Source organism: Klebsiella sp. BIGb0132, from assembly GCF_024810075.1.
In the GTDB taxonomy this organism is placed as follows: domain Bacteria; phylum Pseudomonadota; class Gammaproteobacteria; order Enterobacterales; family Enterobacteriaceae; genus Klebsiella; species Klebsiella terrigena.
In genome coordinates this window covers 228934-286115 of the sequence record NZ_JANUDW010000003.1, presented here as the reverse complement: position 1 = coordinate 286115, position 57182 = coordinate 228934, and the positions used below count along the sequence as shown (strand labels likewise).

The window sequence follows — 57182 nt, the reverse complement described above, 5'->3', positions numbered from 1 at the left end:
CAAGTTCACACGAAATGTCGTATGCAAGCTCGACCAGAGATTGCCTTTCGTGTTCTTGCACCGAGTTCTGTGAAATCACCATTAGCAGCGTTGAAAGCTGTAAAGTTCGCGATTTCGCCTTCTTCAGGGTCAATATTTCGAGCTTAGACATTGCCAGCCCCCTTCATTTGCTGAAAGGAAGCGTCAGCATTGCAGCCCATTACAGACCACAAAACAGAACTATCCCGATCCACCCAATGACAGGTGAGAGGACAATCGGAACGGATTTTTGCCGCAAATGTCAGAGAAAAATCACCAGTAAGCTGCGAACGTGCTTCATCTTCGGTATTAGCCTGAGTGCGCAGAACGACAGGAAGCGCCAGCGGGTCGTCGTAAGTGGCCAGAAACAACCAGGTAAAGCTTTTAGGTTGAGGGCTACGCATTTTCCTCCTCCTCGCGAAACGCTTCTTCACCAAGAAAACCGCCTACACTGCCAACCAGATCTTTGAGTAGATTTATCATCGCGGCCACTTCGCCAGATTCCATTTTCTCAACCTGCCTTTTCTGCATCAGGGCGAGAATGATTTCTGCCTGATATGCTTTGTCAGCAAACTGTCGGACGGGGAGATCACTCATGACGCACCTCTACAATCTGGAGCCCTGTCAGGCGGCAACATTCAATAAAGCTATCGACGGAACCAACAAACTCATCTGGTCTTAACGGAAACCCGCCAACAGCTACGCCTTTTTCGACATTCACAAGCACTTTGCCTGTGAAGTTTTCAGGGACGGGTAGCGATAAATGAACAACAGGCATTTTTATTGATTTACGCATGATTGACCTCCATCACCTGAAAAGCATGAAATGGAAGGCGGGCAGCGAAAATGAGGTTTACCCCCGGCATAGTGTTACAGGCTTCCTGTTCGCTGGATGCGTTGACGTAGATTACCAACGGCTTTGCGTTAGGGTATCGCTCAGAGGTGGAGAGAAATCTCCATGTAAATTCAGGGCGAGTTTGGGTAGACTGATTGTCAGCCATAACTGTTACCTCACTTAACGGTTTGTGGTTAGACGCCTCGGTACTGCTCCAACAGTCCGAGGCGTTGCCATTTCTGCACCTTGCTTTAATCAAGGTGCTATTCACCATATTACTAGGTGAATAGCACGTCAAGCATTGAATATGCTTTTTTTTTGCGTATAGTGAATAGCACCTAACGCATGGAGATCCAGTAATGGCAACGGGTTCAATAAACAACAAATCAAAACAAGTAAATGTTCGAGTTCCGCATGAAGTGTTAGAGGATATCGAGTCAGTGAAAAATAACGGTGAGAGTACCGCCGGTTTTCTTATCGCCGCCGCAATGGGCGAGATCAAACGCCGCCAACGCAAGAAAGCCAAAGAAGAACCAAATGGCTGACTGCCGCTATTTTTGTAGCTCCGGCTATCGACAAACCAAAGTGACGAAGTAGATAAAATCAATGTCTTATACGCAAAGCTCACTTTTGGGCTTTGCCATAAAAGCTGAGTAAAATCAGTGAGCGCAGAATTGCGCTGGCTAAAAAAACCAATAAAATCAGCGGACTCAATATTGAGCCGGCTCATTCTTTGACCACCAGCATTAACCCTGGTATGCTGGCTCTGCTTGAATATTCCGTAGTGACATTGGCAGCTCTGCAAAGCTGCCTTTGTTTTATGCATCATCTTCAACGCCCTCCAGCAATCCGGGTTGATACTTTCTCCATAATCCAATTTCTTCCGTCTCAAGACGGGCTTTCTCTCCTTTGCACACCTGTAGGTCTCTACCGCACTTACTGGCTTTCTTTGTGTACTGATCCTTGCGGCGACTGAAGTCATTCAGGAATGAGAACGGGACGCCGTATGAACCGGTTTTACGTATGGACGGGATAACTTCGCGGAACACCCAGTTTGTGAATCGGTGGGCAAACGTGCCTGTAGTAGAAGCCTTACGACTACGGGCAATCAGTTTATAGAAACCTGATTCTGCAGCCATATTCCATCTACGCGCTCCGCCACGCTTACCCGAATGACCCTCAGTTAAAGTTAGGGTCATTACCTCGTCACCATCCAGAGAGGCTACAGCACTGGTTGGGTTGCTGATTTCCAACGCCTGGCACACATCAGACACAACGAACCACGGCTCACCGCAAACATTCACGATCCTGACCGTGCGTCCTTCAAATTTAATTACTGAAATATCATTTTCATTTGCCGTGAAATTAACCTTTTTGCTGGCTTCAGGGTGAGTCTTGCCGCTGCCAGTTAAGGCAGTTAATTTTTTCTGAGTCATTTCTATCGCTCCAAAAAGTTCTTATTCAGAGCCGCCGCGACAGCGTTAGGTATGCTGCAATATTTTTAACTCAACAACACGCAACAAAACTTCATTTCGCTGATCAGACGAAGTTGCGTGTGGTTGCATTAGTCTTCTGTTAGGCCGATTTACGGCTATATGGGTTATTGACGTTAGGTACAGAAGGAGGATTACGCACCCACCAAAGCACATCTGACAGAAGCCAGGCGCAGCTGTTGCGGCCAAAATGGCAGCGCGGAGGGAAGCGGCCCTCTTGCTCCATCTTCCAACGGCTAGAACGGGAAAGGCTGGTAATTTCGCTGCACTCTTCTTCACGGATTCGGCGATCGAACTTGAATCCGTACTCTTCCAGGAGAGTGCGGCGTTGCTCTGGATTTGGCGGGGTAAAGTTAATATTTGGCATGTTTCCTCCAGTGAACGCAATCAGAAGAAACCGTTCCTATCTGTTCTTGCGTTGTTAGGAGGATTTTGGCTATTACTAGAGATGTTTAAAACCCAAGTTAGCCTAACTCGGAGTGGAGTTAAGTTAACTCGGGATCAAATGAACTATTTCTCAGAGGGGAGTTTGTGCGCTTTACTAAGTAGGTCAGTCATAGACTTTACAGACAAAGGAGTTTCGCCATCACTCCAGAATTTATGCGCATGATTATTGATGGCTTCGGCCCAGTTAGTAAAATTTGTACATTCCTCTGGATTGTATTTTTTCAAATACAATGCTGCCTTAAGAACTTCCTCACGGTTTTCCGCATGATAATTTTTCACGCCTGGTCTTGTTGCAGAAGTTCCATTATCTAAATGTGGTTTCCTCACGCCACCATTAATATAACTTGGGAGTTCATTACCATCTTTACTCTCTTTAATTAGTACAAAATCAGATTTAACCATAAAAAGGCTGTTAACATCAAAATCCAGTGGGGAATCCATATCAAAGGAAATGAACATTTTACTATTCACTGAAGTCCATAAATCATACATCCTCGGCTGGAGTGCATATAAAACCCCAATGCCGTAGGCTGAGTAAGGTAATGCCCACAGCCCACTAAAACCACACGAATAATGATTACCAGGTATACTCTCTAAGCACTGATTGTCACCAGTTCCAAACACATAAGAGAATCCATCTGAAATAACTGGTGTTTTTAAAAATTCACTTTTAAGTGATAAAGATGATTCAAAATGCGCCTCTGTAAAATATTTTAAATCCCTATCTTTTTTATCTATACCATCACCAAAAAAACGAACAACTCCACTGCCAGATTCAAAGGTAGTGTATAATTTAATAGCTCCGACAGATGCCCAATGTAGCAAATCTTCGACTTCACATTTCAGTAACTCTGCGGCCCGATGAATTCGGTAATACTCACGCAATGGCATACCCATATCGTCACCCTCAACGCCCCTAATAACTTGCGAGCCAGGCGGGTAGGGTTTCCCGCTTTTCGGTTGGCCGACCTAGACCCGCAATATCAATTTAATCTCTATTCGCTACAGGTAACAGAAGCACATTTTTATGATTACCCGCAAGAAGTTCTAAGCGTTCATGCCATTTGTTCAGAGCGTCCAGCTTCTCCGGCAAGTACAGGCTACGGTTATAAATAGCCATGACGCCCGGTAGGGCATGACCCAGCAGCAGCTCTACAATATGCGGTGCTATGCCCATATTGTTTAGCCCCGTGGAGAACGTGCGCCGCAGATCGTGAAGAGTCCACGGCTCGTTATGATGGAAATCTTTAAAAAGCCTGCGCCCCTTCAATGATACAGCCTGACGGGTACGATCTTCTCCAAGCAGTAGTCCCGTTTTGCCTGTCTCGCCTTTTAACTCTTCAAGCCACGGACGTATTGCTTCAGGTATCGATCTCACGATTTTCTCACGGGTTTTACTGTGCTCTTTCGGTACTGTCCAAATCCATGAGGTAAAATCCCACTCTGACCATCGAGAGAGACGAACTTCCATCGTTCGAGCACCAAACAGCACCAGCATTTTGAGAAGACGGGAATAATACGGCTGCTGATCATCGCCGTCAGTGCAGCGCCACACATCAGCCAACTCACTATCTGACAATACGCGGTCACGTTGGCCGGATGGCTGGCCTACATCCTGAATGGTGAGAAAAGCCAGAGCATCACTGGCGGCATAGCGGCGCACCTTGCAAAAACGTAACGCCTGTTTAGAAATCTGGAACATGCGTCCGGCGGTCATGGGTTTGGTCTGATTTATTTCATCAAAACAGGCCACCCAATGACGGGTTTCACATCTGGTGAGGGGATAACGACCCAGGCGCGGGTAAATATGCTTGCGTAGCTGTGCCCTTACCAGCTCCTCATCACTGCGCTTTCTCCTGGCGTAATTCACCAGCCAGTATTCGAGAGCATCCTGTACTGTCACAGGTTTAAGCGTTTCTTCGGTGCTCAGTTCAAGCTCTGTTTTTGGATCAAGACCACCAGCCAACCACTGACGACACTTTTCCCGCTTTTCTCTCGCAGCTTTTAGCGACAAATCAGGGTAACGGCCAAGCGTTAAACGTTCGAGTTTGCTACCCCTTCCACCCAACCGGTACGAGAATACCCAACTCAGTTGACCCTGTTTTGATGCCCTGACGCTTAAACCTTCACCATCAGCATACATTTCTGGCGCATCACGGCTGGCTCCCTGGAGTGCCTTGAGCTTTTTATCACTTAGCTTGTTAGTGCCCGCCATAGCCCGCCCCGCCTGGATTCGTGATTGCGATTGATACACCGATTGATACACCGTTCGTTGCTACAGTCAAAAAAAACGCATAAACATACGAACAAAAACAATCGTATCTTACTGATAATAAAAATCAAAATAGCGAATTCACGAAATAATATAAAAGCATGAAAACATGAAGTTTTTTGCTTCTACAGTATGTTTCATTAAACTAACCATTTGATTCTTAAGATAAATCATCAAAGCCGCTGCTCTCACATCGACGTTGACCGGCAAGCTGACCAGTATACCAGTAAAAATAAATCTGCGGTGCAGGGAATAATAAAAGCTATTTTGTGATTCCGATCACACTTGTTAAATCCTATAATTAATTGCATCTAAAAAATTAACAAACAAAACGAGTATCTTTCTATGGCAGAAACAAAATCTCAACAATCACGGCGACTCGTGACGCTGACTGCACTCTTTGCAGCGTTTTGCGGTCTCTATCTTCTCGTTGGCGGGGTATGGCTGGCGGCTATCGGCGGCTCCTGGTACTACCCGATTGCCGGCCTGGTGATGCTCGCCGTCACCGTAATGCTGCTGCGCGGTAAGCGTTCTGCGCTCTGGCTGTACGCCGCGCTGCTTCTCGCCACCATGATTTGGGGAGTCTGGGAGGTCGGCTTTGACTTCTGGGCGCTCACCCCGCGTAGCGATATCCTGGTGTTCTTCGGCATCTGGCTGATTTTGCCCTTCGTCTGGCGTCGCCTGCCCGTCCCTTCCGCCGGCGCGGTTGCCGGGCTGGTTATCGCCCTGCTGATCAGCGGCGGGATCCTGACCTGGGCCGGATTTAACGATCCGCAGGAAGTGAACGGCACCCTGAGCGCCAACGCCACGCCTGCGGCCCCGATCTCCGCCGTTGCCGACGGCGACTGGCCGGCATACGGCCGTAACCAGGAGGGCCAGCGCTATTCGCCGCTGAAGCAAATCAACGCCGATAACGTGAAGAACCTCAAGGAAGCCTGGGTGTTCCGCACCGGCGACCTGAAGCAGCCGAACGATCCGGGTGAAATCACTAACGAAGTGACGCCGATTAAGGTCGGCAACATGCTCTACCTGTGTACTGCCCACCAGCGTTTGTTCGCCCTGGACGCGGCAACCGGGAAAGAGAAATGGCACTTCGATCCGCAGCTGAACGCGGACCCGTCCTTCCAGCACGTGACCTGCCGCGGCGTCTCTTACCACGAAGCGAAGGCCGACAGCGCGCCGGCTGACGTCGTCGCCAACTGCCCGCGCCGCATCATCCTGCCGGTCAACGACGGTCGCCTGTTCGCCATTAACGCCGACAACGGCCAGCTGTGTGAATCCTTTGCCAACAAAGGCATTCTCAACCTGCAGACCAACATGCCGGTGACCACCCCGGGGATGTACGAACCGACATCACCGCCGATCGTTACCGATACCACCATTATCATCGCCGGCGCGGTGACCGATAACTTCTCTACCCGCGAGCCGTCGGGCGTGATTCGCGGTTTCGACGTCAATACCGGCAAGCTGCAGTGGGTGTTCGATCCGGGTGCCAAAGACCCGAACGCGATCCCCGACGACCAGCACCACTTTACGCTTAACTCCCCTAACTCGTGGGCGCCAGCGGCCTATGACGCGAAGCTGGATTTAGTCTATCTGCCGATGGGCGTCACCACGCCGGATATCTGGGGCGGCAACCGTACGCCGGAGCAGGAGCGTTACGCCAGCTCTATCGTCGCGCTGAACGCGACCACCGGTAAACTGGTATGGAACTATCAGACCGTTCATCACGATCTGTGGGATATGGATATGCCGTCGCAGCCAACCCTCGCAGATATTGACGTCAACGGTAAAACCGTACCGGTTATCTACGCGCCGGCCAAAACCGGTAACATCTTCGTTCTGGACCGTCGTAACGGCGAGCTGGTCGTCCCGGCGCCGGAAAGACCGGTTCCGCAGGGCGCGGCGAAAGGCGATTACGTTGCCAAAACGCAGCCGTTCTCCGACCTGAGCTTCCGTCCGAAGAAAGATTTGACCGGTGCGGATATGTGGGGCGCCACCATGTTCGACCAGCTGGTGTGCCGCGTTATCTTCCACCAGCTGCGCTATGAAGGCATCTTCACCCCGCCTTCTGAGCAAGGCACGCTGGTATTCCCGGGTAACCTCGGCATGTTCGAATGGGGCGGTATCTCCGTCGATCCGAACCGTCAGGTGGCGATCGCCAACCCGATGGCGCTGCCGTTCGTCTCTAAGCTGATCCCACGCGGCCCGGGCAACCCGATGGAGCCGCCAAAAGATGCGAAAGGCTCCGGCACCGAGTCCGGCGTGCAGCCGCAGTACGGCGTGCCGTATGGCGTAACTCTCAACGCCTTCCTGTCGCCGTTTGGCCTGCCGTGCAAACAGCCGGCCTGGGGCTACATCTCCGCGCTGGATCTGAAGACCAACGAAGTGGTGTGGAAAAAACGTATCGGGACGCCGCAGGACAGCCTGCCGTTCCCGATGCCGGTCCAGGTGCCGTTTACGCTCGGCATGCCGATGCTGGGCGGCCCAATCTCCACGGCGGGTAACGTGCTGTTTATTGGCGCTACCGCAGATAACTACCTGCGCGCGTACAATATGAGCAACGGTGAGAAGCTGTGGCAGGCCCGCCTGCCGGCGGGTGGCCAGGCAACGCCGATGACCTACGAGGTCGATGGCAAGCAGTATGTTGTCATCTCCGCCGGCGGCCACGGTTCGTTCGGGACGAAGATGGGTGACTACATCGTCGCTTACGCCCTGCCGGACGAAGCGAAATAACCGCTGCAGTTGAAGAGCAAAAGGCCCGGTGAGAACCGGGCCTTTTCTTTTGCACAACAGGGGCCGGGCTAGACCGTAAAGCCGAGCATCATGCCGGTATCCTCATGCTCCAGCAGATGGCAGTGCGCCATATAGGCAAACTCCTTCGGCGCCTCGTGGTCAAACTTGACCAGCACTTCGCTGACGCCGCCGTCGACCCGCACGGTATCTTTCCACCCCGTCCGATGCGCGGCGGGCGGGCGGCCGTTTTCCGACAGAATGCGGAACTGGGTACCGTGGATGTGGAACGGGTGCAGCATCATGTCGCCTTTGCCGGAGATGACCCAGCGCTCATACTCTCCCTTCGCCGCAGCGAACATCGGTACGTCCATATCAAAAGCTTTGCCGTTGATACGGTTGGCGTTGTGGAAATCGAACGCGCCGTCGCCGTGGTTCATCTGCCCCATACCCGCGTGGTTCATATTTCCCATGCTGCCGCTATCCATCATGCCGCCGTGGTGCATGCCTGACATCGCGCCGTCGCCGTACTTTTTCATCAGCGCCTGCATGCCCATCATATCCAGCATCGGATCCATCGACAGCTGCAGCGTGCGCTGGGTCAGGCCAGCCAGCGGCGGCAGTCCGGGCATCGCCGCCAGGGTATCCGGCAGCTGGCCGGATGCCTGAATCGTCAACGGCTGGACGCGCAGCACCGGCTGCGGCTTGTCGAACGGGGCAATCGCCATGCCCATCTGGCTGACCGGCAGCGTGATCAGATCGAAGGCTTTGCCGTCGCGGGTATCCACCAGCACTTCAAAGCGTTCCCCCATCAATGCCGGCAGCTCGCTCACCTTGACCGGCTCGGCAAGCAGCCCGCCGTCGCTGGCTACCACGTACATCGGTCGGCCGTCGCTGGTTGAGAAATTGAGCGAGCGGGCGTTGCAGCCGTTAAGCAGGCGCAGGCGCAGCCAGCCGCGCGGGGCGGCGTGCTCGGGATAGAGCGCCCCGTTGGTCAGCAGCGTGTCGCCAAACCAGCCGACGGCCGCGCTCATGATATCGAGCTGATAGTCAATTTCGCCGGCGGCGGTGAAGCGCTTATCCTGCACGATCACCGGCACGTCATCGATCCCCCACTGCTTGGGCAGCAGCAGGCGCTCGCTCTCCTCATCGGAAATCAGCACCAGCCCCGCCAGCCCCATCGCCACCTGGCGCCCGGTTTTACCGTGCTGATGCGGGTGGAACCAGCAGGTGGCGGCCCGCTGCGCCGGCGTGAAGCTCACGCTGCGGGAAGCTCCTGGCGCAATGATCCCGTGTGGCCCGCCGTCAACTTCGCCTGGAACCTCCAGGCCGTGCCAGTGCACGGTGGTCTCTTCGGCCAGGCGGTTATGAATATCCACGGTGACCGCCTCCCCTTTTTTGAGGCGCAGCGCGGGGCCCAGCAGATTACCGTTATAGCCCCAGGTGGTGGCGCTATGGGGACCAAACTGGGTTTTCCCTGCCTGAATGGTTAACGTGATGCGATTTCGCGCGTCGGCGGCAAGCAGTTCAGGTATCGGCAATGCCGGGCGAGCAGCGGCAAATGCCGAGCGGCTCCAGAGCGGAAGCGCGCTGAACGCGCTAAGCGCGGCGGTTAATTTGATAAATTCACGACGTTGCATTTCACATCCTTTTATTCTGCTGGTGAACTTTTGAGCTTAAACCCTCCAGCAACGGGAAGGTCAAGCAGAAGAGTAAGAATAAAGCTCGGCGTCATGTAAAGAAGTATGCTAACTTTGTTCGTCCGTGATTCAATGGTAAACAAAATGAAGACGCTTTGCAGAACACTAGTGCTCGGCAGCCTGCTTGCACTATCCGCCAATAGCTACGCGTTAAGCGAGTCTGAAGCGGAAGATATGGCTGATTTAACAGCGGTATTTGTTTTTCTGAAAAACGACTGCGGTTACCAGAACCTGCCTAATACCCAGATCCGTCGCGCGCTGGTCTTTTTTGCTCAACAGAATCAATGGGATCTGAGCAACTACGACAGCTTTAATATGAAAGCGCTCGGCGAAGACAGCTACCGCGATCTCAGCGGCATCAAGATTTCGACCCCCAAAAAATGTAAAGCGCTGGCGCGCGATTCGCTAAGCCTGCTGGCTTACGTTAAATAACGTCGCCGCCATAAAATAACCGTCAGCTTATCGCCTCCATTTTCAGGCGTATTCGCCCGCGCGCGCATTGCTGAAATATCCGCCGTGCATCCTCATCTATAGTTGGCTATGATGTTGCGCTCGTTTTTTACGGGTGTAACAGATGTTAACAAAGGAGGAATCAATCCGTGGCCGATAGCAAACTGTGGCATGAAACACTGCACGACCATTTTGGTCAGTATTTTACCGTTGATAACGTGCTGTATCACGAGAAGACCGATCATCAGGATTTGATCATTTTTGACAACGCCGCCTTTGGCCGCGTGATGGCGCTGGACGGCGTGGTGCAAACCACCGAGCGCGATGAGTTTATCTATCATGAAATGATGACCCACGTTCCGCTGCTGGCCCACGGCCAGGCGAAGCACGTGCTGATCATCGGCGGCGGCGACGGCGCCATGCTGCGCGAAGTCTCCCGTCATCCGCATATCGAAACGATCACGATGGTTGAGATTGACGCGGGCGTGGTCTCTTTCTGCCGTCAGTACCTGCCAAACCACAGCGCCGGCGCCTACGACGATCCGCGCTTTACGCTGGTTATCGACGACGGCGTCAATTTTGTTAACCAGACGACGCAAACGTTTGACGTCATCATCTCCGACTGCACCGACCCCATCGGTCCCGGCGAGAGCCTGTTCACCTCGGCGTTCTATGCCGGCTGTAAGCGCTGCCTGAACCCCGGCGGGATCTTTGTCGCCCAGAACGGCGTGAGCTTTCTGCAGCAGGATGAAGCCGTCGACAGCCACCGCAAGCTGGGCCACTACTTCAGCGACGTCAGCTTCTATCAGGCAGCGGTGCCCACCTATTACGGCGGCATCATGACCTTCGCCTGGGCGACGGACAATGACGCGCTGCGCCATCTTTCCAGCGAAATTATCCAGGCGCGCTTCCACAAAGCAAACCTCAAGTGCCGCTATTACAACCCGGCAATTCATACGGCGGCATTCGCCCTACCGCAATATCTGCTGGATGCGCTGTCCGTCAGCGATCTTAAATAAGGGGGTGAACTAAATTGAAAAAATTGAAGCTGCACGGCTTTAACAACCTGACCAAGAGCCTGAGTTTTTGCATTTACGATATCTGCTACGCCAAAACGGCGGCAGAGCGCGACGGCTATATCGCCTATATCGATGAACTCTATAACGCCAACCGCCTGACCGAGATTTTGTCCGAGACCTGCTCGATAATCGGCGCCAATATCCTGAATATCGCGCGCCAGGATTATGAGCCGCAGGGCGCCAGCGTCACCATTCTGGTCAGTGAAGAACCGATTGACCCGCAGCTTATCGATCAAAGCGAGCATCCTGGCCCGCTGCCGGAAACCGTGGTCGCCCATCTCGATAAAAGCCATATCTGCGTCCATACCTACCCGGAAAGCCATCCCGAGGGCGGGCTCTGTACCTTCCGCGCTGATATTGAAGTATCAACCTGCGGCGTCATTTCGCCGCTGAAGGCGCTGAACTACCTCATCCACCAGCTGGAATCCGATATCGTCACCATTGACTACCGCGTTCGCGGTTTTACGCGTGATATCAACGGGATGAAGCACTTTATCGATCATGAAATTAACTCAATACAGAACTTTATGTCCGACGACATCAAGTCGCTGTATGACATGGTGGACGTCAACGTGTACCAGGAGAATATCTTCCACAGCAAGATGCTGCTGAAAGAGTTCGACCTGAAGCACTACATGTTCCATACCAGGCCAGAAGATTTAAGCGAAGAGGAGCGCAGGGTCATTACCGACCTGCTGTGGAAGGAGATGCGCGAGATTTACTACGCGCGCAATATTCCGGCAGTGTAGAGCGTTGGCGGAGCACGGAGGCTCCGCCGGGTTCAGCGCTGTTGCACAAACTCGCGGTAGGCGGCAACGACCTGCAGAAAGTCTTCGACGCCGCAGAGGGAGAAGCTCTCTTCGTCGTAGTAGCTCATCCCTTCTTCAATTTCATCGCCGGAAATCTCCAGCTGGTTAGCGCGAATCATGACCTCCTCGCCGTCTAACCATAACGTGTACTCATGCCCGGCACGCTGCCATGAGCGCTCGCTGCCTTTTACGGTACGCGCGGCCTGTTCCACTTCGTCCAGCAGGGCGAGATTATCCTTCACCTCTTCATTAAACCAGTGCCCCACCACTTCGTGGCCCATCGCCATCCGCACCTTTACCGCTCCGGTAATATCGCGCAGAAATTCGTAATCCATAGTCTCTTCCTCTGCAAGGGCAATGCGTCACGCTGCACTGTACCCATAGCGTAATTATCGCAGCACCGGGGAAGAAAAAAAGCGTGGGGGATGAAGGATTGGAAATAAAAATGCCCGGTGACGCAATGTTCACCGGGCACTGGAGACTTTACAGCCAGTTCGTCAGGCGAGCTGACGCGTGACCTTATACCGCAGTCTGGAAAATAACCCCATCCGCTTTCTCAGTGTACTGATCCAGCTGGTTGAAGTTCAGGTAGCGGTAGGTATCCGCTGCCGTCTGATCGACCTGAGCGACGAAGGTCTGGTACTCCTCCGGCGTCGGCAGCTTGCCGAGCAGGGAAGCCACGGCCGCCAGCTCAGCGGAAGCCAGGTAGACGTTCGCGCCGGTCCCCAGACGGTTCGGGAAGTTACGGGTTGAGGTGGAAACCACCGTCGCACCGTCGGCTACGCGCGCCTGGTTGCCCATGCACAGGGAGCAGCCCGGGATTTCGATACGCGCGCCGCTCTTACCAAAGACGCTGTAGTAGCCTTCTTCGGTCAGCTGAGCCGCATCCATACGGGTTGGCGGAGCCACCCACAGGCGGGTCGGCAGCTGGCCTTTATGGTTATCCAGCAGCTTACCTGCCGCACGGAAGTGGCCGATGTTGGTCATACAGGAGCCGATAAAGACTTCGTCGATCTTCTCACCCTGAACGTCGGACAGCAGACGAGCGTCGTCCGGATCGTTCGGTGCGCAGAGGATCGGCTCTTTGATATCCGCCAGATCGATGTCGATAACCGCGGCATATTCCGCATCCGCATCGGCTTCGAGCAGCTGCGGATCCGCCAGCCATTTTTCCATCCCCTGAACGCGACGCTCCAGGGTGCGGCGATCGCCGTAACCTTCGGCAATCATCCACTTCAGCAGAACGATGTTGGAGTTCAGATACTCAACGATCGGCGCCTGGTTCAGCTTGATGGTACAGCCGGCTGCAGAACGCTCGGCGGAGGCGTCGGTGAGCTCAAACGCCTGCTCAACTTTCAGATCCGGCAGGCCTTCGATTTCCAGAATGCGTCCGGAGAAGATGTTTTTCTTCCCTTTCTTCTCAACGGTCAGCAGGCCCTGCTTGATGGCGTACAGCGGGATGGCGTGAACCAGATCGCGCAGGGTGATCCCCGGCTGCATCTTCCCTTTGAAGCGCACCAGCACGGATTCCGGCATATCCAGCGGCATGACGCCGGTGGCAGCCGCAAACGCGACCAGACCAGAGCCCGCCGGGAAGGAGATACCGATCGGGAAACGGGTATGGGAGTCACCGCCGGTACCGACGGTGTCCGGCAGCAGCATACGGTTCAGCCACGAGTGGATAACGCCATCGCCCGGACGCAGAGAGACGCCGCCGCGGTTCATAATGAAGTCAGGCAGAGTATGGTGCGTGGTCACGTCGACCGGCTTCGGATAGGCCGCGGTATGGCAGAAGGACTGCATCACCAGGTCCGTAGAGAAGCCCAGGCACGCCAGGTCTTTCAGCTCGTCACGGGTCATCGGACCGGTGGTATCCTGGGAGCCAACGGAGGTCATCTTCGGCTCACAGTAGGCGCCAGGACGAATACCGGTTACGCCACAGGCGCGGCCAACCATTTTTTGCGCCAGCGAGTAGCCGCTGGTGCTTTCGGCAACGTCTTTCGCCTGACGGAAGGCCGTGCTGTGCGGCAGACCCAGGGCGTCGCGCGCGCGAGTCGTCAGGCCACGACCGATAATCAGCGGAATACGGCCACCGGCGCGGACTTCATCGATCAGTACGTCGGTTTTCAGCTCGAAGGTCGCCAGCAGCGCATCGGTTTCGTGGTTACGCACTTCGCCTTTGAACGGGTAAACGTCGATAACGTCGCCCATATTCAGGTCGTTGACGTCAACTTCGATCGGCAGTGCGCCCGCATCTTCCATCGTGTTAAAAAAGATTGGTGCAATTTTGCCGCCAAGGCACAGGCCGCCGCCGCGCTTGTTCGGCACGTTCGGGATATCGTCGCCCATAAACCACAGCACCGAGTTGGTGGCGGATTTACGCGAAGAGCCGGTACCGACAACGTCGCCAACGTAGGCCAGCGGGAAGCCTTTTTTCTGCAGCGCTTCAATTTGCTTGATCGGGCCAACCGAACCCGGCTGATCCGGATCGATACCTTCACGGGCGTTTTTCAGCATCGCCAGCGCGTGCAGGGGGATATCCGGGCGGGACCACGCGTCCGGCGCCGGGGAAAGGTCATCGGTGTTCGTTTCACCGGTAACTTTGAAAACGGTCACGGTGATTTTTTCCGCCAGCTGCGGGCGGCTCAGGAACCACTCGGCGTCAGCCCAGGACTGCATCACCTGCTTAGCGTATTCGTTACCTGCTTTCGCTTTCTCTTCTACATCGTAGAAGTTATCAAACATCAGCAGCGTATGGGACAGCGCTTTCGCGGCAATCGGAGCCAGTTTAGCATCGTCCAGCGCGTCAATCAGCGGATGAATGTTGTAACCACCCTGCATGGTGCCCAGCAGTTCAACGGCTTTTTCAGGGGTAACCAGTGGGGAGGTCGCTTCACCTTTGGTGATGGCGGCAAGGAATCCGGCTTTAACGTAGGCGGCTTCGTCGACGCCCGGCGGTACGCGGTTAATTAACAGGTCTAACAGGAATTCTTCTTCACCCGCTGGCGGGTTTTTCAGCAGTTCTACCAGCGCGGCCATTTGGGTTGCATCTAAGGGTTTGGCAACAATCCCAACGGCTGCACGCTCAGCTACGTGCTTACGGTATTCTTCTAGCACGACGGTTCTCCTCGCTCTCATTGTAAAATGCGGTAGGCGATTCTCTTCACGCTCCTGTGAGACAGCAGTTTGTAGGGTAAATGCCCGATACCGCGTCGGCAGCATAGCAGGATTTAAGGGAGGTGTTAATCTGTTTACAAAAAAGCAACATTAAAAATTAGCTGAATCGTTAAGGGCAGGATTTTACAGCCTTTACGAACATTTCCCGGTATATATCCCCTGAATAATTCGCCTAACCGGGCGTCAGTGCCAGCCTGAACAGGCCCGCCGGAGCGATTCTTCGGCCCGCTTCGCCGGCGGCGGATAACGGCGATAAATTTAATTCTGTTACAGATAACCTACCGCAATCCCAACAATAATCAAAAACAGAAAATTGCTCTGCATATACTCCTTCGGAAACGCTATTTTCGGCGATACTCAGTGGATACGGGCCAAATTATTGTGCCGGGAGCTAACATGACACGACTTTTTAAACCCCACGTCATTGCGCTAATTTGCAGCGCGGGGATTTTAGCCGCCGCGGGTACCCTGTACCTGAAAAGCCGCGTACCACAGCCGATAGCCGAGGCGTCAGCGGAGGTTCAGCCGGCCGCACCGGCGGCTCCTGCTGCAACCCCAACGCCTGCGGCACCCGCCGCGCAGCCGGTGACCACCACCTACACCCGGGCGCAGATCGATCAATGGGTTGCCCCCGTCGCGCTCTATCCCGACAACCTGCTGTCGCAGGTGCTGATGGCATCAACCTATCCCGGCAACGTGATACAGGCCGTGCAGTGGTCGCAGGATAATCCCTCCATGCAGGGCGACGCGGCGGTTCAGGCGGTGGCGGGCCAGCCCTGGGACCCGAGCGTCAAATCGCTCGTCGCCTTCCCTGCCCTGCTCGCGCTAATGGGCGAGAATCCGCCGTGGGTTGAGAACCTCGGCGATGCTTTTTTAGCGCAGCCGCATGACGTGATGGATTCGGTGCAGCGGCTGCGGGCGCTTGCCCAGCAGACCGGCAGCCTGAAATCGACGCCGCAGCAGAAAGTGACCACCGCCAACGTCTCCGCGCCAGCCTCCTCTGCGGCAACCTCATCCTCCTCCGCGGGGAGTCAGGCCGCCCCTGCCCCGACGCAGATTATCAAAATTGAATCGACCGACCCAAACGTGGTGTACGTTCCAACCTATAACCCGTCGACCGTATACGGCAGCTGGCCCAATACGGCCTATCCGCCGGTCTATTTGCCGCCGCCTCCCGGGGAGCAGTTTACCGACAGCTTCGTGAAGGGCTTCGGCTATAGCCTCGGCGTAGCGACGACCTGGGCGCTATTTAGCAGCATCGACTGGGATCATGATGATGATTACCATCATGACAATGACTATAACCGCGGTTATTCCCACAATGGCGATAACATCAATATCAACGTCAATAACTTCAACCATATCACCGGCCAGAATCTGCCGGGCAACCGCACCGGCTGGCAGCATAATCCGGTCTATCGCGGCAATATCCCCTACCCGGATAACACCGTCTCCCAGCGTTTCCATCAGACCAACGTCGCCGGTGGTTTAAGCTCAACCCAGCAGCAGCCGGCCGATCGTAACGAGCAGCGCCAGGCGGCCCTCACCCAGCTGCAGGAGCGGAGCGGCCCGGCAGCCAGCGACAGAATCGCGAATACCTCTTCCCGCGATGCCCAGCGCCAGGCGGCCTCGCAGCAGCTGCACCAGGCCACCCAGCGCAGCAACTATCGCGGCTACGACCAGGCGCCTGCCGCAGCGGTCAAAAGCGCGCGACAGAACCCAACGCCACAGCAGCAGCAGCGTCGCGAGACCGCAAAAACCCGCGCGCAGCACCCCACGGAACAGCAGCAGCAGCGCCGCACGCAGATCAAGTCGGCGACGCCAGAGCAGCGCCAGCACAGGGCGAGCAGCCTGCGGGCCAACGCCCTCAGCGGCAATGAAAGCCGCTCCCCCTCCTGGCAATCCCAGCAGGCGCGTGGGCAGCAAAGTCGTACCGCCTCTAACCTGAACAGCGGGCAGCGCGCTGCGGTCAGAGAGCACCGCGCCGAACACCCTGAAATTCGCCGTCGCTGAGGATAAGCAGATGAAAAAACAATTACGGATGGCTCTGCTGGCGCTGGCAGTCTCCCCGCTGATGGCGCTGGCGCAGCAGCAGTTCTCCACTCCGGAGCTGGCGGCCAACGCGCTGGCCGAGGCCCTTGGGCAAAATAACGATGCGGCGCTCACCGCCCTGCTCGGCGATAGCTGGCAGCAGTTTTTGCCGCCGGAAGGCATCGATCCGGACGCCGTAGCCCGCTTCCAGCGCGACTGGAAGATTAGCCACCGCATCGTCCTGCAGGCGGATACGGCCTGGCTCGACGTCGGGAGCGAAGCCTGGCGACTGCCCGTTCCGATGGTCAAGAGCAGCGAGGGCTGGCACTTTGACATGGCGGCCGGCGAAGATGAAATCCTGACCCGCGCGATCGGCCGTAATGAGCTCGCCGCGATCCAGGCGATGCATGCCTACGTCGACGCGCAGCAGGATTTTTACCAGCTGAACCATACCTGGGCTAAGAAAATCATCAGCAGTCCCGGCAAGAAAGATGGTCTCTACTGGCCCACCGCTCCCGGTGAAGCCCCCAGCCCGCTGGGGCCAGCCTTTAGCCCCGTGGAGCCGGGCGCGGGCTATCACGGCTATCATTTCCGCATGATTCACGACGAAGCCAGTCAGGGAGAAACGCTGCTGGCGTGGCCGGTCGCGTGGGGGGAAACCGGGGTGATGAGCTTTATGATCGATCGTCGCGATCGGGTGTATCAGGCAAATTTAGGTGAGAACACTGCGGACCTGGCCAGGGGGATTGTGAAGTTTGCGCCAGATAGCCGCTGGCAGGCGCTGGAGCACCAGCAAGAGCGCCCGGCGCCGTAAGATAGCGCCGGGCGGGTTATTTAGCCCTGATGAGGCATCAGCTGCGGGTAGCCGCTAAATGCCGGCTTCGTGCTGCTCAGTGCGGCTTCATCGCCCTGGATGCTGCCCGAGTTCGCCGCCCAAACGCCTTCGCTCGTTTTACTCACCATTTGATGCTGGGCGTTCAGATTTTGGCCCATCGCCGCAATGTGCGTCCCCTCAGTGCCGCCGCTGTTATCAGCCCAGGGCACCGCAGGATCGGCCGCACAGGCGATACCGGAAGCCAGCGTTGCCGCCAGCAGAGTCGTTGTTAAAAAGAGTTTCATAACCCACCTCGCTTATAATTAACTGCCTATAAGTTTAGTGAGTAACTAATTTCAAAGTGTTGATAAGATATGGCGGGTTATTAACGCAGACACAGATCTAAACATCAGGCATAAAAAAAGCGGCTCACAGAGCCGCTTCTGATTTTTGCCGGAAAGAAAAAGTTACTTTTTCTTCGCTTTCGCGTTCGGCAGGTCGGTGATGCTACCTTCGAAGACTTCTGCCGCCAGGCCAACGGACTCGTGCAGAGTCGGGTGCGCGTGGATGGTCAGAGCGATGTCTTCTGCGTCACAGCCCATTTCGATAGCCAGACCGATCTCACCCAGCAGCTCGCCGCCGTTAGTACCGACAATCGCGCCGCCGATAACACGGTGGGTCTCTTTGTCGAAGATCAGTTTGGTCATACCGTCTGCACAATCGGAAGCGATCGCACGGCCGGATGCTGCCCACGGGAAGGTGGCAGTTTCGTAGCTGATGCCTTTCTCTTTCGCTTCTTTCTCGGTCAGACCAACCCAGGCAACTTCCGGTTCGGTATAGGCGATTGACGGGATCACTTTCGGGTCGAAGTAGTGCTTCAGGCCAGAAATAACTTCTGCGGCAACGTGACCTTCGTGAACGCCTTTGTGCGCCAGCATCGGCTGACCCACGATATCGCCGATAGCGAAGATGTGCGGTACGTTGGTACGCAGCTGCTTATCAACGCGGATGAAGCCGCGTTCGTCAACTTCAACACCGGCTTTGCCCGCATCGAGGTTTTTACCGTTCGGCACGCGGCCGATAGCCACCAGCACGGCGTCGTAACGCTGCGCTTCAGCCGGGGCTTTTTTGCCTTCCATGGAAACGTAGATGCCGTCTTCTTTTGCTTCAACGGCGGTCACTTTGGTTTCCAGCATCAGGTTGAACTTCTTGCTGATGCGTTTAGTGAAGACTTTCACCACGTCTTTATCGGCGGCCGGGATAACCTGGTCGAACATTTCAACCACGTCAATCTCTGAACCCAGCGCATGGTAAACGGTACCCATTTCCAGACCGATGATACCGCCACCCATAACCAGCAGGCGCTTAGGTACGGATTTCAGTTCGAGGGCGTCGGTGGAGTCCCACACGCGCGGATCTTCATGCGGAATGAACGGCAGTTCGATCGGACGGGAACCCGCCGCGATGATTGCGTTGTCGAAGTTGATCACGGTTTTGCCGTTTTCGCCTTCAACTTCCAGGGTGTTAGCCCCGGTAAATTTACCCAGACCGTTTACCACTTTCACTTTACGGCCTTTGGCCATACCGGCCAGACCGCCGGTCAGTTGGGTGATAACTTTCTCTTTCCAGGTACGAATTTTGTCGATATCGGTTTTCGGCTCACCGAAAACAATACCGTGATCGGCCAGCGCTTTCGCTTCTTCGATAACTTTAGCAACGTGCAGCAGCGCTTTAGAAGGGATACAGCCGACGTTCAGACAAACACCGCCCAGGGTGCTGTAACGTTCGACGATGACGGTTTCCAGACCTAAGTCAGCGCAACGGAAGGCAGCAGAATAACCTGCGGGACCAGCCCCAAGTACCACGACCTGAGTTTTGATTTCAGTACTCATCATGACCTCTGTAGTTAGTATCCGGCGGTCATACCCGTCGTCTTTCAGGCCGCAACTGCGTTCGCTTCACGCCTTCACCCCAGCCACTTACTTGAGTAAGCTCCTGGGGATTCTGGCGCTTGCTGCCTTGCTGCATCCAGAAATCCATAGGGTATGTATATTAATACCCTTATATCCACCGGGACGTTCTATCCGCCTGCATTTTACAAAATTGTTAACAATTTTGAAACAACAAACGGCAAACGATTTTGTCCTTTATTGCTGATAACCCCAAAACGCACGAGAGATTACCAGAAAAAAGCCGGCCGTCAGGCCGGCTTTTCGCTTACATCACCAGGCGGCGAATATCGCTCAGGGTGTTGTTGATGATGGTAATAAAGCGAGCACCATCAGCACCGTCGATCACGCGGTGGTCGAAGGAGAGAGAGATCGGCATCATCAGACGCGGAACGAACTCTTTACCATTCCATACCGGTTCCATCGCGGATTTGGACACACCGAGGATAGCCACTTCCGGCGCGTTAACAATCGGCGCGAAGTGGGTGGTACCCAGGCCGCCGATGCTGGAGATGGTAAAGCAACCGCCCTGCATTTCGCCAGCAGTCAGCTTACCATCACGCGCTTTCTTAGAGATCACCGTCAGTTCACGGGACAGCTCGGTAATGCTCTTCTTGTTCACGTCCTTGAAGACCGGAACAACCAGACCATTAGGCGTATCAACCGCTACACCGATGTTGATGTACTTTTTCAGCGTCAGACGCTGCGCATCTTCGGACAGGGAGCTGTTGAAGCGAGGCATCTGCTCAAGCGCAGCGGCAACCGCTTTCATGATGAAGACCACCGGGGTGAATTTCACGTCCAGCTTACGCTTCTCAGCTTCCGCGTTCTGCTGCTTACGGAACGCTTCCAGGTCAGTGATGTCGGTTTTGTCGAAGTGCGTAACGTGCGGGATCATCACCCAGTTACGGCTCAGGTTAGCACCAGAGATTTTCTGGATACGGCCCAGCTCAACTTCTTCAACTTCACCAAACTTGCTGAAGTCCACTTTCGGCCACGGCAGCATGCCCGGGATACCGCCGCCAGTAGCGGCAGCAGGTGCAGACTCAGCGCGCTTAACGGCATCTTTCACGTAGGCCTGAACGTCTTCGCGCAGGATGCGGCCTTTACGACCGGAGCCTTTCACTTTCGCCAGGTTCACGCCAAATTCGCGCGCCAGGCGGCGGATCAGCGGAGTCGCGTGGACGTAGGCGTCGTTCTCAGCGAACTCGGATTTACCTTCAGCTTTTGCCGCAGGGGCCGCCGCTTTCGCAGCCGGAGCCGGTGCAGCCGCTGCAGGTGCCGGAGCAGCTGCCGCCGGAGCCGCAGCAGGCGCCGCGCCTTCAACTTCGAAGACCATAATCAGCGAGCCGGTAGAGACTTTGTCGCCGGTGCTGATTTTGATCTCTTTCACGGTACCCGCGAACGGAGCCGGAACTTCCATAGAGGCTTTGTCGCCCTCTACGGTGATCAGTGACTGTTCAGCGGCAACTTTGTCGCCCACTTTCACCATCACTTCGGTCACTTCAACTTCGTCACCGCCGATATCCGGTACGTTAACGTCTTTCGCGCCAGCCGGTGCCGCTGCCGCCGGAGCGGCCGCCTGTGCCGGTGCTGCTGCCGCTGCGGCAGGTGCTGCACCCGCCACTTCGAAGACCATGATCAGCGAGCCGGTGGAGACTTTGTCGCCAGCGCTGATTTTGATCTCTTTCACGGTACCCGCGAACGGTGCCGGGACTTCCATTGACGCTTTGTCGCCTTCAACGGTAATCAGAGACTGTTCAGCCGTAACGGTGTCGCCCACTTTAACCATGATCTCGGTGACTTCTACTTCGTCGCCGCCGATGTCAGGCACGTGTACGTCTTTCGCCGCGGCCGCAGCCGGTGCAGCGGCCGGAGCTGGCGCTGCTGCTTTCTCTTCCTGCGCAGGTGCAGCGGCTGCTGCACCATCGGCGGAATCGAAAATCATGATAAGTTTACCGGTCTCGGTTTTGTCGCCAACGGAGACTTTAATCTCTTTAACGACGCCTGCCTGCGGAGACGGGACTTCCATAGAGGCTTTGTCACCCTCTACGGTGATCAGCGACTGTTCAGCTTCAACTTTGTCGCCAACTTTGACCAGGATTTCGGTGATTTCAACTTCATCTGCCCCGATATCCGGTACGTTGATTTCGATAGCCATTATTCTCTTACCTCTTACGCCAGACGCGGGTTAACTTTATCTGCATCGATGTTAAATTTGGCGATTGCTTCTGCCACAACTTTCTTATCGATTTCACCACGTTTAGCCAGTTCGCCCAGCGCCGCAACAACCACGTAGGAAGCATCGACTTCGAAGTGGTGACGCAGGTTTTCACGGCTGTCAGAGCGACCGAAGCCGTCGGTACCCAGTACGCGGTAATCATCAGCCGGTACATAGGTACGAACCTGCTCGGCGAACAGTTTCATATAGTCAGTAGACGCTACGGCCGGTGCGTCGTTCATCACCTGAGCGATGTACGGTACACGCGGGGTTTCCAGCGGGTGCAGCATGTTCCAACGCTCACAGTCCTGGCCATCGCGCGCCAGCTCGGTGAAGGAAGTTACGCTGTAGACGTCAGAACCGACGCCGTAGTCTTTCGCCAGAATCTCTGCTGCTTCACGCACGTGACGCAGGATAGAACCGGAGCCCAGCAGCTGAACTTTACCTTTGCTACCTTCGAGGGTGTCGAGTTTGTAGATACCTTTACGGATACCTTCCTCAGCACCTTCCGGCATTGCCGGCATGTGGTAGTTTTCGTTCAGCGTGGTGATGTAGTAGTAAACGTTCTCTTGTTTCTCACCGTACATACGCTCCAGGCCATCGTGCATGATGACGGCAACTTCGTACGCGTAAGACGGATCGTAAGAGATACAGTTCGGGATAGTCAGAGACTGAATATGGCTGTGACCATCTTCGTGCTGCAGACCTTCGCCGTTCAGCGTCGTACGACCGGAAGTACCGCCGACCAGGAAGCCGCGAGCCTGCTGATCGCCTGCCTGCCAGCACAGGTCACCGATACGCTGGAACCCGAACATGGAGTAGTAGATGTAGAACGGGATCATCGGCAGGTTGTTGGTGCTGTAAGAGGTCGCAGCAGCCAGCCAGGATGCGCCGGCACCCAGTTCGTTGATACCTTCCTGCAGGATCTGACCTTTCTCGTCTTCTTTATAGTAAGCAACCTGCTCACGGTCCTGCGGGGTGTACTGCTGACCGTTCGGGCTGTAGATACCAATCTGACGGAACAGGCCTTCCATACCAAAGGTACGCGCTTCATCGGCGATGATCGGCACCAGACGGTCTTTAATGGACTTGTTCTTCAGCATCACGTTCAGGGCACGAACGAAGGCGATGGTGGTAGAAATCTCTTTGTTCTGCTCTTCCAGCAGCGGACCGAAATCTCCCAGGGTCGGCAGCTCCAGCTTCTCATCGAAGTTAGGCTGACGGGTCGGCAGGTAGCCGTGGAGTTTCTCACGCTGGGCGTGCAGATAGGTATGCTCTTCGGAACCTTCCGGGAAGGTCACGTACGGCAGTTTTTCGATATCAGCATCGGCAACCGGCACGTTGAAACGATCGCGGACGTAGCGTACGCCGTCCATGTTCATTTTCTTAACCTGGTGAGCGATGTTTTTACCTTCAGCGGTATCACCCATGCCGTAACCTTTGATGGTATGGGCCAGGATGACGGTAGCTTTGCCGGTGGTTTCCTGCGCTTTTTTCAGTGCAGCGAAGACTTTCTTCGGATCGTGACCACCGCGGTTCAGGGCCCAGATCTGCTCGTCAGTCCAGTCGGCAACCAGCGCTGCGGTTTCCGGATATTTACCGAAGAAGTGCTCGCGTACGTAGGCACCGTCTTTGGATTTGAAGGTCTGGTAGTCGCCATCAACGGTTTCGTTCATCAGCTGAATCAGCTTACCGCTGGTGTCTTTACGCAGCAGCTCATCCCAGCGTCCGCCCCAGATAACCTTGATAACGTTCCAGCCAGCACCGGCAAAGATGCCTTCCAGTTCGTTAATGATTTTGCCGTTACCGGTGACCGGGCCGTCCAGACGCTGCAGGTTGCAGTTGATGACGAAGACCAGGTTATCCAGTTTTTCACGGGTCGCGATGGTGATAGCGCCTTTAGATTCCGGCTCATCCATCTCGCCGTCGCCCAGGAAGGCGTAAACGGTTTGTTTGGAAGTATCTTTCAGGCCACGGTGTTCCAGATATTTCAGGAATTTAGCCTGGTAGATTGCACCGATTGGGCCCAGACCCATGGAGACGGTCGGGAACTGCCAGAAGGTCGGCATCAGTTTCGGGTGCGGGTAGGAAGAGAGGCCTTTGCCATGTACTTCCTGACGGAAGTTGTTCATCTGCTCTTCAGTCAGACGACCTTCGAGGAACGCACGTGCGTAGACGCCTGGAGAGATGTGGCCCTGGAAGTAAACCAGGTCGCCGCCATCCTGCTCGTTGCGCGCACGGAAGAAGTGGTTAAAGCACACTTCATAGAAGGTTGCGGAGGACTGGAAGGAAGCCATGTGGCCGCCCAGCTCAAGATCCTTTTTCGATGCGCGCAGAACGGTCATGATGGCGTTCCAGCGAATCGCAGAACGAATTCGACGTTCCAGATCGAGATTCCCCGGGTATTCCGGTTCATCTTCAACGGCAATAGTGTTGACGTAACTGCCAGTAGATGTGCCAGCAGCAACCTTCACCCCGCCTTTGCGGGCTTCAGAAAGGAGTTGGTCAATCAGATACTGAGCGCGCTCAACACCTTCTTCACGGATGACCGATTCGATCGCCTGTAGCCAGTCGCGAGTTTCGATCGGATCCACGTCATTTGGTAAACGTTCTGACATGGGGGGTATTCCTTATCTATCTAATCGTTGATTAATCTGGAACCTGTCCCATTGCACTCTTTGTTCTTCATATTTCAGGTTATCTCTTTGTTGGCTGCGCTTCCTCACCCCGGTCACATAGTTAGCTATGCTCCCGGGGATTCGCGCGCTTGCCGCCGCGATATAACCCGAACTATTTGAACAACCAAAAGCACAATAAGACAGGTTCTGCGTTTAGTTGCCGCGCTCTAAAAAATGGCGCTTAAGAACCGGAGTTCTCATCTTTCCGTTGCTGTAAACGACGCAGTGAGCGTTCTCGACGACTCTCCTCACGGCTACGATCCAGCAAAATTTCTTCAATGAACGCCAGGTGTCGGTGCGACGCTTCACGCGCCTGCTCCGGCTCCCCGGCGATTATCGCCTCGAAAATACGCGTGCGATGATTGCTGACCTGCGGGAGCATTTCCCGACGGGCGTACAACAATTCAAAGTTCTGACGAACGTTTTGCGCCATCATCGGCTCCATGCAGCGTAGCAGATGCAGCAGCACAACATTATGCGCTGCTTCGGTGACCGCAATTTGATACTGGACGACGGCGTCGGATTCGGCATCCAGATCGCCGGACTGCTGAGCCCGTTCAATAGCCTGATGCAGCTCGCGAATACGTTCGCGGTCAGCATCATTGCTGCGCAGCGCCGCGTAATAAGCCGCGATGCCTTCAAGCGCGTGACGGGTTTCCAGCAGATCGAATTGGGATTCAGGGTGATCGGACAGGAGCTTTACCAGCGGGTCGCTGAAGCTCTGCCACAGGCTGCTCTGTACAAAAGTTCCACCGCCCTGGCGACGAAGCAACAGGCCCTTGGCTTCGAGGCGTTGAATCGCCTCACGCAGCGAGGGACGGGAAACGTCGAACTGTTTAGCCAGTTCGCGTTCAGGCGGGAGTTTTTCACCGGGGCGCAACGTCCCCTCAAGGATTAAAAACTCTAGCTGCTGCTCAATCACATCAGATAGTTTTGGTTGGCGGATTTTGCTGTAGGCCATATTCCCTGTCTCTGCCATTAGCCCGGAGTCAATTGGTCTTACCAATTCGCAGTTCGTAGCGGTAAAGTAACAAAGTATTCACCTTCTGTCCATACAGGTTTTGATTGAAATCAGTAAACCCGGCATATTTTAACAACCTTACAGAAATAACATTTCAGAATTGTAACTTCTCACAAATGATGTCTTTACCCCGTTGGAGGTAGCGTTAACTTTTATGAAACGTAAAACAGGCTATCTGAACCGATTCAACAGGCCAAAATGCGTCTTTATATTCAGTTTTATTGCGTGGTTAGTCATTAAGGGTTAAAAGCGCCCATCGCCGCCCTATTTACAAATGGTTTCTTTTTGCTCGCTTCGTCATCACCCCTTCATAAAGCAGGTGCATTCGCCCGCACTTATCACTATTCTCCATGATACAAAAGGCCTTTTAGTGATTTTATATTCCGCCTTGCGTAAAGAAATTAATACAGAAACGGAATTTCATAATTACACAACACAATAATGTCGACGCTAAATCACGCATAACAGGGCTGGTCATCAACTCTCAGCAATAGGGATAGCTATGCTATCTGGCAGGGACCAACACTAAAGCAACAGCCTGAAGGATGAAGCGTAAACGCAAAATAACCACACACGAGGTTTCATGATGGAAGGTCAACAGCAAGGCGATCGGCTAAAGCGCGGCCTGAAAAACCGCCATATACAGCTTATTGCTCTGGGCGGCGCTATCGGTACCGGCCTGTTTCTGGGCAGCGCGTCCGTTATCCAGTCAGCAGGTCCCGGTATTATCCTTGGCTATGCCATCGCCGGTTTTATTGCTTTTCTGATTATGCGCCAGCTCGGTGAGATGGTTGTGGAAGAGCCGGTGGCAGGCTCATTCAGTCATTTCGCCTACAAGTACTGGGGTGGTTTTGCCGGCTTTGCCTCCGGCTGGAACTACTGGGTGCTGTACGTTCTGGTCGCCATGGCGGAACTGACCGCGGTCGGAAAATACGTCCAGTTCTGGTGGCCCGAGATCCCCACCTGGGTTTCGGCAGCTATCTTCTTCGTTGCCATTAACGCCATCAACCTTACCAACGTGAAGGTCTTCGGCGAGATGGAGTTCTGGTTCGCCATTATTAAAGTCGTTGCCGTTGTGGCGATGATTCTGTTCGGCGGCTGGCTGCTGTTCAGCGGCAACGGCGGCCCGCAGGCAACCGTTCGTAACCTGTGGGATCAGGGCGGCTTCCTGCCGCACGGCTTCACCGGGCTGGTTATGATGATGGCCATCATCATGTTCTCGTTTGGCGGCCTGGAGCTGGTCGGGATCACCGCGGCGGAAGCGGATAACCCGGAGCAGAGCATACCCAAAGCCACCAATCAGGTTATCTACCGTATTCTGATCTTCTACGTGGGCTCGCTGGCGGTACTGCTCTCTCTGCTGCCGTGGACCCGCGTGACCGCAGACACCAGCCCGTTTGTACTGATCTTCCACGAGTTGGGGGATACCTTCGTTGCCAACGCGCTGAACGTGGTGGTACTGACCGCCGCGCTGTCGGTCTATAACAGCTGCGTCTACTGCAACAGCCGGATGCTGTTTGGCCTTGCCCAGCAGGGCAACGCGCCGAAAGCGCTGATGAACGTCGACAAGCGCGGCGTACCGGTGAATACCATCCTGGTTTCCGCCGTGGTGACCGCGCTATGCGTGCTGATTAACTACCTCGCCCCTGAATCAGCGTTTGGTCTGCTGATGGCGCTGGTTGTCTCTGCCCTGGTGATTAACTGGGCGATGATCAGCCTGGCGCACATTAAGTTCCGTCGGGCAAAGCAGCAGCAGGGTGCGGTTTCCCGCTTCCCGGCCCTGTTCTACCCGGTCGGTAACTGGATCTGCCTGCTGTTCATGGCCGCAGTGCTGGTCATCATGCTGATCACCCCGGGCATGGCGATTTCCGTCTACCTGATCCCGGTGTGGATTGCCGTTCTCGGCGTCGGCTACCTGCTCAAACAAAGAAACGCCAGCGCCGTAAAAGCACATTAATACATCTCCAAACTCTGTGCCCGCCGCATCGCTGCGGGCACAGAGCACTGTTACCCACCTCACACTTCCCCTGCATCAGTCCTTTTGTCCATATCGTTAACCTGATACTGCAACGCATTTAACAACATATCAGCAAATAATCCTTCCATACCGCAACGGGGAGGATCTCCAGATGGCAGACAATAAGCTTTCAGTTAAAGAAAAGATTGGCTATGGGATGGGCGATGCCGGATGTAACATCATTTTCGGCGCCATCATGCTGTTTGTTAACTATTTTTATACCGATATATTCGGCCTTGCTCCGGCGCTGGTCGGCGTATTGCTGCTCTCGGTGCGCGTTATTGACGCCGTGACCGACCCCATCATGGGCGCGATGGCCGACCGCACCCGCAGCAAATATGGCCGCTTTCGCCCGTGGCTGCTGTGGATAGCCTTCCCCTACGCCCTGTTTAGCGTCCTGATGTTCACCACGCCCGAGTGGACGTATAACAGCAAGGTTATCTATGCCTTCGTCACCTACTTCCTGCTCTCGCTGACCTATACCGCCATCAATATTCCCTACTGCTCGCTGGGCAGCGTCATTACTAATGACCCCAGGGAGCGCGTTGCCTGCCAGTCCTACCGCTTTGTGATGGTCGGGATTGCCACGCTGCTGCTGTCGTTAACGCTCCTGCCGATGGCGGACTGGTTCGGCGGCGCCGATAAAGCCAAAGGCTACCAGATGGCGATGACCGTACTGGCGCTTATCGGCATGTGCATGTTTTTATTCTGTTTCGCCACGGTACGTGAGCGCGTACGCCCGGCGGTGCAAACCAATGACGAACTGAAGAAGGATTTCAAAGACGTCTGGAAAAATGACCAGTGGGTGCGCATTCTGCTGCTGACGCTGTGCAACGTCTGTCCGGGCTTTATCCGTATGGCCGCCACCATGTATTACGTAACCTGGGTGATGCAGCAAAGCACCCACTTCGCGACCCTGTTTATTAGCCTCGGCGTCGTCGGGATGATGATCGGCAGTATGCTGGCCAAGGTGCTGACCGACCGCTGGTGCAAGCTGCAGGTATTTTTCTGGACCAACATCGTGCTGGCTATCTTCTCCTGCGCCTTCTACTTCTTCGACCCGCACGCCACCACGATGATTATGGTGCTCTACTTCCTGCTTAACATCCTCCATCAGATCCCATCGCCGCTGCACTGGTCGCTGATGGCCGACGTTGATGACTACGGCGAGTGGAAAACCGGCAAACGCATCACCGGCATTAGCTTCTCCGGCAACCTCTTCTTCCTGAAGGTTGGGCTGGCGGTAGCCGGGGCGATGGTCGGCTTCCTGCTCTCCTGGTACGGCTATGATTCCGGGGCCAAAGAGCAAAGCGCCTCCGCCGTAAACGGCATTATCCTGCTGTTCACCATTATTCCGGGCATCGGCTACCTGCTGACCGCAGGGGTGGTGAGGATGCTAAAAGTGAATCGCGAGTTTATGAGCCAAATCCAGGCCGACCTCGAGAAGCGCCGAGCCAACTACGGCGAGCTGAACGAACTTCAGGACCTCAAAACCAGCGAACAGATAAGGAAAGCCTGATGAACAACTGGCCGAATCCGTTTATTGAACAGCGCGCGGACCCGTTTATTCTGCGCCATCGCCAGCACTACTATTTTATTGCTTCGGTTCCGGAGTATGACCGGCTGGAGATCCGCCGCGCCGCCACGCTGGAGGGCCTGCGCGAGGCGCCGCCGGTGGTCGTCTGGCGCAAGCCGGAAAGCGGCCCGATGAGCCAGCTGATTTGGGCGCCGGAACTGCATGAAATTGACGGGAAATGGTACATCTACTTCGCGGCGACCCACACCCACGATCTCGACGCGCTGGGCATGTTCCAGCACCGCATGTTCGTGCTTGAATGCGATGACGTCGATCCGCTAACCGGCAGATGGAGAGAAAAAGGCCGGGTGAAAACGCCCTTTGACACCTTTGCGCTGGATGCCACCACCTTCCGTCATCAGGGAAAGCAGTGGTATCTCTGGGCGCAAAAGGCCCCGCATATCGACGGCAACTCGAATCTGTATCTGGCTGAGCTGGAGAACCCATGGACGCTGAAAGGCGATCCCGTGATGCTGAGTAAGCCGGAGTTTGACTGGGAGTGCCGCGGCTTTCTGGTGAACGAGGGCCCGGCGGCGCTGTTTCATGAGGACAAGCTGTTCGTGAGCTATTCCGCCAGCGCCACGGATGAGAACTACTGCATGGGGCTGCTGTGGATCGACCGTCTGGCCGACCCGCTGCGGCCGGAGAACTGGCATAAATCACCGCAGCCGGTGTTTTGCACCAGCGATGCGAACCGCCAGTATGGTCCCGGGCACAACGCCTTTACGCAAACGGAGGAAGGGGAAGACGTGCTGGTATATCACGCGAGAAACTACACCGAAATTGAAGGCGACCCGCTGTACGACCCTAATCGCCATACGCGGCTGAAGCGGATCGTCTGGCAAGAAAACGGGATGCCTGATTTTGGCATCCCGCCTGCGGATACAGACTAAGCGTGCGCCCGCCGCCGGGCGGGCGCTTAAATCAGCGTGCCGTAAATCGTCAGCAGGGCCATAATCACCACCACCACCAGCGACGTTTTCTTGGCCATTGAGACGGCGGCCTTTGGCGTCTCGACCTTGTCGACATGCGGCTCGCGGGCAAGCGAGAACTGCGCCAGGCGCGTTAGCACCTGATACTGCGACGAATGGCGATCGCCCAGCGAGGCGAACCACGCGGGTAGCGCCCTTTCCCCGTGACCAACCAGCGCGTAAACCACGCCAACCAGCCGCACCGGCACCCAGTCCACGACGTGCAAAATGCCGTCAATTCCTGACTGTAGACGGTGGTGCGGCGTTTGATAGCGGGCCAGCCACGACTGCCATGCGCGCAGAACGCTGTAGCCAATCAGCGTGATCGGGCCCCACGGCCCGCCGACCACAAACCAGAACAGCGGCGCAAGGTAGTAGCGGTAGTTGATCCACAGCAGGGCATTCTGCAGTTCGCTGAGGTATTCGCGATTGTCACAGCCCGGCGGGACGCCGTGGATAAGCGTCAGCTCGCTGGCCATCGCGTCGCTGGCATGCTTATCGTTGCGGGAAGCGGCCTTCAGGTAGGCGTGATAGTGCAGGCGGACTTTGCCGGCGCCAATGCACAGCAGGCCAAGCAGGATCCAGAACACCAGCAGCGGGACGTTAAACAGCACGCCGTGCAGCAGGCGCTGAATAATGTATACCGCGACCATCGCCACCGCCGCCATCAGCAGCGTGCCGAAAAGCGAGAAATGCTTCACGCGACGGAACAGGACCTCGAGGCGATGATCGAGCTGCCAGTGCTCACCCAGCTTAAACAGGCGTTCGGCGATGAGAACCAGCAGCGTAGAAAACAACGTCATGGCATCTCCTTATCTGACGAAGCGGTCAGCAGACCGCGAAATTTTGCCCAGTCAAACGCCGGGCCGGGATCCGTTTTACGCACCGGCGCGATATCGCTATGGCCGGTCATGTTTTCAGCGATGGCCGGATACAGCGCGGTCAGCAGCCGCGTAACCGCGACCAGCTGCCGATACTGCGCGTCGGTATAAGCCAGCGTATCCGTACCTTCCAGCTCAATACCAATAGAGAAGTCGTTACAGCGCTCGCGCCCCTGATAGCAGGATACGCCGGCATGCCACGCGCGCTTATTGAAAGGCACATACTGCACGATTTCACCATCGCGGCGAATCAGACAATGCGCCGAAACCCGCAGCTGAGCGATCCCGGCAAAATAGGGATGCGCGTTGGGATCGAGCGTACCGCTGAACAGAGCATCAATCCACGGGCCGCCAAATTCACCCGGCGGCAGGCTAATATTATGCACCACCAGCAGAGAGGGGGTTTCATCATCCGGGCGGCAATCATGGTGCGGCGAAGGAACCCGACGCGCGCCCACCAGCCATCCTCCGTTCAACTGCATTGCGGAGTCTCCTTTCACTAACGCATGCTCCCGGGCCGCCCATGGCCCAGGGATGCCGATTATCATACACAAATTCGTTCGGAACCGATCGCCGCAGCCGGCGGTGGAAAATGCGCCATCCGCCAATTCGACCTGCCCGCCCTTTAGCAAAGGAGCAGGCGCCGCGCCTCAACCTCTCCAGCGCAGGCACATCAACGCTGCAATAGCCTGAAGGATGAAGAGTATATGGTGTAGAAACGCCGTTCAGGTTAGCATGTTTCCCACTGCTGAATCTTATCTATCTGGAGCTTTATCATGTCGCCTCGTCGCTACAACCCCGACCGCCGCCGTGACGCGCTGCTGGAACGTATTAACCTCGATATTACCGATGCCGTAGCCCAGTCCCTGCGCGAAGATTTAGGCGGCGAAGTTGACGCTAACAACGATATTAGCGCGCAATTATTGCCGGAAAGCGCGCGCTCGCACGCGGTGGTCATTACCCGCGAAGACGGCGTATTTTGCGGCAAGCGCTGGGTGGAAGAGGTCTTTATTCAGCTGGCTGGCGATGACGTCAGCGTCACCTGGCTGGTTGACGATGGCGATGCGGTCAAGGCGGATCAGCCGCTGTTTGAGCTGCAGGGCCCGTCCCGCCTGCTGCTGACCGGCGAGCGCACCGCGCTGAACTTCGTGCAGACCCTATCCGGAGTCGCCAGCGAGGTGCGCCGCTATGTGGATCTGCTGGCGGGTACCAAAACCCAGCTGCTCGATACCCGTAAAACGCTGCCCGGCCTGCGCACCGCGCTGAAATACGCCGTCCTGTGCGGAGGCGGCGCAAACCACCGCCTGGGGCTATTCGATGCCTTCCTGATCAAAGAGAACCACATTATTGCCTCCGGCTCCGTGCGCCAGGCCGTCGAGAAGGCCTTCTGGCTGCATCCGGACGTGCCGGTAGAAGTTGAGGTTGAATCCCTTGATGAGCTGGATGAAGCCCTGAAGGCCGGAGCCGATATCATCATGCTCGATAACTTCACCCCTGACCTGATGCGCGAAGCGGTGAAGCGCACCAGCGGCCAGGCCGCGCTGGAAGTCTCCGGCAACGTCACCTTCGAGACGATCCGTGAATATGCCGAAACCGGCGTCGATTACATCTCCGTTGGCGCCCTGACTAAGCACGTCCGCGCGCTCGACCTGTCGATGCGTTTTCGTTAACGCTCCGCCCCGGCACGCATCGCCTGCCGGGGCGCACGCTTTGCGAGCGCGATCTCAGCGCTTTGCCCTCACCCTGTAATAAGTAGAGAAAGCCCGGGAAGCCGCTTCCTGAGCGCTCATTTACCGCTCGTCATCCTCCCCGCAGACCGCCACAGTGCTCCCGACGCTAATAAGGAGCAAACGATGGACAAACAACGCGGCTTTACCCTTATCGAACTCATGGTGGTGATTGGCATTATCGCCATTCTCAGCGCCATCGGTATTCCCGCCTACCAGAACTATCTGCGTAAGGCGGCGCTCACCGATGTGCTGCAAACCTTTATTCCCTACCGCACGGCGGTGGAGCTCTGCGCCCTTGAGCACGGCGGCCTCGCAAACTGCGATGGCGGCAGCAACGGCATTCCCGCGCCCGCCACCACGCGCTACGTTTCCGCCCTGACCGTGGCTCAAGGCGTCGTCACGCTTAGCGGGCAGGAGAGCCTCAACGGGCTACGCGTCACTATGACGCCGGGCTGGGATAGCGCAAATGGCATTACCGGCTGGCAAAGAGAGTGCGACATCGCCAGCGGCGGCGCGCTCAAGCAGGCGTGTGAAGACGTCTTCCGCTTTAACTGAGGCCACCGCGATGAAAGCCGAAAAATTGATCGCCCTCTGCCAGCGCTACCATGCCCTGCTGCTTAACAGCGATGAGCAAACCCTCTCCATCGCGGTCGTAGACTCTCCTCCGCCTGAGCTGATGGAAGCGCTGCGCTTTGCCACGCAAAAGCGGATCGATATCGAGTGCTGGAGCCAGGATAAAATGAATCAGCGCCTGCAGTCTTCCGCACAGCCCGGGCCATCTGCCGCCAGCGGCGAAGCACCGACCGGCATCATCGACCAGGTTAATCAGATTCTCGAGCAGGCGCTGCGCCAGCGCGCATCTGATATCCACGTCGAGCCTGGCGAAAATAGCCTGCGCATACGCCTGCGGGTCGATGGCGTGCTCCATCCGCTTGCGCCGCTCGCCGCCGAACTGGCGCTGCCGATAACGGCGCGGCTTAAGGTGCTCGGGAATCTTGATATTGCCGAACACCGACTGCCGCAGGACGGTCAGTTTACTCAGACGCTCTCGGGACAATCGGTCTCATTTCGCATCGCCACCCTACCCTGTCGCTACGGTGAGAAAATCGTTCTGCGCCTGCTGCATCAGGTGGAACAGGCGCTGGACCTGGAGGCGCTCGGCCTCTCCCCAGAGCAACTTGCCGCCTTTGTCTCGGCGCTCAATCAACCCCAGGGGCTGCTGCTGGTCACCGGCCCAACCGGCAGCGGTAAGACCATCACGCTCTACAGCGCCCTGCAGAAGCGAAACCGCGATGAGGTTAATATCTGCAGCGTGGAGGATCCGCTGGAAATCCCCATCGTCGGCATGAATCAAACGCAGATCAACCCGCGATCCGGATTAACCTTTAACAGCGTTCTGCGCGCGCTGCTGCGTCAGGATCCGGACGTTGTTATGGTCGGCGAAATCCGCGATGCGGAAACCGCAGAAATTGCTATCAAAGCGGCGCAAACCGGACATCTCGTGCTCTCAACGCTGCACACCAACTCAACCAGCGAAACGCTCATTCGCCTACAGCAGATGGGGATCGCCTGCTGGATGCTCTCATCCGCGCTATCGCTGGTCATTGCTCAGCGCCTGGTGCGCAGGCTCTGCCCGCACTGCCGCCGGGAGGCTGATGGCGGCATTGACGTGCCGCACAGCCTGTGGCCGCGTCGGCTGCCCCGCTGGCAGGCGACGGGCTGTCGGCACTGCTATCACGGCTACTATGGGCGCCTGGCGCTATTTGAGGTGCTCCCGATAGGCACCGCGCTGCAGCAGGCTATTTCCCGGGGGCTGGGCGCGGTGGAGATTGAGGCCCTGGCGCGTGAGGCCGGAATGACGACGCTGTTTGAAAGCGGCTGCCTGGCCATTGAGCAGGGTCTGACCTGCTTTGAAGAGGTGGTCCGCGTGCTGGGGCTCCCCCATGGCGACTGAACGCCTTTGGCGCTGGCGCGGGCTTGATCCTAAAGGATCGCTCTGCCACGGCTCGCTATGGAAAAGCTCCCGCCAGGAGGTGATGCAGGCGCTGCAGCATGAACGAATTATCCCCCTCGCGCTCCGCCGCAGCACGGTACGCAGCGCGCTTTGGCACCCGCGCTACAGCGGCCAGATCATCCACCAGCTGGCGACTCTCCTGCAGGCGGGACTACCGCTCGCCGAGGGACTGGAGCTGCTGGCGCAGCAGCAGACGGGCGCGCAGTGGCAGGCGCTGCTGCGCACCCTGGCTCAGGATCTCGCGCAGGGCATCTCGCTTTCCAGCGCGCTGGAAAGATGGCCGCAGGCGTTTCCTCCGCTCTATCTGGCGATGATCCGCACCGGGGAGCTTACCGGTAAACTGGATCTTTGCTGCTTTCATCTGGCTCGCCAGCAGCAGGAACAGCTGCAGCTGAGCGAAAAGGTCAAAAAGGCGCTGCGCTATCCGCTGATCGTTCTGCTGCTGGCGCTGCTGGTGGTAATGGGTATGCTCACCTTTGTCCTGCCGGAGTTTGCCGCTATTTACCAGACGTTCAACACGCCGCTCCCTCTGCTGACCAAAGTGGTGATAAGCGCCGGAGAAGGCCTCAGCAGCAGCTGGCCGCTGCTGCTGCTGATGGCGATACTGCCGTTTCTCCTCAACCGGCTGGCCCATCGTCGCCGCTCGTGGCTACTCCGGCGACAAAAGCTGCTTCACGCTTTGCCGGTAGTTGGAAAGCTAATAGGCGGACAGCGGCTCAGCCAGATATTTGCCGTTTTAACCCTCACGCAGAGTGCCGGCATCAGCTTTATGCAGGGTCTGGAGAGCGTAGAAGAGACGCTAAGCTGCCCGCTTTGGCGCCAAAGAATCCATCAGGTTAATACGCAGATTGCCCGTGGGACCGCCATCTGGCAGGCGCTGGCGAACAGTGAAGGATTTACCCCGCTCTGCCTGCAGCTCATCCGCACCGGTGAGGCTTCAGGGTCGCTGGATATCATGCTGGAGAACCTGGCCCGCCATCATAGCGAGCGCACGCAGCGCCAGGCAGAGGGCCTGGCCACGCTGCTGGAACCGATGCTGCTGCTGATAACCGGCGCCGTCGTTGGCATCCTGGTGGTGGCGATGTATTTACCCATTTTTCATCTGGGCGACGCCATTAGCGGAATGGGGGGATAGCGGCTGGCGCAGGAGGTGCGCCAGCAAGCGGCACTACAGGCTGTTGAACACGCGGTTCTCTTGTTCCTGTACGCGAATAAAGGTCGTGCGTTTGGTCAGCTCTTTCAGGCGGGAAGCACCAACATAGGTGCAGGCAGAGCGCAGGCCGCCGAGAATATCGCGGGCGGTGTTCTCAACCGGGCCGCGCAGGGGCAGCTTAACGGTTTTACCTTCCGCCGCGCGGTACTGCGCAACGCCGCCAACGTGACGGGTCATCGCGGATTCGGAGCTCATGCCGTAGAACAGCATAAACTTCTCGCCGTTCTCTTCAACAACGGTGCCGCCGCTCTCTTCGTGACCTGCCAGCATACCGCCCAGCATGACGAAATCAGCGCCGCCGCCGAAGGCTTTCGCTACGTCGCCCGGCGTGGTGCACCCGCCGTCGCTGACAATCTGGCCGCCCAGGCCGTGGGCCGCATCGGCGCATTCGATAACCGCAGAGAGCTGCGGATAGCCAACGCCGGTTTTCACCCGGGTAGTACACACGGAACCCGGACCGATGCCGACCTTCACGATATCCGCGCCGGACAGAATCAGCTCTTCGCACATTTCGCCGGTCACGACGTTACCCGCACAGATCGTTTTCAGCGGCCAGGCTTCGCGCGCCTTCGCCACGAACTGCACAAAATGCTCGGAATAACCGTTTGCCACATCAATACAAACGAAGCCGAGCTGCGGGTTCTGCGTCAGGATCTGTTTGGTTTTTTCGAAATCAACATCCGACGTACCGGTAGAAACCATGACGTACTTCAGCACATCGGCAGAGGTGGTCTGCACAAAGCTGCGCCACTCTTCTACGGTGTAGTGCTTATGAACGGCAGTCAGGATCCCGAATGAGGCCAGCGCTTTTGCCATGCCAAAGGTACCGACGGTATCCATATTCGCGGCGATGATCGGCACGCCGGACCAGGAGAGGCCAGAATGTTTAAAAGTGAATTCACGTTCCAGTTCAACATCAGAACGACTTTTGAGGGTAGAGCGCTTGGGGCGGATAAGAACGTCTTTAAAACCAAGCTTCAGATCTTCTTCAATACGCATGTGCGAATTCCTGGGGTTAATTGCATTATTGTGAGAGCACAACTCCAGTGACGTTATCATACGCACGAATCATGACTGCGCAAGACTGCGATTTTCACTTTTTTTACGCTACAATCGTACAAATTTACCTGGTGGATTGAGAAAAGCGCGATCGCGACAATCAACGGCCAGAGCGTTATTTTTAACCATTTGATTTATATGTACAAAGCAATCCAGTATTCGTCGTAAAAGTCTCTTCCGGCTCGAAGCAGCCTGACGGGACACCCACCGCAGAGTCACGGCTCGTGAAGTGCGGGCGCTGCTGAAAAGTCAATGTGTATATGGTCAGTTTCAGGAACGGGGTATATGAGGTATACGGTAGCGTTAACGGGCGGCATCGGTAGCGGTAAAAGCACCGTAGCCGATGCATTCTCTCACCTCGGCGTTAACGTGATTGACGCCGACGTTATCGCCCGTCAGGTGGTCGAGCCTGGAACCCCTGCGCTACTGGCAATTGCCGCTCGTTTCGGTCAACAGATGATTAACGATGACGGCACGCTGAACCGCCGCAGCCTGCGGGAACGTATCTTCGCTCATGCCGAGGATAAAACCTGGCTTAACGCGCTGCTGCACCCGCTCATTCAGCAGGAAACCCGCCGTCAAATGCAGGCGGCGTCCTCTCCTTATGTTCTCTGGGTCGTTCCCCTGTTGGTCGAAAATAATCTCGTCGCCAACGCCGACCGCGTGCTGGTCGTCGATGTTGCAAAAGAGACGCAAATAGCGCGAACCATACTGCGCGATCGGGTCAGCCGTGAGCACGCAGAACGCATTCTCGCCGCCCAGGCCACGCGTGAACAACGCCTCGCCGCTGCGGATGATGTCATTGAAAATATGGGCCCTCCGGATGCCATCGCATCGGATGTCGCCCGCCTGCACGAAAAGTATCTAATGCTGGCATCGCAGGCCGCCTCACAGGAAAAATCGTAATGCATACCCCTGTTCTATTTGAACATCCCCTCAATGAGAAAATGCGCACCTGGCTGCGTATTGAATTTTTGATTCAACAGCTCTCCGTGCACCCGACGATCGCCACCTACTCGGATGCGCTCCACTTCTTCCGCAATACGGGCGATCTGCTGGACGTTCTCGAACGCGGCGAGGTGCGGACGGATCTGCTCAAAGAGCTCGAGCGGCAGCAGCGTAAACTGCAGTCCTGGGCAGAAGTGCCGGGCGTCGACCGTGGGCGTATTGACGAATTGCGCCAACAGCTGAAGCACGCCGGCAGCGCGCTGATGTCCGCCCCGCGCATCGGTCAGTTCCTGCGAGAGGATCGCTTAATTGCGCTGGTTCGCCAGCGACTGAGCATTCCGGGAGGCTGCTGCAGTTTCGATCTCCCCACGCTGCATATCTGGCTGCATATGCCTCAGGAGTATCGCGACGAGCAGGTTGGCAAATGGTTAGCGAGCCTGCAGCCGCTCACCCAGGCGCTGGTGCTGATCCTCGATTTGATCCGCAACTCTGCGCCTTTTCGCAAGCAGACCAGCCTCAACGGTTTTTATCAGGATAACGGCGATGATGCCGATCTGCTGCGCTTACGCCTCGATCTTGCCAGCCAGCTGTATCCGCAAATTTCTGGCCATAAAAGCCGCTTTGCCATTCGCTTTCTCCCGCTGGACAGCGAACTCGGTATCGTCCCCGAGCGCTTTGATTTTGAACTGGCCTGTTGTTAAGGAGGAAAGATGTCAAAAGAGACAACCGTTAACTGCCCGACCTGCGGTAAAAATGTGGTCTGGAATGAGCACAGCCCGTTTCGGCCATTTTGCTCAAAACGCTGCCAGCTGATTGATTTAGGTGAGTGGGCTGCGGAAGAAAAACGCATTCCCAGCGCAGGCGACCTGTCCGATACCGATGACTGGAGCGAACAGCAGCAGTAGCGCCGCGTCGGCAGAAAATCCCGGAGATGACCTTGCGTCCTGTCCGGGCCATTTTCTCAGCGGGCGGCGTGCACTAATTTGCTGATAATCGGTTCGTTGGCTGGCGGAAACTCCTCGGCCAGCAGCGCCCGCTGGGCAATCCAGCGTCCCGGCTGCCCCTCTTTACCCCAGGGTTCGCCCTCCCAGTCGTCAACCAGCCAGAACCACAGCGTGATATGCCGGTCAGGGAACTGATACTCCAGCTTATCAAACAGGCTGGACGCACGTACCGTAATACCAACCTCTTCCTGTAGCTCGCGCACCAGCGCCTGCTCGGCCGACTCTCCCGCTTCAATTTTGCCACCAGGAAACTCGAGCTTATTTGCCATATGCGCATCGGCGGCGCGCTGGGTAATAAAGATTTCCCCCTGCGGGTTACGGATGATGCCAACGGAGATTTGCAGTATTTTCATTGCGTTAATTCCATAAAAAAGGCGCAGATATCTGCGCCTTTATTTTTATTCTCTGAGCTTAGCTCAGACGACCATGGCACTGCTTATATTTTTTACCGGAACCACACGGACAAGGATCGTTGCGGCCAACCTTACGCTCGCCGGTTTCCTCAGCCAATGCGGCTGCGGCCAGGGCATCGTCATCCTGATGGCTGAGCTGCTGCATCTGCGCCAGGCGCTCCGCCTCTTCGCGACGCTGCTGCTCCATTGCTTCAACTTCTTCCGGCATCCGCACCTGCACCTTGCTCAGGGTGCTGATCACTTCATACTTCAGGGATTCAAGCATCGCTGCAAACATCGAGAACGATTCACGCTTGTATTCCTGCTTCGGATCTTTCTGCGCGTAGCCGCGCAGATGGATACCCTGACGCAGGTAGTCCATCGCCGCCAGGTGCTCTTTCCACAGGGAGTCCAGGGTCTGCAGCATCACGCCTTTTTCGAAATGACGCATCATTTCGGTACCGACGACTTCTTCTTTACGCTGATAGGTTTCTACCGCGCTCTGCAGAATACGCTCGCGCAGAGTTTCTTCATGCAGTTCAGGCTCTTTGTCCAACCACTCTTTGAGCGGCAGCTCGAGATCGAAGTCGTTTTTCAGGCGTTCCTGCAGGCCTTCGATATCCCACATTTCTTCCAGAGACTGCGGCGGAATGTGCGCATCGATAGTCGTTTTGAAAACGTCTTCGCGAATGCTGTTGATGGTTTCGCTAACATCAGATACGTCCAGCAGCTCGTTACGCTGGCTGTAGATGGCGCGACGCTGATCGTTAGCCACGTCATCATATTCCAGCAGCTGCTTACGAATATCAAAGTTGCGGCTTTCAACCTTACGCTGCGCGTTGGCGATCGCTTTGGTGACCCACGGGTGTTCAATCGCTTCGCCCGGCTTCATCCCCAGTTTACGCATCATGCCCGACACGCGGTCAGAGGCAAAGATGCGCATCAGGGCATCTTCCATCGACAGATAGAAACGAGAAGAACCGGCATCGCCCTGACGACCTGAACGGCCGCGCAGCTGGTTATCGATACGGCGAGACTCATGACGCTCGGTACCGATAATGTGTAAACCACCGGAGGCCAGCACCGCTTCGTGACGCACCTGCCACTCGGCTTTGATCTGGGCGATCTGCTCTGGAGTCGGATCTTCCAGCGCGGCGACTTCCGCCTGCCAGCTGCCGCCCAGCACGATATCCGTACCACGACCGGCCATGTTGGTGGCGATGGTGACCGCAGCCGGGTAGCCGGCCTGAGCCACGATATCCGCTTCGCTGGCGTGGAACTTGGCGTTCAGGACATTGTGCTTGATGCCCGCTTTGGTCAACTCCTGCGAAACCACTTCTGATTTTTCGATAGAAATCGTACCCACCAGAACCGGCTGGCCGGCGGCAGTACGCTCTCTGATATCTTCGATGATCGCCTGAATTTTTTCTGCTTCGGTCATATAGACCAGATCCGCCATATCCTTACGGATCATCGGACGGTTGGTCGGTACCACGACGGTATCCAGCTTATAGATAGAGCTGAATTCGAACGCTTCGGTATCCGCAGTACCGGTCATCCCCGCCAGCTTCTCGTACAGACGGAAGTAGTTCTGGAAGGTGATGGACGCCAGCGTCTGGTTCTCGTTCTGGATATCAACGCCTTCTTTGGCTTCGACGGCCTGGTGCAGACCGTCTGACCAGCGACGACCCTGCATGGTACGACCGGTGTGCTCATCGACGATAATAACTTCGCCATCTTTTACGATGTAGTCAACGTCGCGGGTAAAGAGCACGTGGGCGCGCAGCGCCGCGGTCACGTGGTGCATCAGCATAATGTTAGTCGGTGAATACAGAGATTCGCCTTCATCCATAATGCCTTCGTTGACCAGCAGTTCTTCAATCAGCACCAGACCGCGTTCGGTCAGGTTCACCTGACGCGCCTTCTCGTCTACCGAGAAGTGGCCTTCACCGGTAAAGGTGTCGGAGTCCTCTTTATCCTGGCGCACCAGGTGAGGAATGATCTTGTTCACTTTCTTGTACATTTCCGAGCTGTCTTCAGCCGGGCCGGAAATGATCAGCGGTGTACGCGCTTCATCGATAAGAATGGAGTCAACCTCATCCACCAGCGCATAGTGCAGCTTACGCTGTACGCGCTCTTCCGGGCTGAACGCCATGTTATCGCGCAGATAGTCGAAGCCGTATTCGTTGTTAGTGCCGTAGGTGATATCGGCGGCGTAAGCTTCACGCTTGGCCGGAGCAGGCAGGCCCGACATGTTGATACCGACGGTCATACCGAGGAACTCAAACAGCGGACGGTTGTTTTCAGCATCACGCTGCGCCAGGTAGTCGTTGACGGTCACGACGTGCACGCCTTTACCGGACAGCGCGTTCAGGTAGGCCGGGAGGGTAGCGGTCAGCGTTTTACCTTCACCGGTACGCATTTCTGCGATGCAGCGCTCGTTGAGCACCATGCCGCCAAGCAGCTGTACGTCAAAGTGACGCATACCGAATACGCGCTTACTGGCTTCACGTACCACGGCAAAGGCTTCCGGAATCAGGCTTTCTACGCTTTCGCCTTTTGCCAGACGCGCGCGGAACTCTTCTGTTTTAGCCTTCAGCTCATCATCAGAGAGCTTCTCCATGGCAGGTTCCATGGAGTTAATCAGCGTCACAGCTTTGCGCATACGGCGCAGTGTACGATCGTTACGGCTACCGAAAACTTTAGTTAATAATTTGATTAGCATAATAAAATCTCAAACGCCCCGCGATGCGGAGTCACAAAAAATAGAATGATCCGTTTTTAGTTCAGCTGAGGCGTTGGGGTCCGGCGCGTATCCCCGTAACCTGGCTAATCCAGGCGGAGACGCAAAAAGCGCGATGGGAGGGGTTATATGCCGCCTGATGCACAATGACCGGCGGTTTGCTTTCCTGCGTCAGCAGCGCGCTGAGCGTATCAAGCAGGGCCAGATGCTGCGCCTGTAACGGCGAAGACTCTTCCGCAACCGGCAGCGCCTGGGGCGCCATGGCAAATGAGAGATGGCGGATAACCGTGCGGATGGCGTGCTGATGCCAGTAGTCGACGGTAAAGTTTGGCCGGCGGTTAGCTTCCAGCAGAGCAAGCTGGGAGAAATTAACTTTATTCGGCGTGTGGCTGCTGGCCGTTGCTTTCGCCGGTGATGCCGTTTCGTGACTATTGCTTAACGCAGGCAGGCCAAAGCTAGCCGCGACCATCCCCAACAGGAGATGCGGCCAGAAATACCGTCTGCCAAACTGTCGCCAGCGCGTCAGCAATCCACTCACGTCCATTACCTTTAGTTGAAGCAACCCCAGGAAATAATTTTGCGCCCAAATATTACCATTAATACCGCGCCACGGCAGCAGGAATGAAAGCTTTGCGCAGGTAAAAGCGGTCAATTAAGCAGCGAACGCGCGGCGTCAGCGATGGTAGAATCGGGGTGAAATGAGAACCGGGAGGTAAAAAAGAAAAACGACTGGCTCCCTGGCCGGAGAGAGTACCAGGTTACCAGTCGATTTTACTGAATGGTCAGGCTTACGCCATAACCATTGATGGTGCACGGAATGCCAGCGGCATTTCTGCTTCGTCTTCGAAGGTCACATACTCCCAGGCTTCCTGTTTTGCCAGAACGGCCTGCAGCAGTTTGTTATTCAACGCGTGACCTGATTTGAACGCCGTGAATGCGCCGATGATATTGTGACCACACATAAACAGGTCACCAATCGCATCCAGCATTTTGTGGCGGACAAACTCATCTTCAAAGCGTAAGCCGTCTTCGTTCAGTACGCGATAATCGTCAACAACGATGGCACAATCGAAGCTGCCGCCCAGGCACAGGCCGCGGGACTGCAGATATTCGATATCACGCATAAAACCGAAGGTACGCGCACGGCTAATCTGGCGCATAAATGCATCAGCAGAGAAGTTCATCGCATAGCGCTGGTTGCTTGAGTCAATCGCCGGATGGTTAAAGTCGATGGTAAAGTCCAACGAAAAACCATTGTACGGCTTAAACTCAGCCCACTTGTCGCCATCTTCGACGCGAACGGTCTCTTTAATGCGCACAAATTTCTTGGCGCAGTTCAGTTCATCGATGCCGGCATCCAGCAGCAGATAAACGAACGGAGCAGCACTGCCGTCCATAATCGGGATTTCCGGCGCATCGACTTCAATAACAATGTTGTCAATGCCCAGGCCAGCCAGTGCGGCATTCAGGTGCTCGACCGTTGAAATCCGCACGTCATGCTCGTTCACCAGGCAAGTACAGAGCATGGTATCACGCACAGATTTGGCATCAGCCGGAAAATCAACCGGTGGATTCAAGTCGGTGCGACGATAGATGACCCCGGTATTTGCCGGCGCAGGTCGTAACGTCAGTGTGACTTTCTTGCCGGTATGCAAACCGACGCCAGTCGCCTGAACGATACGTTTAAGAGTCCTTTGTTTGATCATCGTATAATCTCGCCAAGTTACCTATCCAACCGAAGTGTATAACACTTTCGGACGGGCAGTTTAGCACAAAGAGCGCTGATGCCCAACTTCCAGCCAATTCTTAATCGGCCTGCTTACGCAGGAAGGCCGGGATATCCAGATAATCCGGCTCTTTCGCGGTTTGCGGCGTATTGTCGTTCACCACTTTCGCTGCCGGTTTCTGCTCTTGATTCAGCGGCGCCATACCGTGCTGCTGGTAGCGATCCATTACCGGCTGCTGAACCTGCTTGTTGGTTACCAGGGTAATTTCCGGACGTTTGTCCATGCCAATACCGGTCGCCACAACGGTCACGCGCAGCTCGTCGTTCATATCCGGATCCAGAGAAGTACCGATAACCACGGTGGCGTTATCCGATGCGAATGCGCGGATAGTGTTACCTACGGTTTCGAACTCATCCAGACGCAGGTCGAAGCCGGCGGTGATGTTGACCAGAACGCCGCGCGCGCCGGACAGATCGATATCTTCCAACAGCGGAGAAGAAATCGCCATTTCAGCCGCTTCTTCCGCACGGTCTTCACCGCTCGCCACGCCGGAGCCCATCATCGCGTAGCCCATTTCGGACATCACGGTGCGCACATCCGCAAAGTCGACGTTCATCAGACCCGGACGGGTAATCAGCTCGGCGATCCCCTGCACAGCGCCTTTCAGCACGTCGTTTGCTGCGCCGAAGGCGTCCAGCAGCGAAATGCCGCGGCCAAGAACTTTCAGCAGCTTGTCGTTCGGGATAGTGATCAGTGAATCGACGTGCTTGGAGAGCTCGGTGATCCCCTGCTCGGCAAAAGCCATACGCTTTTTGCCTTCAAAATTGAAGGGCTTAGTCACAACCGCAACGGTCAGGATACCAAGATCCTTCGCCACTTCTGCGACCACAGGTGCCGCACCGGTACCGGTACCGCCGCCCATACCTGCCGCGATAAACACCATGTCTGCACCGTCGAGAGCCGCACGCAGCGCTTCACGGTCTTCATCCGCCGCATTGCGGCCGACTTCCGGGTTGGCGCCCGCACCCAGACCTTTGGTAATACCGCTACCAATCTGAATAGTCTGGCCAACGGCCGTTTTACGCAGCGCCTGCGCGTCGGTGTTCACCGCGAAGAATTCCACACCCTCGATGCGCTCGCGCACCATGTGCTCTACGGCATTACCGCCGCCGCCACCGACGCCGATGACTTTAATCACCGCGTCGTTGGTTAATTCCATTGGTTCAAACATAGTTTCTCTCCGTCTTGTGCCTGTCGCCTGAGAACGCTAATTTCTGCGTTCTCTTAAAAAATTAAAACTCTTTTCGCAGCCAGCTATTTAGTCGCTTAATCCACGAGCCAACTGATGCAGTTACGCGTTTTTCCACTTCTGCTTCACCACTAAGATGAGACTCTTTCCCGTAGTGCAGCAACCCAACCGCCGTTGAATAGTACGGCTCCTGGGCATAATCCGTTAAACCGGTAATGTTCAGCGGCGCACCGATACGCACCTGCGTATGGAACACCCGCTGCGCACAGGCGGCAAGGCCTTCAATTTGCGCCGCGCCGCCGGTTAACACAATCCCCGCCGCCAGATGGTGCTTCACGCCCTGCTGGCGGAGCTGCTCCTGCAGCTGCAGGATCTCTTCATTGACCAGGTTGAGCAGTTCGGTATAACGCGGCTCAATAACCTCTGCCAGCGTCTGACGCTGCAGGCTGCGCGGCGGGCGTCCGCCTACGCTCGGAACTTCGACGTTTTCGTCTTTACCGACGATTGAGCCCAGCGCGCAACCGTGGCGCACCTTGATCGCTTCGGCATCGCTCGGCGGCGTACCGAAGGCGTAGGCGATATCGCTGGTCACCACGTTGCCCGCGTACGGGATCACTTTGGTATGACGCAGCGCGCCGCCGGTATACACGGCGATATCCATTGTACCACCGCCGATGTCCACAACGCAGACGCCCAGCTCACGTTCATCTTCCGTCAACACCGAATAACTGGCCGCTAAACCGGCGAATATGAGCTGGTCCACTTTCAGACCGCAGCGCTCCACCGCTTTAACAATATTTTTTGCCATATCGTTATGGCAGGTTATCAAATGTACTTTTGCCTGCATACGGACGCCAGACAGGCCAACCGGGTTTTTAATCCCCTCCTGGTAGTCAATGGCGTACTCCTGCGGGATGACGTGCAGTACGCGATGCTCATCGCGTACGCGGACCGACTTGGCGGTATGCACCACGTTCTCAACGTCGTCCAGCGTCACCTCTTCTTCTGAAATCGGCACCATACCAATTTCATTTTGACAGCTAATATGTTTACCTGAAAGCGCCAGGTACACTGACGAAATCTGGCAATCAGCCATCAGTTCGGCCTGGTCAATGGCGCGCTGTACGCATTTCACCACGGATTCCAGGTCGTTAACCCCGCCTTTATCCATACCACGCGATGGGCAGCTGCCCACGCCAATGATATTAACCACGCCGTCGGGCAGAACTTCCCCTACTAAAGCGGCAACCTTCGCGGTGCCAATCTCCAGTCCAACTACCAGCTTTCTGTCCGTCGCCTTGATCATTGTTGTTCTGCCTGTGCCTGATTCTGTTGTTGATTAGTTTCCTCAGCGGGAGCAGGCACCCAGCCTACCGCCGCGCCCGAGTCATAGCGCAAATCAACGTAGCTTATCCGTTTGCCATCGGTCTGCGCCTGCTGCTGAAGAACCGGGTAAAGTTCCATAAAGCGCTGAAGACGTTTCATGGTGTCGCCTCGGCCAAGGTTGAGCTTAATATCGTTATTAAGCGTCAGCTGCCAGGAGCGACGCGCGGTCATCGCCGCCACTTTCAACGTGAATTTATCCTTTGCCAGCACCTGCCCCATGTCGCGATATCCTTGCAACACTTCGTTCTCGCTGCCTTCCGGGCCATACAGCATCGGTAAATTCTGTTTATTGGTGCGATCCGCCGGGACGCTGAAAGAATTACCCTCTACGTCCACCATATGCTGATCATTCCAACGCGCAATCGGCACATATTCAACCAGATGAATCTTCAATTCGTCCGGCCACTGCTTTCTGACGCTCGCCTGTTTAATCCACGGCAGGCGCTCAATCTGACTTTGGATGATATTCACATCCTGGGTCATAAAGGTTCCCGGAGAACCCAGCGCCAGAATTGCCTGGCGAATATCGTCATTACGCGTGTAGTGACGCTCACCGGTTACCACCATCTTGGACAGCGGTAAACGCTGTGCGTCTTCCATCCAGCCCAGAACCATCCACCCGCTGACCAATACGGTACACAGCACCGCCAGCAGGAAGAAAATCCCCGCCAGTCGAGTTCCATTACTTCGGCGCGAAGAAGACATTTCTTCTTCTTCTTCGTGGTTCCGCGTATTCAGCGCAGCCTGCGACATATCACCCCGCCAGGTCCAAAATTCGAACAACAAGCTGTGAGAAGCTCATCCCCGCCTGACGCGCCGCCATCGGCACCAGGCTATGGCTGGTCATGCCAGGAGAAGTATTCGCTTCCAACAGATAAAACTGGCCATCGCTGTCCAGCATGACGTCAATCCGTCCCCAGCCGTTACAGCCGAGAACATTCCAGGCTTTCAGTACCAGGGCCTGAATTTCTGACTCGCGGGCAGGATCCTCACAACCTGGGCAGAAATATTGCGTCTCATCAGAGAGATACTTCGCTTCATAATCATAGAAGGTTCCAGCCACATGGATACGAATTGACGGTAAAATTTCTTCATCGACGATAGCAACGGTGAATTCCGGTCCACTGAGCCATTTCTCAATCAGAACTTCATCATCATGCTGAAAAGCCAGCGCCAATGCATTGTGTAATTCACAGCTTTCGCTAACTTTCGACATGCCGACGCTTGAACCTTCACGGCTCGGCTTAATAATCAGCGGCAGCCCAAGCGCCGTAATCTGCTGCGCGACCTCCGCAGTAAGGCCCGCGTTGAACTGCGAACGGGTCAGCGCCACCCAGGGAGCAACGGGTAAGCCCGCGCCCTGCCACAGTAATTTACTGCGCACTTTATCCATTGAGATCGCCGAAGCCATCACGCCGCTGCCGGTATAAGGCAGCTGAATCAGCTCCAGCAGGCCCTGCAACGTTCCATCTTCCCCACCGCGGCCGTGCAAAGCAATAAACGCTTTCTTAAAACCCAGCTGCTTTAGCCGGGTAATGTCGACATCACGGGGATCGACAGGATGAGCGTCAACGCCCGCCTCACGCAGGCCGGCAAGCACCGCCGCGCCGGAGTTGAGCGACACCTCTCGCTCGGCGGAGGTCCCGCCGAAAAGAACCGCGATCTTATCAGCCACGGCGCTCCTCCTCCGCTTTATGCGGCATGAGTTTGATTTCAGCCAGGTGGCGGGCAATTTTTCCGATATTCCCCGCGCCCTGCACCAGCACCAGGTCGTTCCCGGTCAGCACGGACGCCAGCATCTCGGCCGCCTGGGCCGGGTCGGAAAGCAGAATCGGGTCCACCTTGCCGCGGCCGCGAATTGTGCGGCACAGGGAGCGGCTATCGGCACCCGGGATCGGCGCTTCACCGGCGGAGTAGACGTCCAGCATCAGCAGCGCGTCGACCTGGGTCAGCACGTTGGCAAAATCGTCGTACAGATCGCGCGTACGGGTAAAGCGGTGCGGCTGGAACAGCATCACCAGATTTTTATCCGGCCAGCCGGCGCGGGCCGCCTTGATGGTTGCATCCACTTCCGTCGGATGATGGCCGTAATCATCGATCAGCATCGCGCTGCCGCTTTTACCGTTGACCTCAGCCAGCGGATATTCGCCGAGGAAATCAAAGCGACGGCCGGTGCCCTGGAAGGCTTCCAGCGCCCGCAGGATCGCGTCGTCTTCAATGCCCTCTTCCGTCGCCACCGCCACGGCCGCCGCCGCATTCAGGGCATTATGGCGCCCCGGCGCGTTTAGCGTGACCTGAATAACCTCTTTGTCCTGGCGCACCAGGCGGAAATGGCCCTGAGCGCCAAGCTGGCGATACTCTTCAATACGCACGTCGGCATCGTCGCTAAACCCGTAAGTCGTCGTCTGGCGGCCAACGCGCGGCAGCAGTTCACGAATGACCGGATCGTCCACGCACATCACCGCGCGTCCGTAGAACGGCAGGTTGTGCAGGAAGTTAACGAACGTCTGCTTCAGGTTTTCAAAATCACCGTGGTAGGTATCCATGTGATCGGCTTCGATATTGGTCACAATGGCCACCATCGGCTGCAGATGCAGGAACGACGCGTCGCTCTCATCCGCTTCCGCAATCAGATAGCGGCTGTGCCCAAGACGGGCGTGCACGCCAGCGGCCTTAACCAGCCCACCGTTGACGAAGGTCGGATCGAGGCCGGCCTCCGCATAAATACTCGAGACCATCGCGGTGGTCGTGGTTTTACCGTGCGTGCCGGCAATAGCGATGCCGTGACGAAAACGCATCAGCTCCGCCAGCATCTCTGCGCGACGGATAACCGGAATACGCGCTTCATGAGCGGCAACAATCTCCGGGTTTTCCGCAGAGATTGCGCTGGAAACCACCACCACGCTGGCATCGCGCACGTTTTCAGGGCGATGGTTGAAATAGATAGTGGCGCCAAGCTGAGCCAGCTGCTGCGTAACCGGATTCGGCGCCAGGTCGGAGCCGGAAATCTGGTAGCCTTCGTTGGCCAAAACTTCGGCAATACCGCCCATACCGGCACCGCCAATGCCAACAAAGTGAATGTGCCGGACGCGACGCATCTCGGGCACTATGGAACGCAGTTTTGCCAAATCTTGTGTATTCATTCTTTACGCCATCAACTTCTCTATTCGGGCGGTGAGATTCACCGCGATTAGCGCGCCAGTGCTGCGGCGCTCACTTCTTCCGCTACCCGCTCGGTAGCATCCGGAATCGAGGCTCTACGCGCTCGTTCCGCCATATCCAGCAGCGTTTCACGATCCCAGCCGGCCAGGGTTTGCGCCACGGCATCCACCGTGAACTGGGGCTGTTCGAGAATTTTCGCGGCTCCCGCTTTCTCCAGCGGCAGCGCGTTCCAGTACTGCTGACGATCCTTGTGCTGAAACGGCACAAACAGCGCCGGTAATCCTGCGGCGGCTATTTCGCTCACCGTCAGCGCGCCGGAACGACATACCACCACGTCGGCCCAGGCATATGCTGCCGCCATGTCATCAATAAATTCGGTCACCTTATGCTGCGGCTGCCCGGCATCAGCGTACGCCTGCTGTACCGTCTGCTGGGCGCCTTTGCCGCTCTGGTGCCAGATGGTGACCGCGCCGTTCAGCTTCCCGGCCACCAGCGGCATAGTCTGGTTCAGTACGCGGGCGCCCTGCGAGCCGCCAACCACTAAAACGCGGGTCGGCCCCTGACGCCCCACCAGCCGCTGCTCCGGCAGAGGCAGCGCAAGCACATCGGTACGCACCGGGTTGCCCACCACGTCAGCGTGGGGGAACGCGCCGGGAAACGCCTGCATCACTTTCTTCGCAATTTTTGCCAGCCATTTATTGGTCAGGCCGGCGATACCATTCTGTTCGTGCAGCACCACCGGAATACCCAGCGACCATGCCGCCAGTCCGCCGGGGCCGGAAACGTATCCGCCCATCCCCAGCACAACGTCCGGCTTGAAACGCTGCATAATCGCGCGCGCCTGACGCCAGGCGTTGAAAATACGCACCGGCGCCAGCAGCTGCGCCTTCAGGCCTTTGCCACGCAGGCCGGAGATGCGGATAAAATCGATCTCAATACCGTGCTTAGGCACTAAGTCCGCTTCCATACGATCGGCGGTACCCAGCCAGCGAACCTGCCAGCCCTGGTCCATTAAATGGTGCGCGACCGCCAGTCCCGGGAACACGTGCCCGCCGGTACCGCCCGCCATCACCATTAACCGCTTTTCCTGACCGCTCATCGAACACCCCGTGTAAACGCCTGGGCTTTTTCCAGACGCGTTTCATAATCAATACGCAACAGCAACATGATGGCCGTCGACATAATCAGCAGGCTGGAGCCGCCGTAGCTGATCAGCGGCAGCGTCAGGCCCTTGGTCGGCAGCATGCCCGCAGCCGCGCCGACGTTAACCAGCGCCTGGAAGCTAAACCAGATCCCGATCGCACAGGCCAGAAAGCCGGAGAAACGGTGGTCAATCTCCAGCGCTTTGCGGCCGATGGACATGGCGCGAAAAGCGACGAAGAATACCATTAAAAGGGCCAGTACCACACCGATATAACCGAGTTCTTCGCCGATGATGGCGAAGATGAAGTCAGTGTGCGCCTCCGGTAAATACTCCAGTTTTTGTACCGAGTTGCCTAAGCCCTGGCCCCACATTTCGCCGCGGCCAAAGGCCATCAGCGACTGGGTCAGCTGGTAGCCGCTGCCAAACGGATCCTCCCACGGATTCCAGAAGGAGGTTACGCGGCGAATACGATACGGTTCGGCGAGGATCAGCAGCACCACCGCCGAGATCCCCATACCGATAATGGCAATGAACTGCCACAGCTTGGCGCCGGCGAGGAACAGCATCGCCAGAGTCGTCACGAACAGCACAACCACCGTTCCGAGGTCCGGCTGCGCCAGCAGCAGGATCGCCAGCACGAAAATTACGCCCATCGGTTTCAGGAAGCCGCGCAGGTTATTACGCACCTCATCGCCCTTACGCACCAGGTAGTTGGCGATGTAGCAGAACAGCGACAGCTTGGTAAACTCCGCGGGCTGAATACGCAGCGGGCCCAGCGCAATCCAGCGCGATGCCCCGTTTACCGAGCTCCCGACCACCAGCACGATCAGCAGCATCACGATCGAGGCGATCAGCATCGCGGTACTGTGCCGCTGCCAAAATTCCATCGGCAGGCGCAGGGTCACCAGCGCGAGCCCCAGCGCCAGCAGAATGTAGAGTCCGTCGCGCTTGGCAAACAAAAACGGATCGTTTGCCAGACGCTGGCCCACCGGCATCGAAGCCGAGGTCACCATGATGAAACCGACCGCAGCCAGGCCAAGCGTCAGCCACAGCAGCATCCGGTCATACATCACCAGGCTGTCGTTATCTTTCTGCCGCGAGCCCATCACCCAGCCCTTCAGCGCGGCAAACAGCCAGGAGAAGATACGCATCCCCGGGAAACGCGGCAGCGTCGGTCGGGGCATTCTCAGGCGCGGGAGGGAGAGACGCATCAGCCTAACTCCTTCGCCAGGCGGGTAAAGATATCCCCCCGTTGCTCAAAGCTTTTAAACTGATCGAGGCTGGCGCACGCCGGCGACAGCAGCACCATATCGCCCGACTTCAGCAGCGGCGCAATCTGACGCATCGCCTGCTCCATAGTTTCCGTCTGCGTCGCCGCTTCAGGGCGCAGCGCCGCCAGCTGCTCGCCATCGCGCCCGAAGCAGTAGAGGCGGATATTATCGCCGGCCAGGTAGCGCTTCAGCGGCGTGAAATCAGCGGATTTGCCGTCACCGCCGAGCAGCAGATAGAGCGTGCCGTCCAGATGCAGGCCGTTCAGCGCCGCTTCGGTGCTGCCAACGTTGGTGGCTTTGGAATCGTTAATCCAGCGCACGCCGTTATGATCCAGCGCCAGCTGGAAACGGTGCGCCAGGCCGGTAAAGGTGGTCAACGCTTTGAGGCTGCTGGCTCGCGGCAGACCCGCGGCATCCGCCAGCGCCAGCGCCGCCAGGGCGTTGCTGTAGTTATGCTGGCCGGTTATCGGCATCTCTTTGACGTTCAGCACTTTCTCACCCTTCACCCGCAGCCAGGTTTCTCCCTGCTGGCGGTTAAGGTGGTAGTCGCCGACGTCAACGCCAAAGCTAATGCAGCGGTCATCGGCGCCGCGCACCGGCATCGTCAATCCGTCATCGGCATTCACAATGCAGCTCTTCGCGTTTTCATAAACGCGCAGCTTGGCCGCCCGATACTGCTGCAGTCCAAGCGGATAGCGGTCCATATGATCTTCGGTCACGTTGAGGATCGTCGCGGCAACCGCCCGCAGGCTGGAGGTGGTTTCCAGCTGGAAGCTGGAAAGTTCGAGAACGTACAGCTCGCGCTCAGCATCCAGCAGCATCAGGGCCGGCAGGCCAATATTGCCGCCGACGCCGACGTTTACGCCGGCCGCTTTCGCCATTTCCCCCACCAGGGTGGTGACGGTGCTTTTACCGTTTGAACCGGTAATCGCCACAATCGGCGCCTGCGCCTCGCGGCAGAACAGCTCGATGTCGCCAACGATTTCCACGCCGGCGTCCATCGCCGCGCTCAGAGAGGGATGCGCCAGGGCGATACCCGGGCTTGCCACGATCAGATCGGCCGCCAGCAGCCAATCCTCGTTCAGGCCGCCAACGTAGCGCTCCACTTCTTCCGGCAGCTTATCCAGGCCGGAAGGCGCAGCGCGAGTATCCATGACGCGCGGCGTCACGCCGCGGGCCATGAAAAAGTCCACGCAAGACAGGCCGGTCATACCCAGCCCAATAATGACGACTTTCTTACCCTGATAATCTGCCATGATTAACGTACCTTCAGCGTCGCCAGGCCAATCAGCACCAGCATCAGCGAAATAATCCAGAAGCGCACGATCACGCGCGGTTCCGGCCAGCCTTTCAGTTCATAGTGGTGATGAATCGGCGCCATTCGGAAGATGCGCTGACCGCGCAGCTTGAAGGAGCCGACCTGCAGAATGACCGACAGGGTCTCAACAACAAAAACGCCACCCATAATTACCAGCAGGAATTCCTGACGCAGCAGCACGGCAATGATGCCCAGCGCGCCGCCGAGGGCCAGTGAACCCACGTCGCCCATAAAGACCTGAGCCGGATAGGTGTTAAACCACAGGAAGCCAAGGCCCGCACCGACGATCGCCGTACAGACGATAACCAGTTCGCCGGCGTGACGCAGATAGGGAATATGCAGGTAGTTGGCGAAGTTCATGTTGCCCGACGCCCACGCCACCAGCGCAAAACCGGCGGCCACAAACACGGTTGGCATAATCGCCAGGCCGTCGAGGCCATCGGTGAGGTTAACCGCGTTGCCGGTACCGACAATCACGAAGTAGGCCAGCAGAATGTACAGCAGCCCCAGCTGCGGCATGATGTCCTTGAAGAACGGCACCACCAGTTGGGTAGCCGGCGTGTCTTTCCCGGCCATATAGAGCGCAAAGGCAACGCCCAGCGCAATCACCGACATCCAGAAGTATTTCCAGCGGGCAATCAGGCCCTTGGTGTCTTTGCGCACCACTTTGCGATAGTCATCAACGAAGCCAATGATGCCGTAGCCTATCAGCACCGTCAGCACGCACCAGACGTACGGGTTAGAGGGGTAAGCCCACAGCAGGACCGATACCACAATCGCGGTGAGGATCATGATCCCGCCCATGGTCGGCGTACCGCGTTTGCTGAAGTGAGATTCCGGACCGTCGTTGCGCACAACCTGGCCGAAAGCGAGTTTTTGCAGACGAGCGATCATACGCGGGCCCATCCACAAAGAGATGAACAGCGCGGTCAGCAGGCTGACGATGGCGCGAAACGTCAGGTAGGAAAAGACGTTAAAGCCTGAATAATATTTGACCAAATGTTCGGCCAGCCATACTAACATGTTCCATTCTCCTGTAATGCGCGTACTACCTCTTCCATGGCGGCACTACGTGAACCCTTCACTAAAATGGTCAGAATTTTATGCTCTGCGATAAGCTCGCGCAGACGAGTCACCAGCGCGGATTTCTCGCTAAAGTGCTCACCCACGCCGCTGGCGGAGCTGATATCAGCGCTCAGCGCGCCGACGCTCAGTACACAGTCGAGTCCTGCCGCCTTCGCCGCTTCGCCCACCTGGCGATGGCAGGCGGCGCTTTCCGCGCCGAGCTCGGCCATATCGCCGATCACCAGCACCCGGTAGCCCGGCATTTCGGACAGCACCTGCACCGCGGCGGTCATCGAGCCGACGTTGGCGTTATAGGAATCATCAAGCAGCAGCTGATTTTCCGTAAGCCGGATCGGGAACAGGCGCCCCGGTACCGCGGTAAGCTGAGCCAGCCCGGCCTTCACCGCAGCTAAATCAGCGCCGACCGCCATTGCCAGCGAGGCGGCTGCCAGCGCGTTGGCAATGTTGTGGCGGCCCGGCAGCGGCAGCAGCACGTCCGCGCTCCCGGTCGGGGTTTGCAGGGTAAATTCCGTGCCGTGGCTGGTGACATGAATATTGGTCGCCGTAAAGTCGCTGTTGGCAGCGTTAGGCGAGAAGCGCCAAACCTTACGATCGCCGATGACGCTCTGCCAGTTCAGCCAGTCGTTATTGTCGGCATTGAGAATGGCGATGCCGTTTGCCGGCAGGCCGGTAAAGATTTCGCCTTTCGCCTTCGCCACGCCCGCCAGCGAGCCAAAGCCCTCAAGGTGCGCGGCGGCCAGGTTGTTCACCAGCGCGGCTTCCGGACGCGTCAAACTCACGGTCCAGGCAATTTCACCCTGGTGGTTGGCACCCAGCTCAATCACCGCATACCGGTGCTCATGAGTCAGGCGCAGCAGCGTCATCGGTACGCCAATATCGTTATTCAGGTTGCCGGCGGTATACAGCGTTGTGCCGCACTGCCCGAGGATTGCCGCGGTCATCTCTTTCACCGAGGTTTTTCCGGAGGAGCCGGTCAGCGCGACCACGCGGGTCGGTACCTGCTGGCGAACCCATGCCGCCAGCTCGCCGAAAGCCTGCCGGGTATCGTTCACCACCACCTGGGGTAAATCGCACTCCAGCCTGCGGCTGACCAGCAGCGCGCCGGCGCCGGCCTGCCTGGCCTGTTCGGCAAAGTCGTGAGCGTCAAAGCGCTCGCCCTTGAGGGCCACAAACAGGCAGCCCGCCGTTATCTTGCGGGTATCCGATGTGACCTCATCAATGGTCAGATCGCTACCCTGCAGTTCGCCGCTGGCGATGTCGGCAAGCTGAGAAAGCGTAAAGCGGATCATGCTACCGTCCCCAGTAAACGCGCGACGGTCACGCGATCGGAGTAGTCCAGGCGGCGATTGCCGACAATCTGGTAATCCTCGTGGCCCTTACCGGCGACCAGCACCACGTCACCCTCTTTCGCCTGCATAACGGCATTGGTCACCGCTTCCGCCCGACCTTCCATCACCTTCGCGTGCCCGGCATCAAGCATGCCGGCCAGGATATCGTTGATAATGGCGCGAGGCTCTTCGGTACGCGGGTTATCGTCGGTGACAACGGCAATATCGGCGAACTCTTCGGCGATAGCGCCCATCAGCGGACGTTTGCCCTTATCGCGATCGCCGCCGCAGCCAAACACGCACCACAGCTTGCCGTTGCAGTGCAGACGCGCGGCCTGCAGCGCTTTTTCAAGCGCATCAGGCGTATGGGCGTAATCCACCACCACGGTCGCTTTGCCCGGCGCGCTAAACACTTCCATACGCCCGCAAACCGGCTGCAGACGAGAAGCCGTTTTCAGCAGCTCGTCCAGCGGATAGCCCAGCGCCAGCAGGGTAGCCAGCGCCAGCAGCAGGTTGCTGACGTTAAAGGCGCCCATCAGGCGGCTCTCTACTTCGCCCTTGCCCCAGCTGGAGTCAAACTGAACGGTCGCACCGCTGTCGTGATAGCTCACCGCGGTTGCCTTCAGCCAGCGGCCGTGACAGTTCGGGTTAATATGGTCTTCCATCGATACCGCAACCGCATCCGGCAGCTTCGCCAGCCAGCGGCGGCCCACTTCATCATCGGCGTTGACGATCGCCTGACCGCAGTGGTGGGTGGAATAGAGCAGCCATTTCGCCGCTTCGTAGTGCGCCATATCACCGTGATAGTCCAGGTGATCGCGGCTCAGGTTGGTAAAGACCGAGGCGGCAAACTGCAGCGCGGCAACGCGGTGCTGAACCAGGCCGTGGGAAGAGACCTCCATCGCCGCCAGGGTCGCGCCCTGCCCCGCCAGACCGGACAGTACGTGCTGAACGTCTACCGCAGAGCCGGTGGTATTTTCCGTCGGGATAACCTTGTCCAGCAGGCCGTTGCCTACCGTACCCATGACCGCACTGGTTTCGCCGAGCAGCTTGCCCCACTGCGCCAGCAGCTGAGTGGTGGTGGTTTTGCCGTTGGTCCCGGTTACGCCGATCAGGCGCAGCCGCTGCGAAGGCTGATGGTAAAAACGCCCGGCCAGCGCCGACAGGCGCTCGTTGAGCTGGCTAAGATAAATGACCGGCACGCCGTGCATTTCACGGATTTCACCGTCGCCAGCC

Annotated in this window: 52 protein-coding genes (2 of these 52 only partly in view); 17 read left to right on the top strand and 35 right to left on the bottom strand. The window is 56.6% G+C overall.

What is annotated here, in order from left to right:
- The 5 genes in view from M2416_RS12850 to M2416_RS12830 are tightly spaced (each overlapping or abutting the next) and all read right to left on the bottom strand, a layout consistent with a single transcriptional unit that may run on beyond the window.
- A protein-coding gene (locus M2416_RS12850) for a hypothetical protein (protein WP_099972656.1) crosses the window boundary here: on the bottom strand, positions 1-151 show its 5' portion. The gene continues 47 nt to the left of window position 1, outside the view; only the first 151 of its 198 coding nucleotides appear in the window; its start codon is at positions 149-151; its stop codon lies off the left edge, out of view.
- Positions 144-422 (bottom strand): host cell division inhibitor Icd-like protein, encoded by a 279-nt coding sequence (locus M2416_RS12845; protein ID WP_099972655.1) that lies wholly within the window; start codon positions 420-422, stop codon positions 144-146. The genes M2416_RS12850 and M2416_RS12845 overlap by 8 nt, the downstream gene beginning before the upstream one ends.
- Positions 415-615, bottom strand: coding sequence for a hypothetical protein (locus tag M2416_RS12840; protein WP_099972654.1), 201 nt, complete (start codon positions 613-615; stop codon positions 415-417). The genes M2416_RS12845 and M2416_RS12840 overlap by 8 nt, the downstream gene beginning before the upstream one ends.
- Positions 608-814, bottom strand: coding sequence for a hypothetical protein (locus tag M2416_RS12835; protein ID WP_126065409.1), 207 nt, complete (start codon positions 812-814; stop codon positions 608-610). Before M2416_RS12835 ends, M2416_RS12840 begins: the two co-directional genes overlap by 8 nt.
- A complete protein-coding gene (locus tag M2416_RS12830) occupies positions 807-1019 on the bottom strand; it encodes a host cell division inhibitor Icd-like protein (protein WP_259224286.1) in 213 nt (70 codons plus the stop codon). Before M2416_RS12830 ends, M2416_RS12835 begins: the two co-directional genes overlap by 8 nt.
- A gap of 193 nt (positions 1020-1212) precedes the next feature.
- On the opposite strand from M2416_RS12830, the gene M2416_RS12825 reads away from it, so the two are divergent.
- Complete coding sequence (locus M2416_RS12825) at positions 1213-1398, top strand: type II toxin-antitoxin system HicB family antitoxin (protein ID WP_259224285.1); 186 nt, start codon at positions 1213-1215, stop codon at positions 1396-1398.
- Between the two features lie 273 nt (positions 1399-1671).
- Here the strand turns inward: M2416_RS12825 and M2416_RS12820 are convergent, their stop codons facing one another.
- From M2416_RS12820 to M2416_RS12805, 4 genes are all read right to left on the bottom strand, one after another.
- On the bottom strand, positions 1672-2289 hold the full coding sequence (locus M2416_RS12820) for a BRO-N domain-containing protein (protein WP_259224283.1): 618 nt from the start codon (positions 2287-2289) through the stop codon (positions 1672-1674).
- A gap of 139 nt (positions 2290-2428) precedes the next feature.
- Positions 2429-2713, bottom strand: coding sequence for a helix-turn-helix transcriptional regulator (locus tag M2416_RS12815; RefSeq protein ID WP_259224282.1), 285 nt, complete (start codon positions 2711-2713; stop codon positions 2429-2431).
- A 143-nt stretch (positions 2714-2856) separates the two neighbouring features.
- Positions 2857-3690 (bottom strand): hypothetical protein, encoded by an 834-nt coding sequence (locus M2416_RS12810; RefSeq protein ID WP_259224280.1) that lies wholly within the window; start codon positions 3688-3690, stop codon positions 2857-2859.
- 91 nt (positions 3691-3781) lie between these two features.
- On the bottom strand, positions 3782-5008 hold the full coding sequence (locus M2416_RS12805) for a tyrosine-type recombinase/integrase (RefSeq protein WP_259224279.1): 1227 nt from the start codon (positions 5006-5008) through the stop codon (positions 3782-3784).
- Between the two features lie 402 nt (positions 5009-5410).
- On the opposite strand from M2416_RS12805, the gene M2416_RS12795 reads away from it, so the two are divergent.
- A complete protein-coding gene (locus M2416_RS12795) occupies positions 5411-7801 on the top strand; it encodes a glucose/quinate/shikimate family membrane-bound PQQ-dependent dehydrogenase (RefSeq protein WP_259224277.1) in 2391 nt (796 codons plus the stop codon).
- Between the two features lie 68 nt (positions 7802-7869).
- Here M2416_RS12795 and cueO read toward each other — a convergent pair whose 3' ends face one another.
- The gene (gene cueO, locus M2416_RS12790) at positions 7870-9438 is read right to left on the bottom strand and encodes a multicopper oxidase CueO (RefSeq protein ID WP_076946371.1); all 1569 of its coding nucleotides are present in this window, start codon (positions 9436-9438) and stop codon (positions 7870-7872) included.
- Between the two features lie 144 nt (positions 9439-9582).
- Here cueO and M2416_RS12785 point away from each other — a divergent pair, with 144 nt between their 5' ends.
- The 3 genes from M2416_RS12785 to speD all read left to right on the top strand — a co-directional run bounded on the left by M2416_RS12785 (position 9583) and on the right by speD (position 11776).
- A complete protein-coding gene (locus M2416_RS12785; protein ID WP_095104103.1) occupies positions 9583-9930 on the top strand; it encodes a YacC family pilotin-like protein in 348 nt (115 codons plus the stop codon).
- Between the two features lie 167 nt (positions 9931-10097).
- On the top strand, positions 10098-10967 hold the full coding sequence (gene speE, locus M2416_RS12780; protein ID WP_041144080.1) for a polyamine aminopropyltransferase: 870 nt from the start codon (positions 10098-10100) through the stop codon (positions 10965-10967).
- Between the two features lie 14 nt (positions 10968-10981).
- Positions 10982-11776: an adenosylmethionine decarboxylase gene (speD, locus tag M2416_RS12775; RefSeq protein WP_041144079.1), complete on the top strand. Its 795-nt coding sequence runs from the start codon at positions 10982-10984 to the stop codon at positions 11774-11776.
- A gap of 32 nt (positions 11777-11808) precedes the next feature.
- Here the strand turns inward: speD and yacL are convergent, their stop codons facing one another.
- Both yacL and acnB read right to left on the bottom strand, forming a co-directional pair.
- Positions 11809-12171 carry a protein YacL gene (gene yacL / locus M2416_RS12770; RefSeq protein WP_041144078.1) on the bottom strand — a complete coding sequence of 121 codons (363 nt, stop codon included), beginning with the start codon at positions 12169-12171 and terminating at the stop codon, positions 11809-11811.
- Between the two features lie 184 nt (positions 12172-12355).
- Positions 12356-14953, bottom strand: a complete 2598-nt coding sequence (acnB, locus tag M2416_RS12765) for a bifunctional aconitate hydratase 2/2-methylisocitrate dehydratase (RefSeq protein WP_259224271.1) — start codon at positions 14951-14953, stop codon at positions 12356-12358.
- Between the two features lie 456 nt (positions 14954-15409).
- Here acnB and M2416_RS12760 point away from each other — a divergent pair, with 456 nt between their 5' ends.
- The gene (locus M2416_RS12760; protein WP_076946373.1) at positions 15410-17026 is read left to right on the top strand and encodes a DUF3300 domain-containing protein; all 1617 of its coding nucleotides are present in this window, start codon (positions 15410-15412) and stop codon (positions 17024-17026) included.
- A 10-nt stretch (positions 17027-17036) separates the two neighbouring features.
- Positions 17037-17858, top strand: a complete 822-nt coding sequence (locus M2416_RS12755) for a DUF2950 domain-containing protein (protein WP_259224268.1) — start codon at positions 17037-17039, stop codon at positions 17856-17858.
- A gap of 20 nt (positions 17859-17878) precedes the next feature.
- Here M2416_RS12755 and M2416_RS12750 read toward each other — a convergent pair whose 3' ends face one another.
- The 5 genes from M2416_RS12750 to pdhR form a co-directional block, all read right to left on the bottom strand.
- Positions 17879-18163 (bottom strand): hypothetical protein, encoded by a 285-nt coding sequence (locus tag M2416_RS12750; protein ID WP_041144074.1) that lies wholly within the window; start codon positions 18161-18163, stop codon positions 17879-17881.
- A gap of 162 nt (positions 18164-18325) precedes the next feature.
- Positions 18326-19750: a dihydrolipoyl dehydrogenase gene (gene lpdA, locus M2416_RS12745; RefSeq protein WP_041147519.1), complete on the bottom strand. Its 1425-nt coding sequence runs from the start codon at positions 19748-19750 to the stop codon at positions 18326-18328.
- A gap of 325 nt (positions 19751-20075) precedes the next feature.
- Positions 20076-21968, bottom strand: coding sequence for a pyruvate dehydrogenase complex dihydrolipoyllysine-residue acetyltransferase (gene aceF / locus M2416_RS12740; RefSeq protein WP_045859856.1), 1893 nt, complete (start codon positions 21966-21968; stop codon positions 20076-20078).
- 14 nt (positions 21969-21982) lie between these two features.
- Entirely contained in the window at positions 21983-24646 is a 2664-nt protein-coding gene (gene aceE / locus M2416_RS12735) for a pyruvate dehydrogenase (acetyl-transferring), homodimeric type (protein WP_041144072.1), read from the bottom strand.
- Between the two features lie 241 nt (positions 24647-24887).
- Positions 24888-25667, bottom strand: a complete 780-nt coding sequence (gene pdhR / locus M2416_RS12730; protein WP_259224265.1) for a pyruvate dehydrogenase complex transcriptional repressor PdhR — start codon at positions 25665-25667, stop codon at positions 24888-24890.
- 643 nt (positions 25668-26310) lie between these two features.
- Here pdhR and aroP point away from each other — a divergent pair.
- From aroP to M2416_RS12715, 3 genes are all read left to right on the top strand, one after another.
- A complete protein-coding gene (aroP, locus tag M2416_RS12725; protein WP_123552731.1) occupies positions 26311-27684 on the top strand; it encodes an aromatic amino acid transporter AroP in 1374 nt (457 codons plus the stop codon).
- A gap of 172 nt (positions 27685-27856) precedes the next feature.
- A complete protein-coding gene (locus tag M2416_RS12720; RefSeq protein ID WP_259224262.1) occupies positions 27857-29263 on the top strand; it encodes a glycoside-pentoside-hexuronide (GPH):cation symporter in 1407 nt (468 codons plus the stop codon).
- Entirely contained in the window at positions 29263-30213 is a 951-nt protein-coding gene (locus M2416_RS12715; RefSeq protein WP_259224260.1) for a glycoside hydrolase family 43 protein, read from the top strand. The genes M2416_RS12720 and M2416_RS12715 overlap by 1 nt, the downstream gene beginning before the upstream one ends.
- A 26-nt stretch (positions 30214-30239) precedes the next feature.
- On the opposite strand, the gene ampE is transcribed toward M2416_RS12715, so the two are convergent.
- The gene (gene ampE, locus M2416_RS12710) at positions 30240-31094 is read right to left on the bottom strand and encodes a beta-lactamase regulator AmpE (protein WP_045859866.1); all 855 of its coding nucleotides are present in this window, start codon (positions 31092-31094) and stop codon (positions 30240-30242) included.
- Positions 31091-31654: a 1,6-anhydro-N-acetylmuramyl-L-alanine amidase AmpD gene (ampD, locus tag M2416_RS12705; protein WP_076946381.1), complete on the bottom strand. Its 564-nt coding sequence runs from the start codon at positions 31652-31654 to the stop codon at positions 31091-31093. Before ampD ends, ampE begins: the two co-directional genes overlap by 4 nt.
- Before the next feature lie 294 nt (positions 31655-31948).
- Between ampD and nadC the strand changes: the two genes are divergently transcribed.
- The 4 genes from nadC to hofC all read left to right on the top strand — a co-directional run bounded on the left by nadC (position 31949) and on the right by hofC (position 36051).
- Positions 31949-32842, top strand: a complete 894-nt coding sequence (gene nadC / locus M2416_RS12700; RefSeq protein ID WP_045859870.1) for a carboxylating nicotinate-nucleotide diphosphorylase — start codon at positions 31949-31951, stop codon at positions 32840-32842.
- A gap of 183 nt (positions 32843-33025) precedes the next feature.
- Positions 33026-33457, top strand: coding sequence for a prepilin peptidase-dependent pilin (gene ppdD, locus M2416_RS12695; RefSeq protein ID WP_259224256.1), 432 nt, complete (start codon positions 33026-33028; stop codon positions 33455-33457).
- Between the two features lie 10 nt (positions 33458-33467).
- Complete coding sequence (gspE, locus tag M2416_RS12690) at positions 33468-34856, top strand: type II secretion system protein GspE (protein WP_259224255.1); 1389 nt, start codon at positions 33468-33470, stop codon at positions 34854-34856.
- Positions 34846-36051 carry a protein transport protein HofC gene (hofC, locus tag M2416_RS12685; protein WP_259224254.1) on the top strand — a complete coding sequence of 402 codons (1206 nt, stop codon included), beginning with the start codon at positions 34846-34848 and terminating at the stop codon, positions 36049-36051. The genes gspE and hofC overlap by 11 nt, the downstream gene beginning before the upstream one ends.
- Positions 36052-36084: 33 nt before the next feature.
- Here hofC and M2416_RS12680 read toward each other — a convergent pair whose 3' ends face one another.
- Positions 36085-37128 carry a GMP reductase gene (locus tag M2416_RS12680; RefSeq protein ID WP_076946385.1) on the bottom strand — a complete coding sequence of 348 codons (1044 nt, stop codon included), beginning with the start codon at positions 37126-37128 and terminating at the stop codon, positions 36085-36087.
- Positions 37129-37473: 345 nt separating this feature from the next.
- On the opposite strand from M2416_RS12680, the gene coaE reads away from it, so the two are divergent.
- Genes coaE through yacG form a run of 3 tightly spaced genes read left to right on the top strand, consistent with a single transcriptional unit; the run spans position 37474 to position 39041 of the window.
- Positions 37474-38094, top strand: a complete 621-nt coding sequence (gene coaE, locus M2416_RS12675) for a dephospho-CoA kinase (protein ID WP_041144060.1) — start codon at positions 37474-37476, stop codon at positions 38092-38094.
- On the top strand, positions 38094-38837 hold the full coding sequence (zapD, locus tag M2416_RS12670) for a cell division protein ZapD (RefSeq protein WP_041144059.1): 744 nt from the start codon (positions 38094-38096) through the stop codon (positions 38835-38837). The genes coaE and zapD overlap by 1 nt, the downstream gene beginning before the upstream one ends.
- 9 nt (positions 38838-38846) lie before the next feature.
- Positions 38847-39041 carry a DNA gyrase inhibitor YacG gene (gene yacG, locus M2416_RS12665; protein WP_045859883.1) on the top strand — a complete coding sequence of 65 codons (195 nt, stop codon included), beginning with the start codon at positions 38847-38849 and terminating at the stop codon, positions 39039-39041.
- 56 nt (positions 39042-39097) lie between these two features.
- Here the strand turns inward: yacG and mutT are convergent, their stop codons facing one another.
- From mutT to murE, 15 genes are all read right to left on the bottom strand, one after another.
- Positions 39098-39493, bottom strand: coding sequence for an 8-oxo-dGTP diphosphatase MutT (gene mutT, locus M2416_RS12660; protein ID WP_076946387.1), 396 nt, complete (start codon positions 39491-39493; stop codon positions 39098-39100).
- Between the two features lie 58 nt (positions 39494-39551).
- Entirely contained in the window at positions 39552-42257 is a 2706-nt protein-coding gene (gene secA / locus M2416_RS12655) for a preprotein translocase subunit SecA (protein WP_076946388.1), read from the bottom strand.
- Positions 42258-42318: 61 nt separating this feature from the next.
- Positions 42319-42813: a secA translation cis-regulator SecM gene (gene secM, locus M2416_RS12650; RefSeq protein WP_200894916.1), complete on the bottom strand. Its 495-nt coding sequence runs from the start codon at positions 42811-42813 to the stop codon at positions 42319-42321.
- A 250-nt stretch (positions 42814-43063) separates the two neighbouring features.
- Entirely contained in the window at positions 43064-43981 is a 918-nt protein-coding gene (gene lpxC, locus M2416_RS12645; RefSeq protein WP_041144054.1) for a UDP-3-O-acyl-N-acetylglucosamine deacetylase, read from the bottom strand.
- Positions 43982-44081: 100 nt separating this feature from the next.
- Complete coding sequence (ftsZ, locus tag M2416_RS12640; RefSeq protein WP_041144053.1) at positions 44082-45233, bottom strand: cell division protein FtsZ; 1152 nt, start codon at positions 45231-45233, stop codon at positions 44082-44084.
- Between the two features lie 61 nt (positions 45234-45294).
- Entirely contained in the window at positions 45295-46557 is a 1263-nt protein-coding gene (gene ftsA / locus M2416_RS12635) for a cell division protein FtsA (RefSeq protein WP_004857881.1), read from the bottom strand.
- Positions 46554-47390, bottom strand: a complete 837-nt coding sequence (ftsQ, locus tag M2416_RS12630; RefSeq protein ID WP_041144052.1) for a cell division protein FtsQ — start codon at positions 47388-47390, stop codon at positions 46554-46556. Before ftsQ ends, ftsA begins: the two co-directional genes overlap by 4 nt.
- Position 47391: 1 nt before the next feature.
- Positions 47392-48312, bottom strand: a complete 921-nt coding sequence (locus M2416_RS12625; protein ID WP_259224249.1) for a D-alanine--D-alanine ligase — start codon at positions 48310-48312, stop codon at positions 47392-47394.
- Positions 48305-49780, bottom strand: coding sequence for a UDP-N-acetylmuramate--L-alanine ligase (gene murC, locus M2416_RS12620; protein WP_041144050.1), 1476 nt, complete (start codon positions 49778-49780; stop codon positions 48305-48307). The genes M2416_RS12625 and murC overlap by 8 nt, the downstream gene beginning before the upstream one ends.
- Before the next feature lie 47 nt (positions 49781-49827).
- A complete protein-coding gene (gene murG, locus M2416_RS12615; protein ID WP_041144049.1) occupies positions 49828-50898 on the bottom strand; it encodes an undecaprenyldiphospho-muramoylpentapeptide beta-N-acetylglucosaminyltransferase in 1071 nt (356 codons plus the stop codon).
- Positions 50895-52154 (bottom strand): cell division protein FtsW, encoded by a 1260-nt coding sequence (gene ftsW, locus M2416_RS12610; RefSeq protein WP_076946390.1) that lies wholly within the window; start codon positions 52152-52154, stop codon positions 50895-50897. Before ftsW ends, murG begins: the two co-directional genes overlap by 4 nt.
- Positions 52154-53470 (bottom strand): UDP-N-acetylmuramoyl-L-alanine--D-glutamate ligase, encoded by a 1317-nt coding sequence (gene murD, locus M2416_RS12605; protein ID WP_076946391.1) that lies wholly within the window; start codon positions 53468-53470, stop codon positions 52154-52156. Before murD ends, ftsW begins: the two co-directional genes overlap by 1 nt.
- Before the next feature lie 2 nt (positions 53471-53472).
- Positions 53473-54555 carry a phospho-N-acetylmuramoyl-pentapeptide-transferase gene (mraY, locus tag M2416_RS12600; RefSeq protein ID WP_041144046.1) on the bottom strand — a complete coding sequence of 361 codons (1083 nt, stop codon included), beginning with the start codon at positions 54553-54555 and terminating at the stop codon, positions 53473-53475.
- Positions 54549-55907 carry a UDP-N-acetylmuramoyl-tripeptide--D-alanyl-D-alanine ligase gene (gene murF, locus M2416_RS12595; protein WP_259224247.1) on the bottom strand — a complete coding sequence of 453 codons (1359 nt, stop codon included), beginning with the start codon at positions 55905-55907 and terminating at the stop codon, positions 54549-54551. The genes mraY and murF overlap by 7 nt, the downstream gene beginning before the upstream one ends.
- Positions 55904-57182, bottom strand: partial view of a UDP-N-acetylmuramoyl-L-alanyl-D-glutamate--2,6-diaminopimelate ligase gene (gene murE, locus M2416_RS12590; protein ID WP_076946394.1) — the 3' portion only. 209 nt of this gene lie beyond the right edge of the window; only the last 1279 of its 1488 coding nucleotides appear in the window; its start codon lies off the right edge, out of view; the stop codon is at positions 55904-55906. The genes murF and murE overlap by 4 nt, the downstream gene beginning before the upstream one ends.

What these genes read in the sequence shown, in the direction of transcription:
- M2416_RS12845 (WP_099972655.1), bottom strand. Translation starts at nt 422, where the DNA reads ATGCGTAGCCCTCAACCTAAAAGCTTTACCTGGTTGTTTCTGGCCACT.
- M2416_RS12840 (WP_099972654.1), bottom strand. Translation starts at nt 615, where the DNA reads ATGAGTGATCTCCCCGTCCGACAGTTTGCTGACAAAGCATATCAGGCA.
- M2416_RS12835 (WP_126065409.1), bottom strand. Translation starts at nt 814, where the DNA reads ATGCGTAAATCAATAAAAATGCCTGTTGTTCATTTATCGCTACCCGTC.
- M2416_RS12830 (WP_259224286.1), bottom strand. Translation starts at nt 1,019, where the DNA reads ATGGCTGACAATCAGTCTACCCAAACTCGCCCTGAATTTACATGGAGA.
- M2416_RS12825 (WP_259224285.1), top strand. Translation starts at nt 1,213, where the DNA reads ATGGCAACGGGTTCAATAAACAACAAATCAAAACAAGTAAATGTTCGA.
- M2416_RS12820 (WP_259224283.1), bottom strand. Translation starts at nt 2,289, where the DNA reads ATGACTCAGAAAAAATTAACTGCCTTAACTGGCAGCGGCAAGACTCAC.
- M2416_RS12815 (WP_259224282.1), bottom strand. Translation starts at nt 2,713, where the DNA reads ATGCCAAATATTAACTTTACCCCGCCAAATCCAGAGCAACGCCGCACT.
- M2416_RS12810 (WP_259224280.1), bottom strand. Translation starts at nt 3,690, where the DNA reads ATGGGTATGCCATTGCGTGAGTATTACCGAATTCATCGGGCCGCAGAG.
- M2416_RS12805 (WP_259224279.1), bottom strand. Translation starts at nt 5,008, where the DNA reads ATGGCGGGCACTAACAAGCTAAGTGATAAAAAGCTCAAGGCACTCCAG.
- M2416_RS12795 (WP_259224277.1), top strand. Translation starts at nt 5,411, where the DNA reads ATGGCAGAAACAAAATCTCAACAATCACGGCGACTCGTGACGCTGACT.
- cueO (WP_076946371.1), bottom strand. Translation starts at nt 9,438, where the DNA reads ATGCAACGTCGTGAATTTATCAAATTAACCGCCGCGCTTAGCGCGTTC.
- M2416_RS12785 (WP_095104103.1), top strand. Translation starts at nt 9,583, where the DNA reads ATGAAGACGCTTTGCAGAACACTAGTGCTCGGCAGCCTGCTTGCACTA.
- yacL (WP_041144078.1), bottom strand. Translation starts at nt 12,171, where the DNA reads ATGGATTACGAATTTCTGCGCGATATTACCGGAGCGGTAAAGGTGCGG.
- M2416_RS12760 (WP_076946373.1), top strand. Translation starts at nt 15,410, where the DNA reads ATGACACGACTTTTTAAACCCCACGTCATTGCGCTAATTTGCAGCGCG.
- M2416_RS12755 (WP_259224268.1), top strand. Translation starts at nt 17,037, where the DNA reads ATGAAAAAACAATTACGGATGGCTCTGCTGGCGCTGGCAGTCTCCCCG.
- M2416_RS12750 (WP_041144074.1), bottom strand. Translation starts at nt 18,163, where the DNA reads ATGAAACTCTTTTTAACAACGACTCTGCTGGCGGCAACGCTGGCTTCC.
- lpdA (WP_041147519.1), bottom strand. Translation starts at nt 19,750, where the DNA reads ATGAGTACTGAAATCAAAACTCAGGTCGTGGTACTTGGGGCTGGTCCC.
- aceF (WP_045859856.1), bottom strand. Translation starts at nt 21,968, where the DNA reads ATGGCTATCGAAATCAACGTACCGGATATCGGGGCAGATGAAGTTGAA.
- aceE (WP_041144072.1), bottom strand. Translation starts at nt 24,646, where the DNA reads ATGTCAGAACGTTTACCAAATGACGTGGATCCGATCGAAACTCGCGAC.
- pdhR (WP_259224265.1), bottom strand. Translation starts at nt 25,667, where the DNA reads ATGGCCTACAGCAAAATCCGCCAACCAAAACTATCTGATGTGATTGAG.
- aroP (WP_123552731.1), top strand. Translation starts at nt 26,311, where the DNA reads ATGATGGAAGGTCAACAGCAAGGCGATCGGCTAAAGCGCGGCCTGAAA.
- M2416_RS12720 (WP_259224262.1), top strand. Translation starts at nt 27,857, where the DNA reads ATGGCAGACAATAAGCTTTCAGTTAAAGAAAAGATTGGCTATGGGATG.
- M2416_RS12715 (WP_259224260.1), top strand. Translation starts at nt 29,263, where the DNA reads ATGAACAACTGGCCGAATCCGTTTATTGAACAGCGCGCGGACCCGTTT.
- ampE (WP_045859866.1), bottom strand. Translation starts at nt 31,094, where the DNA reads ATGACGTTGTTTTCTACGCTGCTGGTTCTCATCGCCGAACGCCTGTTT.
- ampD (WP_076946381.1), bottom strand. Translation starts at nt 31,654, where the DNA reads ATGCAGTTGAACGGAGGATGGCTGGTGGGCGCGCGTCGGGTTCCTTCG.
- nadC (WP_045859870.1), top strand. Translation starts at nt 31,949, where the DNA reads ATGTCGCCTCGTCGCTACAACCCCGACCGCCGCCGTGACGCGCTGCTG.
- ppdD (WP_259224256.1), top strand. Translation starts at nt 33,026, where the DNA reads ATGGACAAACAACGCGGCTTTACCCTTATCGAACTCATGGTGGTGATT.
- gspE (WP_259224255.1), top strand. Translation starts at nt 33,468, where the DNA reads ATGAAAGCCGAAAAATTGATCGCCCTCTGCCAGCGCTACCATGCCCTG.
- hofC (WP_259224254.1), top strand. Translation starts at nt 34,846, where the DNA reads ATGGCGACTGAACGCCTTTGGCGCTGGCGCGGGCTTGATCCTAAAGGA.
- M2416_RS12680 (WP_076946385.1), bottom strand. Translation starts at nt 37,128, where the DNA reads ATGCGTATTGAAGAAGATCTGAAGCTTGGTTTTAAAGACGTTCTTATC.
- coaE (WP_041144060.1), top strand. Translation starts at nt 37,474, where the DNA reads ATGAGGTATACGGTAGCGTTAACGGGCGGCATCGGTAGCGGTAAAAGC.
- zapD (WP_041144059.1), top strand. Translation starts at nt 38,094, where the DNA reads ATGCATACCCCTGTTCTATTTGAACATCCCCTCAATGAGAAAATGCGC.
- yacG (WP_045859883.1), top strand. Translation starts at nt 38,847, where the DNA reads ATGTCAAAAGAGACAACCGTTAACTGCCCGACCTGCGGTAAAAATGTG.
- mutT (WP_076946387.1), bottom strand. Translation starts at nt 39,493, where the DNA reads ATGAAAATACTGCAAATCTCCGTTGGCATCATCCGTAACCCGCAGGGG.
- secA (WP_076946388.1), bottom strand. Translation starts at nt 42,257, where the DNA reads ATGCTAATCAAATTATTAACTAAAGTTTTCGGTAGCCGTAACGATCGT.
- lpxC (WP_041144054.1), bottom strand. Translation starts at nt 43,981, where the DNA reads ATGATCAAACAAAGGACTCTTAAACGTATCGTTCAGGCGACTGGCGTC.
- ftsZ (WP_041144053.1), bottom strand. Translation starts at nt 45,233, where the DNA reads ATGTTTGAACCAATGGAATTAACCAACGACGCGGTGATTAAAGTCATC.
- ftsA (WP_004857881.1), bottom strand. Translation starts at nt 46,557, where the DNA reads ATGATCAAGGCGACGGACAGAAAGCTGGTAGTTGGACTGGAGATTGGC.
- ftsQ (WP_041144052.1), bottom strand. Translation starts at nt 47,390, where the DNA reads ATGTCGCAGGCTGCGCTGAATACGCGGAACCACGAAGAAGAAGAAGAA.
- murC (WP_041144050.1), bottom strand. Translation starts at nt 49,780, where the DNA reads ATGAATACACAAGATTTGGCAAAACTGCGTTCCATAGTGCCCGAGATG.
- murG (WP_041144049.1), bottom strand. Translation starts at nt 50,898, where the DNA reads ATGAGCGGTCAGGAAAAGCGGTTAATGGTGATGGCGGGCGGTACCGGC.
- ftsW (WP_076946390.1), bottom strand. Translation starts at nt 52,154, where the DNA reads ATGCGTCTCTCCCTCCCGCGCCTGAGAATGCCCCGACCGACGCTGCCG.
- murD (WP_076946391.1), bottom strand. Translation starts at nt 53,470, where the DNA reads ATGGCAGATTATCAGGGTAAGAAAGTCGTCATTATTGGGCTGGGTATG.
- mraY (WP_041144046.1), bottom strand. Translation starts at nt 54,555, where the DNA reads ATGTTAGTATGGCTGGCCGAACATTTGGTCAAATATTATTCAGGCTTT.
- murF (WP_259224247.1), bottom strand. Translation starts at nt 55,907, where the DNA reads ATGATCCGCTTTACGCTTTCTCAGCTTGCCGACATCGCCAGCGGCGAA.